Here is a 56,644-nt window from a genome sequence, read left to right as displayed (position 1 = left end):
GACCAAGCAACCACCGCAAGCACAAAGGAGATCATCGGCGCGAGGAAGAAGACAAATTTGTCGGCACCCGCTGGCACAACGATCTCTTTGACGATGTATTTCAAGAAATCCGCAAAGGATTGCAGCAACCCAAAGGCACCCACAATGTTCGGTCCCTTACGCATCTGCACAGCAGCCCAAATTTTGCGATCTGCGTACATAAGAAACGCAAGAGCGACCAACAATGGAATCAGAACCAGCAAACACTGGCCCAAAATAACAAGGACCATCCCAAGGTTGGTATTGGTAAAGAACTCGACCATCTTTATTCCCTCACACCGTTTTGGGCGGTGCCAATTTTGATGCAGCGCGTATCTATTTCACGCCGCAGGTGCCAGCCCAAAGGGCTGAAATTCATGGGGCAAGCCCCGTCTTACTCCGCCGCGATCGCAGGGTTAGCCCGCGCTTTGGCATTCGCACTCAGTTCAGCCATCAGTCCAGATGCGCGCGCGATTGGGTTTGTCAGGTAGAAATCCGTGATTGCGTACTTGAAATCTGCCTTACCCGGTTTTTTAACCGGGATCGGGTTCCATTCGTTTTCCGTGACTTCGTCAATCTGTCCTAGATGCGGATGCGCCGCGACGATCGCCTGACGCAATTGCGCCAAACTATCAAACGGCAGGGTCGCCCCTAATTCTGCGGACAGTGCCCGCAAGATTGCCCAGTTTTCTTTTGCCTCACCCGGAGGGAAGCTGGCGCGCATCGCAAGTTGCGGGCGACCTTCGGTATTTACAAACAATCCGTTTTCTTCGGTATAGGCAGCGCCCGGCAGGATGATGTCGGCACGGTGTGCGCCACGATCACCGTGTGATCCTTGATAGATCACAAATGCGCCAGAAGCGATTTCCACCTCATCAGCACCAAGGTTATAAACAACCTCGGCCTCTGAAACAGCATCCATACCGCCGTCAGCAACTGCGCCGACATCAAGCGCGCCAACCCGTGACGCAGCAGTGTGCAGCACCATAAATTTCGCGCCTGCTTTTCCAGCAGCCTTCATGGCTTGACCTAGAACAGCCTCACCATCAACTTCGCTCAGCGCACCTTGGCCGATGATCACAACACCACGGACGCCTTGCTTGTCGGAATAATCCATCGCAGCAAGCTTTTCCAAAGCGGCGCGATCAACGCCCAATTCTTGCACGTCATAAGTAAGGTCCGTGACTTCGCCGATCCGCGTGACTTTCGCACCCTTGGACCAAGCCTTACGGATGCGCGCATTCAATACAGGTGCCTCGACCCGAGGGTCCGTACCGATAAGCAATATCGTCTCTGCATCATCGATGTCTTCAATCGTAGCAGTACCAACGTAAGCAGAACGGTTATCAGCAGGCAGTTTGGCGCCGTTGATACGGCTTTCGACAACGCCGCCCAGCCCTTCGACCAATTGCTTTAGGGCATAGGTCGCTTCAACAGGCGCGAGGTCGCCAACGAGACCAGCAACCTTTTTATCCTTCATCGCAGCAGCAGCGGCCGTCAGAGCCTCGCCCCAACCTGCTTTGCGCAGCTTGCCGTTTTCACGAATATAAGGTGTATCCAAACGCTGGCGACGCAGACCGTCCCAAACGAAACGAGACTTATCAGAGATCCACTCTTCGTTCACACCGTCATGGTTGCGCGGCATGATACGCATCACTTCGCGGCCCTTCGTGTCAACGCGGATGTTAGAACCAAGCGCATCCATAACATCGATAGATTCGGTTTTTGTTAGTTCCCATGGACGCGCAGTAAATGCGTATGGCTTCGAAACCAGCGCACCAACGGGACAAAGGTCGATGATATTGCCCTGCAAATTCGAATCAAGCGTTTCGCCAAGGTAGCTCGTGATTTCAGCATCTTCGCCACGGCCAGTCTGACCCATCTGCGAAATGCCCGCTACTTCGGTCGTGAACCGTACGCAGCGCGTGCAAGAAATGCAGCGCGTCATGTGGGTCTCAACAAGCGGGCCAAGATCCAGATCGTCAGTCGCACGCTTTGGTTCACGGAAACGGCTAAAGTCTACGCCATAGGCCATTGCCTGATCTTGAAGGTCACATTCGCCACCTTGGTCGCAAATCGGACAATCAAGCGGATGGTTTATCAGCAAGAACTCCATCACGCCTTCGCGGGCCTTTTTGACCATGGGCGAATTGGTTTTCACAACCGGTGGCTGGCCTTCGGGTCCGGGGCGCAAATCGCGCACCTGCATCGCACAAGACGCAGCAGGCTTTGGTGGACCGCCGACGACCTCAACCAAGCACATGCGGCAGTTACCCGCAATCGACAAACGTTCGTGATAACAGAAACGCGGGATCTCGATCCCGGCCTCTTCACAGGCCTGAATCAGGGTCATCGCCCCATCAACTTCGACCTCAGTTCCATCAATGACGACTTTGCGTAGATCAGACATGGCGTGCCTTTATATTCCCGTTCGCGCCTTCCCCAACGATATGAGGTGGGACCGCGTTGGACGCGTTCTAGCGCGACCGGGAACATGATGCCAGTCAGTTTGGCAAAAAAGACGCCAAATTTCATGTCAAATTCGGCGTGTTAGCGCAACAACCAGCCTACGCGCGTATTTGCAGCGATTTGTGCATGTCCCACGGCGCAATATGTCGCGGGCTCTGCGGGAACGACTCCGAGCTGCGCAAGTTGCTGCCGCGCTATATTTTCAAGGCGATCTTTTTCGGCATCATCATGAACATAGGCATCTATCTGAGCATCCGAATACCCTAAATCGCTTGCAAGCCGCTTCAAAGACTGGAGATAATTCAACCCACGCCACGTGCGTGCGCCGATGTCATCACATTTGCGGGAAATCTCATATGCCATACCAACATAGATGATACCGTTGCGGACCTGCGCAACATCCTTCAGCGGGGTTTGCGCAGCTAAAGGGCTGACCATGCCTGTGGCGGCAATGGCAATTGCGGCGATAATCCCTGATGTTTTTGTCATGCGGTCTCTCCTTTGAGGCAAAGGCAATTCATGCGCTAAGCTGACCCTCAATGTGCGTTTGTCGCGACGTTATTCAATATCAACGGTGTATTTTAGGTGACAAAACGCCGAACGATCCCCGCTTACGCGAGGGCACTAACGCCTACGTTGGCGTGTTGGGGCAATTCCTGAAAAAGACTTACGCAAAAAGGCGACAGTCAAAATCCCCCCAATGATCGCAAGCCCAGCCGCCGCACCATACGCCCAAATTGGTGCGACATCGGACCGTACCGCGACAACGGTAAACCACGCAGGCAAGCCACAAACAGTAAGCGTGATAAGGGCCGCGCAGAAACTGGCGGCCCCATCAAGAATATTACGAAATGCCATCAGCGTTTAGACCGGGACCAAAAGCGCGCTTAAAGCAGTCCCTTCAAGCGTTTCGGCGTCAGCGGCGCCACAAAGATCAGCACCCGTTAGCTCAACGCCGTGTTTTGCAACAAAGCTACGCTCGCTCACACCTGTTTCTGTTTCGATGGCAACGCGCAACGGAATGGCGGACAGCGAACCCCGACCAATCTCATTACGTTTTTCGTTCAGCTCGGCATCCAAGATCGCATCATAGCGGTAACGAGGACAGCTGCGCGCGACATCATTCGCAAGCTTAAGTGTCGCATAATACATTGGTGTCGACATGTTATACAACTTTTGCACAGCCGGATCATCGAACGAACGCGCGGCGCCCGGTCCGGTTGCACATGCAGCAAGGCTTAAAGCTGCTCCTAACATTACTCCGCGTATGATCATTCTGCAGCAATCCCCGCAATACGTTTATGTTTAATCCGGTCTTCAATATCGTCCCGGAAATTCCGGATAAGAGCCTGAATTGGCCACGCGGCCGCATCACCAAGCGCACAAATTGTGTGGCCCTCAACCTGTTTGGTCACATCAAAAAGCATATCGATTTCTTCAACCGATGCATCACCTTTTACCAAACGCTCCATAACGCGCATCATCCAGCCGGTGCCTTCTCGACATGGGGTGCACTGACCACAGCTTTCGTGCTTATAAAACTTGGACAAACGCCAGATCGCTTTTATCATGTCAGTTGACTGATCCATCACGATCACGGCCGCAGTCCCCAACGATGACCCTTTTTCTTTCAGGCCGTCAAAGTCCATAATCGCATCGCGCATGTTTTCGCCACGCACGTTTGGCACAGACGAACCACCAGGGATCACAGCCTTCAGATTATCCCAACCACCTTTGATGCCACCACAGTGTTTTTCGATCAGCTCTTCGAACGAAATCCCCATTTCTTCTTCGACGACACACGGGTTGTTCACGTGACCTGAGATCGCGAAAAGCTTTGTTCCCGCGTTGTTTGCGCGGCCAATGCCAGAAAACCAACCACCACCGCGACGCAAAATCGTCGGCACCACAGCGATCGATTCGACGTTGTTCACTGTTGTCGGGCAGCCATAAAGACCGGCACCCGCAGGGAATGGCGGCTTCATCCGCGGCATACCCTTTTTGCCTTCAAGGCTTTCCAGAAGTGCGGTTTCTTCACCACAGATATAGGCCCCTGCCCCATGGGTCAGGTAAATGTCGAAATCCCAGCCGGATTTGGCAGCGTTCTTACCAACCAAACCAGCAGCATATGCTTCGTCAATGGCAGCTTGTAGCGCTTCACGTTCGCGAATGTATTCGCCACGGATATAGATATAGCAGGCATGTGCGTTCATCGCGAAAGACGCAATCAGGCACCCTTCGACCAGCGTATGCGGATCGTGGCGCATAATTTCGCGGTCTTTACATGTGCCTGGCTCAGATTCGTCAGCGTTGACCACAAGATAAGACGGGCGACCGTCGGTTTCTTTGGGCATGAACGACCATTTCAAACCAGTCGGGAAGCCCGCACCGCCACGACCACGCAGGCCCGAGGCTTTCATCTCGTCTACGATCCAGTCCCGCCCTTTTTTGATAATAGCGGCTGTACCATCCCAATGACCACGTGCTTGTGCGCCTGCCAAGGTACGCTCGTGCATACCATAAAGGTTGGTAAAAATACGGTCTTCGTCTTTGAGCATCAGCTTTCGCCCTTGTCGTTCTGGCGCGCGCGCCAGAGTTGAAATGTCTGCCACAGCGCAAAGCCAAAACCAGCGAGTGCTGCAAGGTCAAATAACGCGCGTGTCCGAATGGACCAACCGAAATGTGACCCCGCCCATGTAGCCAAAATCCATAAAGCACCAGTTCCAGCAAGAATCAACGCGGTGCGTTGTCCCGCCTTTGCCTGTTTTTCATCTGTTTTTTGGCTCATGTGTGGAACGGCGCCTTGCGACGCCGCCTTTCGTTTTCTTTACCTGATGGCTTAGCCAGCCGCCAGTGTCTTGGCTTGTTCTACCCATTTGTCACGGGTTGCACGACCCTTAAAGCCCTGCAAATTTTCATCGACCCACTTTTGTTCCGATGCGCCCCATGATGCAACCTGGTCAAAGTGGTAAATTCCCATCCCGTTGAGCATGGTTTCAAGCTTTGGACCAACGCCTTTGATCTTTTTAAGATCATCTGCCCCACCTTCACGTGCAGCCTTTAGCGCAACAGGTTTTCCGGCGTCTTCTGCCGCAAGGGCGACAGGCGCTTCTTCGACTGGCTCCGCTTGGGTTAGCTCTGGTTCTGCAACTGGCGCTGCTTCTATAACCGGTTCAGGCGCTTGCTCAACAACAGGCTCGGGCTCTGGTGCGACAATCGGCTCTGGTTCCTCCGCAACCTCTGGTTCGACCTCGGGCGTTGGTTCAATGATTGGTGATGCTGTAATCGGTGCAACAATAGGGGCGGGTGCCATCTCTGGCGCGGGCGTCGTATCCGGAGTCGCAGCAGCAGAGGCTGGTGGCTCAACGGGCTTTACGAATGCATCGGCCCAGCCGAACATCAGGACAACAAGAACAATCGCTGCAACAATCAAGCCAATCAAAAGTGCGCCCAAAAAGCCAAGCTTGCTAAAAATCAGCAAGAGCAGAGCCAGAACACCGCCAAAACAGGCCGCAATCGCAATCATACGCGTGGTAATAGGTTTTGCTTCGTTCATCTTTTCAGTCTCCCTCGGACGGCAGCACACCGACGCCGTCCTGTTTCGTCAAAGCACGGCCAATTTCGGCATTCCCGAACCGTGCTTCCCGAAACATTTACCCGCCAGGATGAAAAAACCTAAACATTTTATCGCAAAGGTCGAAAAATCAAGCGATTAGGCCAAATATGCGGCCCAATCGCCGCGTTCTTAGCCTTTCGTTGCAAACTCAGCAGCTTGTGCAATCCAGTTATCGCGTACAATACGGCCTTTAAACTTCAACCGGCTATCAACCCAAACGACCTCTGCGTCGGTCCATTTTGCGATCTGATCAAAGTGCCAAAAACCAAGTTCGTTCAAGACGCCCTCTAGCTTTGGGCCGACGCCGCTAATGCGTTTCAGATCATCAGCACCTGCTTTGCGTGGTGCCTTCATTGTCCGTGGTTTTTTCTCTGCGACATCGCCTGCCGGTGCGGGTTGCGCTTCCGGCTTGCCCTTCGATTGCGCGACGGCTTCTTGTTTCGTGATACCCGTCTTATCGACCGGCTTCTTGGCTGCAGGTTTCGGGGCTTTGGGTTTGTCCGCCGCTTTCGGCTTTTGAGGGGCTGCGCTGCCGTCATCAATCCATGGCGTCAAAAGCGGAACCTCGGTCCCATCGATACGCTTCACCGTGTCACCAATATCAACAGCAGCTTGCACGCTTGCGTTATACTTAGTCTTGCCGCTGTCATAGCCCCGCAAAGACGTCAGTCCCTTAAGCGGCTCCGCCGCGAAACGACCATTTTGTGGCCCCGGCACAGGAACCTGCCCTGCAGCTAATTCATCAATGATTTCGCTCAGACGTGCAGCGGTCAAATCTTCGTAATAGTCTTTGCCGATCTGGGCCATCGGTGCGTTCGCACATGAACCAAGGCATTCGACTTCTTCCCAAGAAAATTTACCATCAGCGGATAGCGCATGCGCCTTGTCAGCGATCTTGTCTTTACAGACACCGATCAGATCTTCTGCACCACAAATCATGCACGACAACGTGCCGCAAACCTGAATGTGTGCGATCGAACCCACGGGCTGTAATTGGAACATAAAGTAGAACGACGCGACCTCAAGTACCCGGATATAGGCCATGTCCAACATCTCTGCGATGTGTTCAATCGCAGGGCGGGTCAGCCATCCCTCTTGCTCTTGTGCGCGCCACAACAGCGGGATCACGGCAGAGGCCTGACGGCCTTCGGGGAATTTCTTTGTCTGCGCTTCGGCCCATTTTTGGTTATCAGGCGTAAATGCAAACGTGGCTGGTTGTTCGTGGTATAGGCGGCGTAGCATTAGTTTATCCCAGTCATTACGGCGGCTGATGTGGTCAGCGCAAACAAGGTGGTAGGAACAATCCCACCAGGATTAAGGCCACCCAACAAAAGCAGCAGGCCCGGCAAGCCAAGAGTACTCATCTAGCGACCTCCTTTTTGGTTAAGGGCAATTAGCAGAAATGATTTCAAACGACCGTTGATCGGCAGCAACCTGCCCTCGCCCTTCGGCTTTCAGTTCGTTCATGATGCGGCCCAGATCTTCGACAGATAGCGTCGCATCAGCAAGAACGATGGAAGAGTTGCTTTCGTTCACGACACAACCGTTTTGTTCAACTGTGGTGACAAACCGTTCTTTGGCGGACAGCGGATTAACCACAGGCGCAGGCGATGGCGTGGTATCGGGACGAAAATCAGGCACTTGAAACGTTCCGCCAGCACAGGCCGAAAGCACAACAAACGAAAGACCGATCAGTTTACGCTTCATGTCTTTTATTCCTTCCAATATCCGCTAAGCGGTTCAAAGTTGGCCACGCAGAAACGTCACCAAAAACACAGCGACTGCACCGGCAATCGCAGATTTCACAAACCGACCACGGCCACGCGCGACAAGCCCGCCAGCCATGCCAGAAACGGCACCAAGCACCAGCAGCCAAATATCAACCGTAATCGAACCCATTAGCGGTCGATCTCACCAAATACGACGTCCATCGTACCGATAATCGCAGCAACGTCGGCAAGCTGGTGACCACCGGCCACGTGATCCATCGCCTGCAAATGCAAGAAACCCGGCGCACGCAGTTTGGCGCGGTAAGGTTTGTTTGATCCATCAGCGACCAGATAGACGCCAAACTCACCTTTGGGTGCCTCGACGGCGGCGTAAACTTCGCCAGCAGGAACGTGGAAACCTTCGGTGTATAGTTTGAAGTGATGGATCAAAGATTCCATCGATGTTTTCATTTCACCGCGTGTTGGCGGGGTCATCTTACCGCGCGCCATCACATCACCTTTTTCATGGCGTAGCTTTTCGCAGGCCTGACGGATAATCGACGTAGATTGGCGCATTTCTTCCATACGACACAGATAACGGTCATAGCAGTCGCCGTTTTTGCCAACCGGAATTTGGAATTCAAATTCATCGTAGCACTCGTAGGGCTGTGCACGGCGCAAATCCCACGCAAGGCCAGAACCGCGCACCATGACACCAGAGAAGCCCCACTCTTGGATGTCTTCTTCGGTGACGATGCCGATGTCAGCGTTACGCTGTTTGAAAATCCGGTTTTCAGTCAGCAGGCCGTCAATGTCAGCAAGAACCTTTGGGAACTCAACAGCCCAAGTATCAATGTCCTCGATCAGTTGATCAGGCAGATCTTGGTGCACACCGCCCGGACGGAAGTATGCAGCGTGCAAACGGGCACCACAGGCGCGCTCGTAAAACACCATCAGCTTTTCACGCTCTTCAAAGCCCCAGAGAGGTGGGGTCAGCGCACCAACGTCCATCGCTTGGGTCGTAACGTTCAGAAGATGATTCAACACCCGGCCAATTTCAGAATAAAGCACGCGGATCAGCGACGCACGACGCGGCACTTCGGTGCCTGTCAGCTTTTCAATCGCAAGACACCAAGCATGTTCTTGGTTCATGGGCGCGACATAGTCCAACCGATCAAAATACGGCAGGTTCTGTAGGTAAGTGCGGCTTTCCATCAGCTTTTCGGTGCCACGGTGCAACAGGCCGATGTGCGGGTCACAACGTTCAACAATCTCGCCGTCGAGTTCAAGAACAAGACGCAAAACACCGTGGGCCGCGGGGTGTTGCGGACCAAAGTTTATATTGAAATTACGAATTTGCTGTTCGTCGGTGGCGGCGTCAGTAGAACCGTCATCATACGCATTCGTACGGATATTCCCGTCCATCATATTACTTCGCCTCCTCTTTTTTCTCGTCGCCGGGCAGGATGTATTGGGCCCCTTCCCATGGTGACATAAAGTCGAACTGGCGGTACTCTTGAACCAGCTTCACTGGTTCATAAACGACGCGCTTTTGCACTTCATCATAACGCACTTCGGTGTAACCCGTTGTCGGAAAATCTTTGCGCAGCGGATATCCGCGGAAACCATAATCTGTCAGTATCCGGCGCAAATCTGGATGCCCGGAAAACAGAATGCCAAACATGTCAAAAATTTCGCGTTCAAACCAATTCGCACTAGGGTGCACTGACAAGATCGATGGCATCATTTCGTCTTCGCGAATCTGAACGCGCAGTCGGATGCGATGGTTCTGATACATGCTAAGAAAATGGTAAACGACGTCAAACCGCTTTGCCCGACTTGGGTAATCAACAGCCGTGATATCGACAAGGCTGGAAAATTTGCAGGCCTGATCGGTTTTCAAAAACTCCACAAACGTAACAAGCGAGGACGGCGCGACAGTGACGGTCAGCTCATCATGGGTAACGTCCCACGACAGGACACAGTCGTTGCGCTTGGCTTCTAACAGAGCGCCGAGTTCATTGAGTGCTTCGGTCATTTTATTTCCTTTCAGCACGCGCCTTAGCGCACGATCGTCCCGGTCCGGCGAATTTTGCGTTGCAACTGCAAAATACCGTACAACAGTGCTTCGGCGGTTGGCGGGCAACCTGGCACATAGACATCAACAGGTACGATACGATCGCAACCGCGTACGACTGAATAGCTATAGTGGTAATAGCCGCCACCGTTCGCACATGACCCCATCGAAATCACGTAACGTGGTTCCGGCATCTGGTCATAAACCTTGCGCAGAGCAGGCGCCATTTTATTGGTCAGCGTACCAGCAACGATCATCAAGTCAGATTGACGTGGGGAAGCCCGCGGCGCAGTACCAAACCTTTCAAGGTCATAGCGCGGCATAGACGTATGCATCATTTCCACGGCGCAACATGCAAGACCAAAGGTCATCCAGTGCAGTGATCCGGTGCGCGCCCAATTAATCATATCTGCGGTGCTGGTCACAAGGAAACCCTTGTCCTGCAGTTCGCGATTAAGGGTCTGGGTGGCAGCTTCCTTGTCGGCGCCCGCATCGTTCGGGCCGGTGGCGATCCCCATAAGTGCGTCTTTCCTTATCAGTTACCATGCAGACCAAGGGCCTACCTTTTGCAAGTTAGGAACTACGCTTGGTCCCCCCCAAGGTCAAGACAGCACGGCCGCATACAGTCTATCAATAAAATCAGTTTTCAACGAATAGTGCTGAATTTAACCGATAATACGCGTCGCGGCAAAGAACGTTGCACATTATTACAAAAAATGCCGATCACAATTGCAACCGGCATTCAAAAAATCCAACGGAAAAGTTAGATCATTCCCACTCAAGCGCGCCTTTTTTCCACTCATAGGCAAAGCCTGCGGTCAAAACGCCTAAGAACACCATCATTGACCAAAAACCGACCATGCTGATGTCCTTGAATGCGACAGCCCACGGAAACAGGAACGCGACTTCGAGATCAAAGATAATGAACAAGATCGACACGAGGTAAAACCGAACATCGAATTTCATCCGCGCATCATCAAATGCGTTGAATCCACATTCATAAGCCGACACTTTTTCAGGGTCAGGGTTACGCACCGCAACGATCGCCGCCGCAAGAATCAGGATCAATCCCAACGCGACCGCCAGCCCAAGAAAAATCATGATCGGCAGATATTCAGAAAGCATTTCCTGCATAGCGGGTCCTTTTTGGCACGGCATGCGCATCTGCATACCTAAATATAGCTTCCTGCTGCATACCCCTGCCCCCAAGAAGGGTCAATAAGATCACGAGGCAAAGGCAGGCTTAATCCAATAAAGGCTGTCGTGGGGATAAAACCATGCTGGCAATCGAAAGGAGCGATACCGCATGCGACAGACCATTCGCGCAACTTGGACCGCCCTGCAACAGTTCGGCGACTTCAACCAAGTTATCTGTTTGCTGGTCCATCAGCCAAAAAACCGCGTGCATACCAAGCGTAAAATCACCGGGTATTTCGGTAATTTCGACCTGACATCCCCCTTCTTTGGCGACAAATTTATATGACGTCACGGTCACAGCGCCGTCAGCAAGCACCAGCATAACTTCGTGGTTTGCCGCGTCGGACCTTAGCACCTTTGCGTCAAGCTTCACGACCATTGGCTGCGTGGGGTCATCGGGATCTAAGTCATGCTGCGACACCACCGCCACATCAAAAAAACCCTTATCGTCCGCGCTACCCGTCATGACGCGGCCACGTCGCGTATCCGGGCGCAAACCAAATTGGCGGCTGGCGACAAACGTCGCAAAAGGAACGTCTAGATGTGTCTTTAGACGAAGGTGAACAGCCGGGCCAACGTAGACAATTGCTTCGATCAAGAATTGCGCAACAAGCATGACCACGATCACCAGAAGCATCCCCAAACAAATCAGCAACAGCAATGCCGCATCGCGATACGGCATCGGCGCAAAGCTCGCAAAAACACTCAGCAAAGGCACAACAGCCATGAAACCGCTGATCGAAACAGACAGGCTTAGGGCCTCAAGTGGAACGTTGGGAAACAAAACGACATGTGCGACAATTACTGCGCTCACGATCAAGAGTATGTTAACGGCCCGCTGCAACGGTAACGTCGTCGGATCCAAAACACCGACAAGCAAAAGAACCAAACCAGCCAAAATCACAGACGTAAAGATCACACGCCGTAGCCGCGCAATGCGATACAATGCTTGTTCAAATGTAGGCCAACTAAAAGGCATTCAGCTCCCCTTTTGGGTCCGATTAGTGCGCAATTCAGTCAGAAGTACGACAGAATTTCGACCTTATGTATCGGACGGCGGAACTGTGCCCCTAAACCTGAGCTTGAAACACCGCGCTCACCTCTGCGCGGATAATACGTGCGATCAGCGCGCAATCTTCGATGCTAAAAGTCAGTGGTAACCGCATATCAACGATACCTGCCAATACGCGATCTGTTTGCGGCATCGGCGTGCTTGGCGCGTATTGCCAACTGTCGTAGCGCGACGTGAACCCTTTGGGTTCTGCGCCGCCAAACCACTTTAATTCCACGCCGCGGCGCGCGCAGCGTAGGATGACATCGTTCACGGCATCGCTTGCCCAATCCAGCAAAAGAAACTGAAACGACGATGCAACAAAATTTTCCCCTTCGGGGCGATCAATCAGCCTTAACCCCGGCACAGCGCGCAGCCCGCTTTCGACCTCGCGGTAGCGCGCATTCCATTTGTCGGCTTGTTCAGTCAGACACCTGAGCTGAGGACGCAAAACAGCCGCGCGCAGGTTATCCATACGCCCCGATATATTCGGCGTTTCATATTTGATTTGGGCAAACACTTTGGGTTCGGGCGCGGCGCGGTGCCTGTCAAAAAGCATATAACTGCCCGACAACATGATTGCGCGCGCCATTCCTTCGGCATCGTTGGAAATCAGCAGCCCACCTTCACCGGAATTTATGTGCTTATAGGTTTGCGTCGAGTAGCACCCAAAACGCCCCCATCGACCGCTTGGCACACCATTCCACGAAGCACCCATCGTATGCGCGCAATCCTCGATCACAGTCACACCGGCCGCGTCACACAATGCCATCAGGCGTTCCATATCGCAGATGTGCCCCCGCATATGGCTTAGAAGCAGTACGTTGGCTTGGTCGAGCTTTGCAACCAAATCATCCAAGTCGATCACAAGCGCATCTGTTACACCAACGAATACGGGCACTCCGCCGACCGCAGCGATGGCACCGGGCACAGGGGCAAGAGTAAACGCATTGGTTAAAACCCGGTCGCCCTGCCCGACACCACATGCCCGCAAAGCAGTCGTCATTGCATAGCCACCCGACGCCACCGCAAGACAATATTTTGCGCCCACAGTGTCTGCGAATTCTTCCTCGAGCAAAGCAACTTCGGCCACTTCGCCGTCCACCGTGTTGTATCGATGCAACCGTCCGTGCTGCATAACTACGTTCGCTGCCGCAATCCCTTCGGCGGGGATTGGTTCTTGCTGGGTGAAGCTACCTGTAAAAATCTCATTCATTGCGGAACTTTGTGCACCAAATTTACCACCGTCAATAGTTACCCGATCAACTTTGCGACGACACCAACCAATTCATCAAAGTGATCAATCGTTGCTTCAGGTTCTAATGCACGTATATCATCCCGCCCCGGCCCAAACGTCACGAGCACAGACGGCACCCCAGCATTGCGGGATGTATCACGGTCAGTTGCAGTATCGCCAACCAACAACGACTGGAGCGGATCCCCACCCGCGCGACGCACCGCCTCAAAGTGATGCTCTGGGTCTGGCTTGCGAACGGGCAACGTGTCTGCCCCAACAAGCGATGCGAATGCATCACGCACGCCAAGACTTTGCATCAAGGTTTCAGCAATATCTTCGGGTTTATTCGTGGCAATGCCAACAGCATAGCCCAATGATTTAAGCTGTTCGACAGCTTCCATCGCGCCGGGATACAACACCGTATGGCTGTTGATGTCTTGCGCATAAGCATCCAACAAAATCGGGTATTGGCGATCGACCTCATCCTGATCAAAACCTTCAACCCGCGAAAAGCCCAGCGTCAACATCGCGCGCCCACCACGTAATGCGGTGCCAGCATCATGTTCGACATTCAACAGATCACCTAAACCCAGCCCACGAAAACAGCTATTCGCGGCTGCGATCAGGTCACCGCTCGTATCCGCAAGTGTTCCATCGAGGTCAAAGATAACGGTGCGCATATGATGGCCCTTTTTGAATTCAGTCGGCACCATCTGTAACGCCATGTAAACTGATGTGAAGCCCTTGCCCCTTGTGATAATGAAAAACCCAAGTAGAAGACGGACCAAATAGATAGGTTGAGGCAGTAATGACGACCGCATTAATTATTCTTGCCGCCGGTATGGGCACCCGCATGAACTCTGACATGCCAAAGGTGCTGCACCAGATCGCTGGCGCGCCCATGCTTGTGCACGCCATGAAGGCGGGTGCCGCACTCAATCCCGATCACACTGTTGTGGTCGCCGGGCATGGCGCAGCCGAGGTCGAAAAGGCTGCGAAAGCTTATGATCCAGAAGCGACAATCGCATTGCAATCTGAACAGCTTGGTACTGCGCATGCCGTCGCTCAAGCCCGCGAGGCTTTAGCTGGTTTCGACGGCGACGCGATTGTTCTTTACGGCGACACCCCATTTATCAGCCCTGAAACGCTTGCTGCAATGACAGCGGCGCGGCTAACCCATGATGTGGTTGTTTTAGGATTTGAGGCAGCCGTAACTGAACGTTATGGACGATTGATTACCAAAGACGATCAATTAGATCGGATCGTGGAATTCAAAGATGCAACAGACGAAGAACGATCCGTAACTCTCTGCAATAGCGGCGTTATTACGGCCAACTCAAAAACTCTTTTTGATCTAATCGACGCCGTCGAAAACGACAACGCCGCCGAAGAGTTCTATTTAACCGACATCGTTGGGATTGCACGTGCACGCGGCCTATCTGCGACCGTTGTGCGCTGCGACGAATCCGAAACACTTGGTATCAACTCTCGGGCAGAGTTGGCGCGGGCAGAAGCATTGTATCAGTCTCGTGCGCGTGCGAATGCACAAGATGACGGCGTCACGCTATCCGCGCCAGAGACCGTGTTCTTTGCCCATGATACCTATATTGGACGCGATACGGTCATCGAACCCAACGTCGTTTTCGGGCCGGGTGTGACCGTGGAAACGGGCGCAACGATCCGCGCGTTCTCACATTTAGAAGGCTGCCATGTTTCGCGCGGCGCGATCGTAGGACCCTATGCCCGCCTACGCCCCGGCGCGGAACTGGCCGAAGACGTAAAGGTCGGGAACTTCGTCGAAATCAAGAATGCGCAAGTTCACGAAGGGGCCAAAGTTAACCACTTGTCTTATATCGGTGACGCAACCATTGGCGCACGCGCGAATATCGGCGCGGGTACCATCACATGTAACTACGATGGTTTCTTTAAGCATAAGACAACCATCGGGCCTGATGCCTTTATAGGATCAAATACAATGCTGGTTGCCCCCGTCGAAGTCGGCGCAGAAGCAATGACAGGCTCTGGTTCGATCATCACGCGTGACGTGCCTGCTGGCGATTTGGCCCTCGCCCGTGCACGCCAAGAAAACAAAGCTGGCCTCGCTGTACGTCTGTTCGACAGATTGCGCGCGCTGAAAGCAAAAGGAAAATAATCATGTGTGGTATTGTAGGCGTACTGGGAAATCACGAGGCCGCGCCAATCTTAGTCGAGGCATTAAAGCGGCTCGAGTATCGCGGTTACGATAGCGCAGGCATCGCAACTGTGAATGACCTACGGCTGGACCGCCGTCGCGCAGTCGGAAAGCTGGTGAACCTCTCAGATTTGCTTGTTCATGAACCGCTCGCAGGCAAAGCCGGGATCGGGCATACACGTTGGGCAACACATGGCGTCCCGAATGTTGGTAACGCTCACCCCCACCGCGCTGGCGGCGTTGCGGTTGTGCACAACGGTATTGTCGAAAATTTCCGCGAACTCCGCGAGTTTCTTGCCACCGAAGGCATCGGCTTCGAAACCGACACCGATACTGAAACCGTCGCCCTTCTCGCCCAATACTACCGCGACCAAGGGTTATCGCCTGTGGATGCCGCGGCGCAAACGATTGCCCGGCTCGAAGGTGCATATGCGCTTTGTTTCTTATTTGATGGCGAAGATGATCTGCTCATAGCAGCGCGCAAAGGCTCCCCCCTCGCAATCGGTTACGGCGATGGAGAAATGTTCGTTGGGTCCGACGCCATTGCACTTGCCCCAATGACAGATCGGATCAGCTACCTAGAGGAAGGTGACTGGGCTGTCATCACCCGCACTTCAATCGAAATCCGCGACCGCGCAGGCAACATTGCAAATCGCGCGATTAAGACGATCCAAATCGACACCGCGCAGGTCGACAAAAGCGGTTACAAACACTTTATGGCCAAAGAAATCGCCGAGCAGCCAACAGTGCTGCAAGGCGCTCTCGCCCATTATATCAACGCTGACGCAACCGCAGTGACCCTGCCCGAACCGGGCTTGGATTTCACACAAGTCGAACGCATGACGATGGTTGCCTGCGGCACAGCATTCTACGCCTGTTTGGTTGCGAAATACTGGTTTGAACAAATCGCGGGCATTCCAGTAGAGGTCGATGTCGCGTCAGAATTCCGCTACCGTGAACCTCCCGTCACACCGGGTACCGTCGCGCTATTCGTCAGCCAATCAGGTGAAACCGCTGATACCTTGGCTGCCCTGCGCTATATGGAAGGCAAGGCCGCGAAAATCGTATCTGTCGTGAATGTCCCCGAAAGTTCAATCGCACGCGAAAGCAACCTTTCTTTGCCAATCTTAGCAGGTACTGAAATCGGCGTTGCATCGACTAAAGCATTCACATGCCAACTGACAACACTGGCAATCCTTGCCTTGAACGCCGCACATGCGCGTGGCCGAATGACTGATGCCGAACTCTCTGAAAAGCTGGGTAACCTGCGCAGTATGCCGGGTATTTTAAACCTTGCACTTGGTATCGAAGACCGAACAAAAATTGTAGCAGCCGAGCTGTCCGAAGCACGCGACATCCTCTTTCTGGGACGCGGCGCGATGTATCCCCTCGCCCACGAAGGCGCATTAAAACTAAAAGAAATCAGCTACATACATGCCGAAGCCTACGCATCTGGCGAATTAAAACATGGGCCAATCGCGCTAGTTGACCAGCATGTGCCCGTGATTGTCATGGCACCGCGCGACGCGCTGTTCGACAAGACAATCTCGAACATGCAAGAAGTCATGGCGCGCGGCGGCAAGGTTCTTTTAATCACCGATCAGAAAGGCGCATCAGAGGCTGGAGAAGGTGTTTGGGACACAATCATCATGCCCGAAATTGATCCATTCCTTGCGCCGATCCTTTATGCGGTTCCCGCGCAGTTATTGGCCTATCATACCGCCATCGCAAAGGGTACAGATGTGGATCAACCACGTAACCTAGCCAAATCGGTGACTGTAGAATGACCACAAAACGCGAAGCCTTGGACGCATTACGCGCAGCAGGCGATCCAGCCAAAGCCGCAGAAATGCACCGGTACCACAAGGTCGACCGCCCCTATCTTGGTCTGGCCAATCCGGTGATCGACGAAATGGTCAAAGAATGGCGCGCCGAAGACGACCTTGACGCGCGTCTTACGCTGGCCCGTGGCCTATGGAAAAGCAATGTCCACGAAGCACGCATCGCTGCCGCTAAGTTGCTTGTCCAGGCACGTATTCGCCCCGACGACAGCGAAGCATGGGCTTTGATCGCGTCGTGGGTTCCTGATCTCGACGATGAGGCCATCGCAGATCAAGTCAGCACCGCAGGACAAAAACGTCTTGTCGCTGACCCAACCCGTCTGGATCAGGTCGCAGAATGGGCTGTGTCCAATCACATGTGGACACGTCGCGCAGCACTCACCATGACGCTACCGTGGACAAAGAAAAACAACCCAAAGCCGACTGATCTTGCGGTACGTGATCGTGTCATGGGATGGGCGGCAGGCTATATCACCGACCAAGACCGTCAAATCCAAAAAGCGTTGGGTCTTTGGCTACGCGAGCTATCCAAACATGATGCTGATCGCGTTCAAATGTTCTTGACCCGCCACGGTGCTGACATGAAGCCATCTACAGTCAAAACCGCCCAGCGTAATTTGCCGGCGTAGGGTGGATTTTAATCCACCTATTGTTTGAACACTTCCAACTCTGGCAAGCTCGTCAGCGGCGCTTCGATTAATCGCATCGCGGCAAGGCTGATTTGGCTGCCAGAACCGGGCGCGCCCCCTGATGGTCGCAATTCAACGTTCACCGAAGTCCCGTTGTAAACGACCCGCCCTCTACTCAGTTCGTCAATCAGCGGTGTTTTCAACCAAATCCCAGGGTCTGTAGGCGACCCAAGCGATGCAATTGAAACACCTAACCTTGTCTCTGCAGTTGTGACCTGCGTCACCGCCGCAGCGCGATCATCTTCCGTTGTAGTATCAAATTGCGCAACCGTTGTGGCATTCGCTGGCGGCGGCGGCGCAGGTGTCTCGTCCAAAGTAGGTGTTGGCGCGGCCACGTCGGATGTATTCCCTGGGGCGAAAACACCCTGAAACGAAGGTGTCGTACAGCCAGTCAAGGCAACAAGCGGGAGGATCAGTTTTGCATTCATAGACCAAACCTAATCAGCACCTTGGCAGGTTACAACACCACTCAGCGCGCTTGCGCTCATCAACGCGCATCCCTACGTTACTTGCATGAGCCAGCCCTTGATCGACCCATTCGCCCGCGCCATCGAATACCTTCGCGTATCGGTAACCGATCGTTGCGATTTCCGCTGCGTCTATTGCATGTCAGAAAACATGACCTTTCTACCAAAGAAAGAACTGCTGACGCTCGAAGAGCTCGACCGAATGTGTTCCGCCTTTATTCGACTGGGCGTCAAAAAGCTGCGCATCACGGGTGGTGAACCCTTGGTCCGCCGCGACATCATGACGTTTTTCCGCAGCATGTCCCGGCATTTGGATAGCGGCGCGCTAAAGGAACTGACCGTCACCACAAACGGTAGCCAACTGGAACGCTTTGCAAACGACCTATACGCTGCAGGGGTTCGCCGGATTAACGTGTCTTTGGATACGCTGGATGAACAAAAATTCGCCGACATCACGCGCTGGGGCCGCCTGCCCCAAGTGATCCGCGGCATTGACGCCGCTCAGAAGGCTGGCCTGCGCGTCAAGATCAATACTGTCGCGCTGAAAGGGTTTAACGAAGATGAATTATTCACACTGACGGATTGGTGTGCGTCACGTGACATGGACTTGACCTTCATTGAGGTCATGCCAATGGGCGACATCGGCAACGAAGATCGCTTTGGCCAATACTGGTCACTCAAAGATCTGCGTACGCAGCTTGCGTCTCGGTCGGAGCTGACCGATTTGACTGAAAAAACCGGCGGGCCGGCACGTTATATTCGCATGGAAAACACAGGCCAAAAGATCGGCTTTATCACGCCCCTGTCGCATAACTTTTGCGAAAGCTGCAACCGCGTGCGGGTCACCTGCACAGGTGAGATTTATACCTGCCTAGGGCAAGAAGGGCATTCAGACCTTCGCGGCCCACTTCGTGCCTCAGAAGCAGATGCCGAACTTGATGACGCCATTCGCGCGGCAATCGCACTAAAGCCCAAAGGCCACGATTTCGACTATTCTCGGCAAAAGGTCGACGGGCAGGTTAGCCGCCATATGTCACACACAGGCGGCTAATCCGTAGGGTGGGTTTCAACCCACCGCTTTTCTTACGCAGCAGGCATCCGTTTTTCAACGATTTCAGCCCACCAGCTACAGCCGGCTGGAATCGCATCGTCGTTGAAATTGTAATGCGGGTTGTGCACGTCAGCAGAATCACCGTTCCCAACTAGAATATACGCGCCCGGACGTTCTTCGAGCATGAATGCGAAATCTTCGCCGCCCATGACAAGTGGCGCGTCATCGCAATCGCCTGACACGGATTTCGCCACATCTGCTGCAAATTCGGTCTGTTCTTCGTGGTTTACCATGCATGGGTAGCCGCGATAGTATGTGACTTCGGCAGTCGCGCCGAACGTCGCAGCGGTCCCTTCACAAATGGCTTTAAGACGGGTTTCAGCCTGATCGCGCATCCCTTTTGACATCGTACGCACCGTGCCCTTCAGCTGCACGCGCTGCGCGATGACGTTGAATGCTTTGGATGACGATTCGATTGACGTGACTGAGACAACAACCTGATCAACCGGGTCAGCGTTACGGCTGGCGATTGTTTGCAGTGCCGTCACAACATGTGCCGCTACGACAACAGAATCGACCGTCTGATGCGGCTTTGCTGCGTGTCCACCCAACCCTTCGATAGTGATGTCGAACTGGTCTGTCGCCGCGAAAAACGCGCCGGGACGAATGGCAAATGATCCGACTTCGTGGCCCGGCCAGTTGTGCATTCCATAGACCTCTTGGATATTCCAGCGGTCCATCATACCGTCTTCGCACATCTCGCGGCCGCCACCGCCACCTTCTTCGGCAGGTTGGAAAATCACGACAACGGTCCCGTCAAAGTTCCGCGTCTCTGCCAGATATTTAGCCGCCCCCAGCAACATCGCAGTATGGCCATCATGACCACAAGCGTGCATTGCGCCATCTGTCTTGGATTTGTACTCAAGCCCGGTTTGTTCGTGAATAGGCAGCGCATCCATATCGGCACGTAGACCAACGACTTTACCGGATTTATCAGACTTACCTTTGATGATTCCGACAACGCCCGTGCGCCCAATCCCGGTTACGATTTCATCGCAACCAAATTCCTTTAGCTTGTCTGCGACAATCGCTGATGTCCGGTGTGTCTCGAACAGAATTTCGGGGTTTTCGTGCAAGTCTCGTCGCCATGCGGTGATTTCTGGCAGCAGCTCTGCGAAACGGTTTTTGACGGGCATTTGGGTCTCTCCAGTAGGTAAGGCGTGATCGTGTCGTGTTTGTGCACAGGTCACAGGTGGGTCAAAGGTTAGGACCAAGCGTCAGCTTGGATCCATCGTGAAAACGAGACAGCCGGAAACGGCTGATATCATGGTTTAGAGTGTCACCAGTCACAAGCTGGGCAACCAAGCGACCAAAGCCGGGACCGATGCCAAATCCATGACCACACATCCCCGTCGCAATCGTTAGACCCGGCATATTGGCAACGGTGTCTACAACGGGAACAACGTCAGGCATCGTGTCGATCATCCCAGCCCAAGCTGTTGTAATTTCGACTTTACCTAGCTGAGGGTAGGTATCGGCGAACGACTGGGCCATGCTCGCGACTTTTTTCATGTTCGGCGCAGGGTCCAACACGCGCATTTTCTCAAACGGGCTAATGTCATCTGCGTCCCAGCGGCGTGACGTACCCCATGCATCTGGATAATCTCGGGGCGGCACTGGTTTTAGCCGCGTACCCAGCGGGTCTTGCATTAACTGCGCGGCAAAGCTGCCCACGGCCCGAAACGCGTCAGGTCCCACATAAAGTTCATGAAACCCCGACGCAGCCAAGGTGTATCCGCCGTCTTGTCGTCTGCGAAATGCAAGTCGGTCATCGACAGCGGCACCATCGTGGACGTTTTCAACAGGCGCGGTCGCTGCGACAGTCGCACGCACGGATAGCTGTGGGATTTTGACACCGTGACGACGCAAAAACAGTGACGACCAAGCCCCGCCAGCAACCACAACAGATGACGCATTAATCGTACCTGATTCTGTGATGACACCTGACACGCGTCCTGCTTTGGTTTCGATCATGCGCGCGGCGCAACTTTCCACAATTGTCACGCCATCGCGGGCAGCGGCGCGGGCCAACGCTGGCACAGCAACCCAAGGTTCCGCACGCATATCGCCCGGCGTCCACAATGCCCCGGCCCAAGTGGTGGCTGATCCTTTAAATTGTGCGGCCGTTTCTTTCGCGCTCATTAACACGGTATCGAGCCCGTGATTATGTGCGATTGGCAACCAATCCTCGTATCGGGCAAGACTTTTTTCGTTTGCCGCAAGATAGGTGACACCACTTTGGCGCAATCCAATGTCTTCACCGATTTCATCTGCCATCTGACGCCACATCGTGGCTGCTTCTTGCATGATTGGGACTTCTGCCGCGTCCCTGCCCTGCGCACGAATCCACCCCCAATTTCGCGAGGATTGCTCTGCGGCGATGCGGCCTTTTTCCAATAGCACGACATTCACACCGCGCTTAGCGAGTTCCCACGCAGACATAACGCCAATAATTCCGCCGCCGATAACGACGACATCTGTGTCTGAGGGGGGAGGTCCGGGGTACGAGATCGGGTCGTCAATAGAAATTGGAAACGGCTTCATTTAGCTAAGTCTTTCGATGAGCGCGGCCATGAACGCCTCGCCCTGCTGGAATTGTTCGATGCTGATGTATTCATTTGGCTGGTGGGCCTGTGCAATATTTCCCGGTCCACAAACCACAGCCGAATATCCACGTGCCTGAAAATGCCCAGCTTCTGTGCCATAACTGACGACATCGCTATCATTTGCACCCGTTAACTGACGCGCAACTGCTTCTGCACTGCCGTCCGCTTCGGGTGCTAAGCCCGGAAGAACAAAGAACTGTTCCGCAGTGATTCCCGCATCTGGATGGATCTTTTTCATTTCGGCTTGTAAATCAGCGACCTTTTGCAAGAACCGCGCGCGCCAAAGTGTAATACTTTCACCCGGCACAACGCGGAACGTCACATCAAAAGTGCAGTCCTTTGCGGTAATGTTGTGCGCTGTACCACCATTAATCATCCCGACATGTAGTGTCGTATAAGGTGGCACAAAATCAGCATTAATACTTATGACGGGCGTAGCAGCATTTTCTGCGTTTACCTGATTCGCCCAATCGATCAGTTTCGCGGCCATCATGATCGCACTGACACCCGTATGTAGCAGCGATGAATGCACTTCGAACCCATGGAAATGCATATGATATCCGATGCCGCCCTTATGGCCGGTAACGACCTTCATCATTGATGGTTCGCCAACGATAACGGTATCCGCGCGCGGCATTCCATTGCTGATCATATGCTCAATCATGGGGGGAGCGCCGGTGCAGCCAATTTCTTCGTCATAGCTAAGTGCGATTTGCAGTGGGCGTTTGAGTTCTTTCTGGCTGGCAAGGGTCACAGCCCATAGGGCCAATGCATCAAATCCTTTCATGTCGCATGTGCCACGACCGTAAAGGTTGCCGTGACGTTCCGTCACTGTGAATGGGTCACTGTCCCAATTCTGTCCTTCGACAGGGACCACATCGGTGTGTCCTGATAGGACGATTCCTCCATCGACCTGCGGTCCGACGTGGGCATAAATTGCCGCTTTGGTTCCATCAGCGTTTGGCACGCGATGCGAATCCACGCCGATGCTTGATAAATATCCTTCAACAAATTCAATAAGTTCTAGGTTACTGTCCGAGCTTACCGTCGGAAAAGAAACCAAACGTTCCATAAGGGCGCGCGCGCTGAGCGTCATACGTTTTCCTTCTTTTGCTACAATTGCCGCCACTTCGATGAGCATCTGTTTAAAGTGTCAGCAACTGCAGTCTTGCGTGGTTGTGCGGCAGGTGCAAACTTGAAACGTCTTGCGGCCCCTAAAATAAATGTTACCGTTTGGTAAAAATCCACAATGCCTAAAAAACAGTGGATGTGCTAATAATTAATCCGAACCACGTGGGAGGTTCTATATGCCCGATGGGGCTTTGCCAGTTCTGGATGTCCGGGACCTCAAAACTGTATTCAAAACTCGATCCGGCGAAGTACACGCCGTGAATGACGTAAGTTTCTCACTGCGTCCAGGCGAACTGCTGGGCGTTGTTGGCGAAAGTGGGTCGGGGAAATCTGTCACGATGATGTCGTTGCTGGGGCTCCTGCCCTCTCCGCCTGCGGATGTGCGCAACGGGTCCGTCATGTTTGACGACAAAGATCTGCTGAACGTCGATGCAGAAACACTGCGCAAGGTGCGTGGCGGCAAGATTGGATTTGTCTTTCAAGACCCGATGACCTCGCTTAACCCTGTGTTTACTGTTGGCGTCCAAATCATGGAACCGCTGCGCAAGCATATGGGCATGTCAAAGAAACAGGCCGCTGCGCGCTCGCAAGAACTGCTAGAGCTTGTTGGCATTCCAGACGCCAAGCGACGCTTGGGCGATTATCCGCACCAGTTTTCAGGCGGAATGCGTCAGCGCGTGATGATCGCGATTGCGCTCGCCTGTGATCCGCAAGTATTGATCGCTGACGAACCAACCACCGCGCTGGACGTGACCATTCAGGCCCAAATTCTTGAACTCATGAAAGAACTGCGGACCAAACTGGGCATGGCCGTTATCTGGATCACCCATGATCTAGGTGTAATTGCAGGGATCGCCGACCGCGTGATGGTCATGTACGGCGGTCAAGTGGTTGAACATGCCCCAGTGGCGAACCTGTTTAATGATCCTCAGCACCCCTACACACGTGCGTTGCTAAAAACGATCCCCACGATCCATGGCGAACGCGCGGCCCGGCTAACGGTCATCGAAGGTCAACCACCGATTATGACTGCGCCCCCCGCATCCTGCCCATTCCGTGATCGTTGCGATGTCGCATTTGATCGTTGCGAAAATGAAAACCCGCAACGCTATGATTTAGGTGCCGGTCACGACGCCGCTTGTTTCTATAACGCCCGTACCGGAGCACCCCGCGATGCTTGATTCCCCTCAAACGCCACTGGTCAGCGTGCGCGATCTAAAAATGCACTTTCCTATTCACGCCGGACTTTTGCGACGACGTGTCGGCGAAGTCAAAGCCGTCGATGGTGTCAGCTTTGACGTGATGGAGGGCGAGACGCTGGGTTTGGTTGGTGAATCTGGCTGCGGTAAATCCACATGTGGTCGTGCGGTGTTGCGCCTTTACGATATTACTTCGGGTGAAATCACGATTGACGGCGCAGAGATCGGCGATACCTCACAAAGCAAGCTGCGCAAGATGCGCCCAACCATGCAGATGGTATTCCAAGACCCGCAAGCATCTTTGAACCCACGCATGACCGTTGAGGCGATCATCAAAGAACCATTAGACGAGCACACCAAGCTTTCCGAATCTGAAAAGCGTGAAAAGGTAGGTGAACTGATGGATGCCGTTGGCCTGAACCGCCAGTTTGCCAAACGATATCCACAGGCGTTTTCAGGTGGCCAGCGTCAACGTATTGGGATTGCCCGTGCACTTGCACTGAACCCTAAATTTATCGTCTGTGATGAACCGATTGCCGCGCTGGACGTATCTATTCAGGCGCAGGTCGTGAACCTACTTGAGGACTTGCAAGAACAGCTTGGCTTGACCTACCTGTTCATCAGCCATGATCTATCAATGGTGCGCCATATCGCGACGCGCGTTGCGGTAATGTATCTTGGAAAAATCGTCGAACTTGCCCCCCGAGAAGAGCTATACGCAGAACCGCTGCATCCTTACACTAGGGCGCTGCTATCGGCTGTACCCGAACCGGACCCCAGCCTCGCGACGAGCAACGAACGTATCGTTTTGCAAGGCGATGTACCGTCGCCCGCGAATCCACCGGAGGGCTGTAATTTTTGTACCCGCTGCCCATCCGTGATGGACATTTGCAAAACAGTTGAACCCGAATACTTTGAGGTCGCGCCAGGCCGTTTCACGGCGTGCCACCTTTACCAAAATACAAACGACACTGCCGATTAAACGGCAGGTCCCGAGGTCAAACAAGAGCACCAACAAGGAGAAGATAAGATGAAACTCAAGACAGCTCTGCTGAGTGCTGTTGCGACAATCGCACTTGCGCCAATGGCATTTGCCGAAGCGCATGAAGGCGAACGCGGTCGTGACGGTCAGCTCAACATCATTTACTGGCAAGCGCCATCAATCCTGAACCCCTATCTTTCGGGCGGGACAAAGGACATCGAAGCATCTAGCCTGATCATCGAGCCCCTAGCGCGCTATGACCAAACTGGTGCGATGGTTCCGTATCTGGCAGAAGAGATCCCAACCGTAGGCAACGGCGGCGTCTCAGAAGACCTGACCACAATCACTTGGAAGCTCAAAGAAGGCTTGCTTTGGTCAGATGGTACACCCGTAACATCCGCAGATGTTGTTTTCACGGCACAATACTGCATGGATCCAGAAGGCGGTTGCGCCCAGTTGTCAAAATTTGATGGTGTGGAATCTGTTGAAGCGCTGGACGATCTGACTGTAAAAGTCACTTTTGGTGCAGCGCAGCCAAACCCATATCAGCCATTCATGGGCGGCCAATCCCCAATCATTCAAGCTGCACAATTCGCTGAATGCCTTGGCGCCAAGGCCCCGGAATGTACGGATGCGAACTTTGGCCCGATTGGTACTGGTCCATTCGTTGTGACTGATTTCCGTACAAATGACGTGATCGAACTTGTCGCAAACGACAACTACCGTGACCCTAGTAAACCCGCTTTTGCGACAGTGACCTTCAAGGGTGGTGGTGATGCGACTGCCGCTGGCCGTGCGGTTCTTGAAACCGGCGAATTTGACTATGCGTGGAACCTGCAACTGGCACCCGATGTCATCGCGTCCATGGCCGAAGCTGGCGTCGGTACACCTGTGTCAGCATTTGGTACATTGGTCGAACGTCTAGAAATGAACATGACTGACCCGTCTCCATCCTTGGAAGAAGGCGTTCGTGCAACAGCTGCAGCACCGCACCCATTCCTGAGCGACGAAGCAGTACGCCGCGCGCTATCCATGGCAATCGATCGCGACCTTCTGGTCGAAGTTGGCTATGGTCAGGCTGGTCGCCCGACATGTAACCTTGTTCCGGGCCCAGAAATCTATGCGTCGACTGAAAACACAGGTTGCTTGGTCCAAGACATCGAAGGTGCAAATGCGCTGCTTGACGACGCGGGTTGGGTCGACAGCAATGGCGACGGTATCCGTGACAAAGACGGCGTCGAACTGCGCATCCTTTACCAAACATCGACAAACGCCGTCCGTCAGGATTTCCAAGCGTTGATCAAAGAATGGTGGGGCGAAATCGGTGTTGAAACCGAACTGCGCAATATCGACTCCTCTGTCTTCTTTGGCGGTGACCCAGGTTCGCCTGATACATTCCAGCGGTTCTATGCAGACGTTGAAATGTACGCCAACAACTTTGATGGCACAGACCCGCAGGCCTACCTTGGCCAATACACTTGCGATAAGGCGCCAAAGCCGGAAAGCCAGTGGCAGGGTGAAAACATCAACCGCTTCTGCGATCCTGCCTATGACGCATTGGTCGCCGAACTGGGTGCGACAGCCGATCAGGCAGAACGTAGCCGTATCGCGATTGCGCTGAACGACATGTTGACCAAAGACACAATGACCATTGTGCCACTGGTTGATCGTGGTCGGGTATCGGCACACGCAAACAGCCTTGCAGGCGTTGTACTGAACACATGGGACAGTGAGCTGTGGAACGCAGCTGATTGGTACCGTGTCGGCGACAACCGTTAAGGCCACGTAGGGTGGGTTTTAACCCACCCCTGCTTCAAAACACTGCAGGGCGGACTTCTTTCGCCCTGCCTCTTCATCAAAGTTCTGACCAAAGGCGTTGCCAGTGCTGATCTATACTATTCGCAGGTTGCTCATCTCGATCCCGACGCTTTTGTTCATCGCTTTCGTGATCTTCATGTTACTTGAACTCGCTCCCGGCGATCCAATGGCGCAAATGCCTTTGACCATCCCGCCCGAAGTTAAAGAAAAGATGCGTCTCGCGCTTGGGCTTGGTGAACCGTGGTGGGTGCGCTTTCCACTTTGGCTAAAGCAATTCTTTGTCGTCGAACCACAGTACTGGATCGATAATGCCTTTGGGACCAACTTTGCCGATGGCGCGCAGCGGATCATTAGCTTTCAATCACGCAGTCCTGTATTCGAAATCATCGCAGAACGGATGCCGCAAACACTTTGGGTGGTTGGTATGTCCTATGTCGTCGGCGTGCTAATTGCGCTGCCGATTGGGATCATCAGTGCATATCGCCAGTATTCAGTCTTTGATCAGGCGGGTACGTTCGTGTCCATGATTGGCTTTTCTGTTCCGCCGTTCTTTTCAGGCGTATTGCTGATCGTTATTTTCTCGGTTCAACTCAAGTGGCTTCCGTCGATCTATGACACCACCCATGTGGTTAGCGACTGGGATAGCTTTGTGTTTCAACTGCGCCAGATGGTGATGCCCGTCATGGTTTTAGCCCTGCAAACAACGGCGCAAGTCAGCCGCTACATGCGTGCATCCATGCTTGATAACTTGACCCAAGACTACGTCCGTACGGCCCGTGCCAAAGGCATGACGGAAAGCGTTGTTGTTCTAAAACATGTGCTGCGTAACTCGATGATCCCCGTTGTTACTGTGATTGCGCTAGGTATCCCCGCGATCTTTGGCGGCGCCATTATTACCGAACAAATCTTTAAGGTGAACGGGCTTGGGCAGTTGTTGATTATCGCGCTGCAGGGCAACGACATCCCAATGGTGATGACCATTACATTCTTGCTGGCGGTGCTGATCGTCATGATGAACCTAATCGCCGATGTTCTATACGGCATTCTTGATCCGAGGATCCGCTATGACTGATGCACCCCTGAGCGCCGTCGAAAAGCCACGCAACCAATGGTGGGATGTCTGGGCCCAGTTTAGAACGCACAAAGGTGCTGTCGCCGGGTTATGCTTTCTGATTTTCATCACGTTGTTTGTCACGGTTGGTCCTATTCTATGGGATGTGGATCCTGGTAAGCTCAACATCCGCAATAAAAACGTGCGGCCGATCTACATGGGATTGTTTGGCAGCGATGTCAAAGTTGCGTGGGCGAACCCGATGGGCACCGATAATCTCGGCCGCGATATCATGGCAAACATCATGGCGGGTGGCCGCGTATCACTAGCCGTTGGTTGGACTGCTATGATATTAGCAGTGTTCCTTGGGACGTTGATCGGCGTTTTTGCCGGGTATTTCAAACGGCTCGATGGCCTGTTGATGCGCTTTACCGATCTTGTTCTTGCGCTGCCATTGCTACCGCTTTTACTGGTGATGATGCTTTTGTTCCGCGACCCGCTGCGCGCTACTTTTGGCCCCGAAAACGGGATCTTTATTTTGATCGTGACGGGCATTGGGATCACATCTTGGATGCAAACCGCGCGGATCGTCCGTGGTGATGTTATGGCTTTGAAAGAACGTGAATTTGTACTGGCAGCGCGATCTATCGGGACCCCTGCCCGCCGCATGATTACGCGCCACCTGCTGCCGAACGTGATGTCGCCTATCATGGTGTCGGCAACACTGGGTCTTGCCACCGCGATCATCACCGAAAGCGCACTGTCGTTCCTTGGGCTTGGGTTTCCGTCAGATTTCCCCACATGGGGGAAAATCCTGTTTGATAGCGTCGACCGGATGACAGCATTCCCTGAGCGCGTCATCTGGCCTGGCCTCGCGATTTCACTAACTGTGTTGGCCGTCAACTATATCGGCGACGGGCTGCGTGATGCTTTGGACCCACGTATTCGGGGTCAATAGAACTATTGCTCTGCTTGCACGTCAAGCAGAGCATTCAACCCGTTGATTGCCGCGGGCATGCCACCATAAACCGACATCTGCCAAATGACCTCGGCCAATTCTTTGTCGGTCACCCCGACTGCCAACGAATGCGCGATGTTAATCTTGAGCTGCGGACCAGTTTGACCACCCAACGCAGTTAACGCAGCCACGGTACAAAGTTGCCGGGTTTTCACATCCAAACCTTTGCGGACATAATGGCGTCCATATGCCCATTCAATCAGGCTTTCGGCCATATCAGGTACTAAGTGATCATAACGGTCTGAAAGCGTTTCTTCCAAACCCGGGTTCATCTTCGCGACATGCGCACGCCCTTTTTCTAATGCAGTTAACGTCATCTTAGTGTCCTTTCTATTTGGCTTCCATTTCGTGGTAGGCGGCGACTTTTCGATCCATGAGAGCCAAGGTATCCTGCATCAGCGCAAGCTTTTCCTTGATGGTTTCCCGATGTAATTCTAGCATTTCGCGCCGCTCGCTCAGGGTCGCATCCCCCTGCTGGCGCAAAGCGGCATAATGGATACGATCCGCCTGCTTCATTCCCGTGGCATTCAACTGTTCTAAGAACTTGATCCACCCAAGCACGTCTTCGCCATAGACACGCCGCCCACCATCATTGCGCATCGGCGGTGCGATCAACCCAATTTTCTCGTAAAATCGCAAGGTATCGACCGTCAGACCGCTTTGCTTCGCGACATCTCCAATCAGCATGATTTATCCACCTTTGTGTTTGATTCGTCTCAGCCTACAAGCTGGAGTACGCTCCAGCTCAAGCATAAAATCGTCAAACAGGGATCGGCTCTGACTGCTGCGTGATGATGCGCTCAATTTCGGTGCGTGCATATGCGCCAAGCTCTTGTTGTGCATCGCGGTCTGCGCCATCTGGTAAATCGAGATCCCCCAGCACAATAATATTTTCGTCATTCACTAAATTCGCAGGGCCTGTGTAGTTATAGCTACCGACAATCGTCAGCCCATCATCCATAACCATCAGCTTGTGGTGGATTTTGCGCACACCAGTCCCGGTTCGATTTTGATGCAAGGTCACACCTCCGTCGGTCAACGTCCGCTTCGAGGCCCATTTCTGATTAGCTTGACGTCGGTCCAACACGCCATTCACCGCCACCCCCTTCTGCCGCGCATTTACCAGTGCATCATCAATCCCAGAAGACTGCGCAAATGTGAAAACCGCAAAATCGATCCGCTCAGCCGCTTTAATCATCTGCTTAATGAACTCCATTTCTGGCATGTGATCCGGCGCAAAAAGAGGTTTTATGCGAATACCGCCCACGATATGCCCTTCAAGCGGTTTACGTGGCATCAATAGGCTACGCGCCCCGAATGTTCCCTGCCGAAGTTGCCGAAATTCGCGACCATATTCGCGCGCGACCTCGACGTCATGGATCACGCAAACATGGTTCAGGTTTTTAGTAACGCCCGTTGTTGTGAAATTGGTCGACCCCGTCAGCACCGAAGCCCGGTCTCGGATCATAAACTTTTGATGGAAAATAGCTGGGTTATAATCCGCTTTGGCGTCCACACCTGCGCGCAAAATACGCATAAGCAGTTCGCGGTTCACCTCTTGCGTACCAAGGCTGTCAGGATCGGGCGCGTTTTTCTCGCGTAGGTAGTCCTGCTCCATAATCGCACGCACGCGTACGCCACGTCGCGAGGCGGCAATCAAGGCGTTCGCGATTGGACGATGGTCAAGCTCTTGCACACAGACGAGTAGTTCATTCTGGGCGGCACCGATGAATTCAATAATCGGTGCCTCAAGGCTATCTGGCCCACCCACAGTATCGGGGCCCATATAAAGGGTGATCGGGCCAACTGTGATGGGCATTGGGTGCCTCCATATCCGCGGCTGAAATTATAGGGTGCCCCGCGAAATGGGTTAACGGCAAGTAGAATAATTACGGGGCATCGCCTCGGCACACGAATACCGAAAAATACGTTGGGAACCCAACAAGAGCACGTCGTTATTTGATTGCCTGATAATTGAGAGCTTCAGCCAGTCAAAGTCTGGACAGTCGATGCGCCAATTCTAAGCTTCGAAAGCCTGAGTAACATTCATATCCAAATCCAGTTGAGACCAGTCGCGCCCAAAAGAATCCAAAGGGCGCATGTCATTTGTTAAAATCTCAAAGCTTGGAGGTGCAGCTAGGCCATTGCGAAATGAACCAGTAATGACAACGGAGCTTCCCAGCAATGCTGAAACACGCTCCCAGCACCGGTCACAGTGGGATCGAACCAGTCATTCGCAAAAACGAAAAGGCCCCGCCAACTCAATGGCGAGGCCTGCGTAGGGTGGATTTTAATCCATCTCACTTAATCGATTTTTGGCAACAGCTCGTCCAAAGACTTCTTCGCATCGCCATAGAACATCCGCGTATTGTCTTTAAAGAACAGCGGGTTTTCGATACCGGAATAGCCGGTACCTTGACCACGTTTGGATACAAACACCTGTTTCGCTTTCCAGCATTCTAGAACAGGCATCCCAGCGATTGGGCTGTTTGGATCGTCCTGCGCCGCAGGGTTCACGATGTCATTGGACCCGATCACGATGGCGACGTCCGTATCAGGGAAGTCTTCGTTGATTTCGTCCATTTCCATCACGATGTCATACGGCACCTTAGCTTCGGCCAGCAGCACGTTCATATGGCCCGGCAGACGCCCCGCAACAGGGTGAATGGCGAAACGCACGTTCTTGCCCTTGGCACGTAGCTTGCGCACCAGTTCAGACACGCTTTGCTGCGCCTGCGCCACCGCCATACCGTAACCCGGAATGATGATGATGCTGTCAGCTTCGTTCAGCGCAGTTGCAACACCGTCTGCATCGATCGCAACCTGCTCGCCTTCGACTTCCATCTGCGGCCCAGCAGTACCGCCGAAGCCACCAAGGATCACGGAAACAAAGCTGCGGTTCATCGCCTTACACATAATGTACGACAGGATCGCACCAGACGAACCAACCAGCGCGCCCACCACGATCAACAGATCGTTGCCAAGGCTGAAACCAATCGCAGCAGCTGCCCAGCCAGAGTAGCTGTTCAACATGGAAACCACGACAGGCATATCTGCGCCACCAATGCCCATGATTAGATGATAACCGATGAACAGCGCCATCAGCGTCATCACGAACAGCGGCAGGAACCCACCAGTGTTGAAGTACCAGATCAGCGCGATCAAAGAGATCGCAGCCGCAGCCGCATTCAACAAGTGACCGCCCGGCAGTTTCGTCGCGGCAGAGTTCACTTTGCCAGCCAGCTTGCCATAAGCAATGACCGAACCTGTGAACGTGACCGCACCGATAAAGATGCCGAGGAACAGTTCAACGCGCAGGATATTGATCTCAACCGCTGATTTATGCGCGATCAGGTCAGCAAAGGTACCCAAATCATCACCGTAAATGCCGCTCAGAACATTTCCGATTTCAAAGTGGGCGATAAAGCCAACAAAGACCGCCGCCAGACCAACAAGGCTGTGCATCGCTGCGACCAGCTCTGGCATCTGGGTCATCTGAACTTTAGTCGCCAGCATGTAACCGATGGCACCACCGCCGGCGATAAGAACCAGCGACAAGAACCAAAGCCCAGAGCCTGGTCCAATGAGTGTTGCGACAACCGCAAGCGCCATGCCTGCAATGCCATACCATACAGCGCGTTTTGCGCTTTCTTGCCCCGAAAGCCCCCCAAGCGAGAGGATAAAGAGGACTGCTGCGACCACATAGGCCGCTGTTGTAAATCCGAAATCCATTTGTCCCTACTCCCTTAAGACTTTTGGAACATGGCAAGCATGCGCCGTGTCACGAGGAAACCACCAAAGATGTTGATGCCTGTCATAAAGACCGACAGTGCCGCCAGAACGATCACAAGGGCTGACCCTGATCCGATCTGCATAAGAGCACCAAGAATGATGATTGATGAAATCGCGTTCGTCACCGCCATCAGCGGTGTATGAAGCGAGTGCGAGACATTCCAAATCACTTGGAAGCCGACGAAGACCGACAATACAAACACGATAAAGTGCTGCATAAAGCTGGCCGGAGCAACAAGCCCAACGCCCAACAACAATGCTGCGCCAACGGCAAGCAGTGTCACTTGGTTCTTGGTTTGCGCCTTAAAGTCTGCGACTTCTTTGGCACGTTTTTCTTCGGCGGTCAGTTCCTTTGGCGCTTCCTTTTTAGGGGCTGCCGCAATCGCCGCGATCTTTGGTTTGGGTGGCGGGAACGTCACTTCACCTTTGTGGGTGACTGTTGCGCCGCGGATCACATCGTCTTCCATGTTGTGGTTTGGCACGCCGTCTTTTTCGGGTGTCAGATCCGTCATCATGTGGCGAATGTTCGTCGCATAAAGCGTCGAAGACTGCGCCGCCATCCGGCTAGGGAAATCAGTGTAACCGATGATGGTCACGCCGTTTTCTGTGACAATCTTTTCGTCTTTCACGGTCAGCTTACAGTTACCGCCACGTTCGGCCGCGAGGTCAATAATGACCGAACCCGGCTTCATGCTTTCGACCATGTCTTTGGTCCATAGCTCTGGCGCGTCGCGGCCCGGGATCAGGGCCGTTGTGATAACGATGTCCATTTCTGGCGCGATTTCGCGGAACTTGGCCAATTGGGCCGCCGCAAATTCAGGGCTGGAAACAGCGGCATAACCACCTGTCGCGGAACCGTCTTGCTGTTCTTCTTCAAAGTCGAGGAATACAAATTCAGCGCCCATCGATTCAACTTGTTCGGCCACTTCCGGGCGCACGTCAAAAGCGTAGGTGATCGCACCAAGACTAGTTGACGTACCAATCGCAGCCAGACCTGCAACGCCTGCCCCAACGACCAACACCTTTGCGGGCGGAACTTTACCTGCCGCGGTGATCTGCCCGGTAAAGAAACGTCCAAAGTTGTTACCAGCCTCGATCACGGCGCGGTAACCCGCGATATTTGCCATCGACGATAGCGCGTCCATCTTTTGGGCGCGACTAATGCGTGGCACCATGTCCATCGCGATAACGCTTGCACCTTTTTTATTGGCGGCGTCCATCAGCTCAGTGTTTTGCGCTGGATAGAAGAACGAAATCAGCGTCTGACCATCGCGCAAACGCTTTACTTCGGTGTCTGACGGCGGGCGAACTTTTGCTACGATATCAGCTGTCTTAAACAGCGCAGCACCCGTTTTTACGACCTCAACGCCAACATCAGCATAGGCTTGGTCCGAAAAACCAGCAGCCGTGCCAGCGCCGGTTTCGATCAAGCATTCATAGCCCAGCTTTTGTAAATCTTTCGCCGAGGCCGGGGTCATCGCGACCCTATTCTCGCCTTCAAACGTCTCTTTTGGTGTGCCGATTTTCACAGACAATCCCCCATTAATCAGTCAGCAATCCGCGATTTGTTATATGGCAGACTAGCATATTACAACTCCCAAACCCCTGTTTTCCTTATGTCATACGCTAACAGCCTTAATCGGCGGGCCCTACATCGACCAAACCGCGCCAGATCCATGCGAAATTTTCGGCATGGTTTCACCGTGACACGCACAATAAAACATCCCTCACACTGAACTACAATCAGTCTTCTACATAAACGTAGCGAAACGGTGACATCGGAATAAACGCGGCGTAGGCCCTGATGCGCTCGTTTTCGCTTGTCCATGGTTCGTCGAAAGATACCATAACGGCAATTGGAGGATGCACCGATGGAACATCAGGGAAAACACGCGCTTGTAACAGGCGGGGGGACTGGGATTGGGGCCGCAATCGCGATAGCCTTGGCAGGTGCTGGCGCAGAGGTCACAATTACAGGCCGCCGTTTGGAAACACTTGTGCAATTGGCTCAAAATCATCCGCGCCTCCATCCATTAAAAATGGATGTATCTCACGAAACCTCAGTCCGCGACGGTATCGCGCAGGCAGCCATAGCGCGCGGCCCAATTCAGATCTGCGTTGCAAATGCGGGTATTGCGACAGCCGGGTCATTTGCGAAAACCAGCTTGTCGGATTGGCGCACGATGATGGCCACAAATTTAGACGGTGTATTCTTAACGCTACAAGCTGCGTTAGCGACGCTGCCAGATACGATGTCAGGCCGCATGATTGGTGTCAGTTCAATCGCTGGCGTACGTGGATTGAAAAACGGGGTTCCTTACACGGCCAGCAAGCATGGGGTCATCGGCCTGATCCATGGACTTTCTGAGGAATACATGGGCCGCCCCATCACGTTCAACGCGCTTTGCCCCGGCTATGTGGAAACCGATATCGTGCGCAATCAGATCACCGGCATGCAAACCCGCTTTGGTATGACCGAAGATGATGCAACCGCGCGGATGGCCGCGGGCAACCGTCACAACAAACTGCTGGGTGTCGATGAAATTGCATCAGCCGCGCTGTGGCTTTGCAGCGATGGGGCGCGCAGCGTGAATGGTCAAACGATAGAAATCGCGGGCGGTCAAACCTGCCCTTAATAAGGAAAAGCAAATGCTTTCAACAATTCTCGCGCTGATCGTTGCTGCGATCCATGTTTACATCACTGTTCTAGAAATGCTGTTTTGGGACAAACCGCGTGGACGCCGCGTGTTTGGCACGACCGAAGATTTCGCCACGCAGACCAAATCGCTTGCGCTGAACCAAGGTTTGTACAACGGGTTTCTGGCAGCCGGGATTGTCGTTGGGCTGCTGTTAGGGAACGCCCAACTGGTCGCGTTCATCGTAATTTGTGTGCTTATTGCTGGGGGTGTTGGTTACCTTAGCGGCATCAAGTCTGCGCTATATGTCCAAACTATTCCGGCAGCCCTTACTCTAATCGCTATGTTGGTGGGCCTATGACCGATTTTAGCGCGACCAAAGCACAATTCGATCTGCCCGACGGTATGATCTATCTCGACGGTAACTCGCTGGGGCCATTACCGACTGCTGCTAAAACTAAGATCGCCCAGACTGTGAGCGACGAATGGGGGCAGATGCTGATCACTGGCTGGAACAAGGCCGGATGGATGGCGCAACCCACCAAGTTAGGTGATCGTATCGGTCGGCTGATTGGCGCAGCGACAGGACATGTGGTGCTCGGCGATACGTTGTCGATTAAGGTTTACCAAGCGCTTGCCGCAGCAATAGATTTAGTTCCAAACCGCAAAGTCATTCTGACTGACAGCGGTAACTTTCCGTCTGATATCTACATGGCTGAAGGGTTAATAAAGGCGCTTGGCCGTGGTCATGAGCTCAGGGTTGTGGCACCAGAAGAGGTTGAGCAAGCGATCACTGACGAAGTCGCAGTTTTAATGTTAACGCAGGTCGATTATCGCACCGGCCGTCTGCACGATATGCCCCAATTGACGGCTAAGGCGCATTCAGTCGGGGCTGTTGCAGTCTGGGATTTGGCGCATTCGGCAGGCGCACTACCCGTCGACGTAACCGGTGGCAATGCCGATTTTGCTGTTGGCTGTAGCTATAAATATCTCAACGGTGGCCCGGGGGCACCGGCGTTTATTTATGTCGCACCGCAACATGTTGAAAACTGTCAACCTGCTCTGTCGGGGTGGCTAGGGCACGAAGCCCCATTCGCCTTTGACCTCGATTATCGTCCCGGCACTGGGATCGAACGGATGCGTGTCGGCACGCCTCCGGTCATCCAAATGGCCGCACTTAGTGCAGCACTAGATATCTGGGACACAGTGGATATGGGTGACCTACGTGCCGCCTCGATCGAACTGAGCGAACGTTTCATCAAAGGGATTGAGGCCACCTGCCCCATGCTAACCCTTGCAAGCCCGCGCGACGCTGAACAGCGCGGCAGTCAGGTGTCGTTCGCGTTTGATCAAGGCTATGCTGCCATGCAGGCCTGTATTGCCCGTGGCGTTGTCGGTGACTTTCGTGCGCCAGACATCATGCGGTTCGGGTTTACACCACTGTTCATAGACATCGCTGACGTTGACAGGGCCATCAGTATTATAGCCGACGTCATGCAAAATAAACTGTGGAATAGCCCTGCATATCAGGCCCGTTCAGCGGTTACCTAGCTTTCGTCCAAAAATGACGTGTCGCCGCCGGATGGCGGCACATCATACCCATGAACTTCGACATTAAGAGCCGCGCCAAGTAGGATCAAATATGCTGTCACATACAGCCACAACAACAGACCGATCACAGCGCCAATAGACCCGTAGACTTCGTTATAGCTTGTGAAATTGGTCAGGTAGTACGACAGCGCAATTGATACGACGACCCAAAGAATGATCACCGTAAAAGCACCCACGGTCATCCAGCGCCCACGCGGACCAATACGCGCCGGGCCAAAGCGATACAGCAAGCTCAACCCCAGCATCAACACCCCAAGCGCAATCAACCAACGCGCCCCTTCCACGATCCAGACAGTTGACGCAGCAACAGGTACGAAGGCTAGAACGATCGGCAAAATGACAACAGCGGTCAACGCAACAATCGCAAGCGATACCAATGCGATTGTCAGCGCAAATGCGATTAACATCTGTAAAATACCATTACGCTGACGCTGCCCAGCAATCGCATTTAAGCCACCGATCAACCCCCCGACACCCGCTCGGCACGACCAAAGCGCAACGGAAATGGATACCACGGTCGCCCAACCAAGTTTTTCAGGTGGAGCAAGAACCAAACGGTTTATCTGTGACAACAAAAGCCGATAAGCATCAGGCGGGATGATTTCATCCATCAAAACCAGCTGCTCAGAAATCACGACGGGGTCCGCCAACAACCCAAAGATAGCGATTACCGCAGCTATGCCTGGAAATATCCCGAATATGCCAAAGAATGCCACACCAGCAGCAATCAGACCAAGATGCTTTTCTCCGGCAGTTTGCCAAACGGCATAAAGGATATGCCAGACGCGCTTTAACTTGGAAATCACTTTAGCACCTGTTGCTGCCATCACCCTTTGCGTCAACCTAGGGCAAGGTCCCATGGATTGCCACGTTTCCCGCTTAACAATCGGCAATCATCGGCACATAAATAAGAAACCTGTCGCCAGTGCTTGGAACTATCGATAGGCTCAACGTAAAACATGGGCAAAGCCCGAGCACAGGCCATAGATCATTGGATAACCTAACACTTCACATCAACACACTGGCTGAAAACCTTTTGCAAAAAGGTGATGCCAGACAGCTGGTCGCAATCACCGGCGCACCGGCTTGTGGCAAAACAACGCTCGCAGCCGAAGTCGCGCGCCGCCTGAATGCGCAGCGCCGCAAAGCGGTTGTCGTACCAATGGATGGTTTCCACCTTGATAACACCGTTCTAGAGGAAAAAGGGTTGGTTCAACGCAAAGGCGCGCCTGAAACCTTTGATGCTGATGGTTTTATTCGCCTTGTCCGCGCGCTTAAACTGGGCAACGACGTATATGCCCCCAAATTTGATCGCACCCGCGACATTTCGATTGCAGGCGCGGTCACAGTTCCTGCAGATGCGCAGTTTATCATCGTCGAAGGCAATTACCTTATGTTCGATGAGGCACCTTGGCGCGATCTTGCACCGCTTTGGGACGTGACTGTCCGGCTCGAGGTTCCGATGCCTGAATTGCGGGCGCGGCTTATCCACCGCTGGTTAAGCCTCAGTTATTCGAGCGCTGTCGCAACCCGACGCGCCGAAGGTAACGACATTCCGAATGCGCAACGCGTGATCGACCATGCATTACCGTGCGCTTTTACATTTGATGGGCAACCACAGCCCGACCCAACAACATAGGCTTGATTATGACAGCACAGATTATTGCAACCCAGCCAATTGAAGGACAAAAAGCAGGAACATCCGGGTTGCGCAAGCAGACCCGTGCCTTCATGGCCCCCCATTTTCTTGAAAACTACGTTCAATCAATCTTAAACGGCATTGATGGTGCGTCTGGCAAAACCTTTGTTGTTGGTGGCGACGGCCGGTATTTCAATGACCGCGCTATTCAAGTCATCTTGCGAATGGCTGCAGCAAACGGCGCGACACATGTCATCGTGGGCCAAAACGGCATCCTTTCCACTCCGGCCGCGTCGCATCTGATCCGCAAACTGAAAACTGATGGTGGGTTTATCCTATCGGCAAGCCACAACCCCGGCGGCATCGACGCGGATTTTGGGCTTAAGTTCAACATGGCCAACGGCGGCCCTGCCACCGAGGCCGTGACCCAAGCAATTTTTGAACAGACAACGACGCTTACAGAGTACAGCATCCTTGACGCCCACGACATCGACCTTGCAAAAATTGGCGAGACCACACTTGGCGAAATGAAAGTGTCGGTGATCGACTCCGTAGCCGACTACGCCGCCATGATGAGCGAGCTATTCGATTTTGACGCAATTCGTGCGCTGTTTGCAGGTGAATTTCGCATGGCCTTTGACGCGATGCATGCCGTGACAGGACCCTACGCGACCGCGATCCTTGAAGGGACGCTTGGTGCGCCTAAGGGAACCGTGCTGAATGGTGTTCCCTCGCCCGACTTTGGTGGTGGCCACCCCGACCCAAACCCAATTTGGGCCCATCAATTGATGGACTTTATGACTGGGCACGACGCACCCGACTTTGGTGCGGCCAGCGATGGCGATGGCGACCGCAATATGATTGTGGGTCGCGGAGCCTATGTCACCCCTTCCGACAGCCTTGCGCTGATTGCGGCGCATGCGCATCTTGCGCCCGGATACAAATCGGGGCTTTCCGGCGTCGCGCGGTCCATGCCGACCTCTGGTGCCGTTGACCGGGTTGCCAAGGCAAAGGGCATCCCGTGTTTTGAAACCCCGACCGGATGGAAATTCTTTGGCACGTTGCTCGACGCAGGCAAAGCAAACCTATGCGGCGAAGAAAGCGCTGGTACCGGCTCTGACCATATTCGTGAAAAAGACGGGCTTTGGGCTGTTTTAATGTGGCTGAACATTATTGCGGCCAGCGGGCATTCTGTCGCTGTTCTGATGGACAATCACTGGACGACCTACGGGCGCAACTATTATTCCCGCCACGATTACGAGGCTGTCGATAGCGACGCAGCCAACGGTCTGATGGATCACTTGCGCAGCCAACTTGGTAGCCTGCCCGGCCATCACGTTGCGGGGCTTACGGTGACCGAGGCCGACGAATTCGTATATCGTGATCCGGTTGATGATAGCTACACCAGCGGTCAGGGCATTCGCGTAATGTTTTCGGGTGGTTCGCGCGTTGTGTTTCGCCTGTCTGGCACAGGTACCCAAGGTGCAACAATCCGTGTCTATCTTGAACGGGTCGAGACATCGCCAAACCAGCTGCACCTGACGCCGGAAGAAGCGCTTGCCGATGTCATCGCCGCTGCCGAGGAACTGGCTCAGATCAAGACACGCACCGGACGCGACGCGCCCGACGTGATCACCTGATCCAGACCAGCGTAATCGCGGGGAAAAGCAACAGTATTGCGACCCGCGCGATGTCAGACGCGACAAAGAACATCACGGCGCGATAGGTCGCCGTGATGGGCGTTTCTTTATCCATGCTATTAATAATAAACAGGTTCATGCCCACAGGCGGCGTGATCAACCCAACCTCGACCACGATCAAAACGATGATGCCGAACCAGATTGCGAGTTCCTCGGTTGTCATGCCGAAATCAAGTGAACTGATAACTGGCCATAGGATCGGCACCGTCAACAGGATCATTGAAAGGCTGTCCATCAAGCAACCCAAGATCAGATAAAACACCAAGATCAGGATCATTACGGCCCATGGGCTAAAGCCTTGGCTTGTCACCCAGCCAGACAATTCTTGTGGCACATGGGACAACGCAAGAAACCCGTTATAAAACGCAGCACCTAAGACAATGAAAAAGATCATCCCAGTGCCTGTCGCCGTCTCAAGAATACTACCGCGCAGAACCTTCCAGTTCAGGCTACCCGAAAGTAAGGCGATCAGCCCTGTGCCTGCGGCGCCAACAGCGGCCCCTTCTGTTGGAGTGAACCAACCTTGATAGATGCCCCCTACAACTAGACCGAAAACCAGCAGCACAGGCCAAACCGCGATCAATGCCTTGAACCGTTCGCCAAATGGCATACTTGGGTGTGTTCCGGCCTCATCCGCGTGAAAGCGAACATAAATCGCAATGGTCAGCATGTAGCCAAGCGCGGCTAAGATACCGGGGATTATCGCGGCGGCAAAAAGCTTTGCGATGTTTTGATCCGTCAGCATCGCATAGATCACAAGGATCACGGACGGTGGGATCAAGATACCTAATGTTCCGCCCGCTGCAAGTGTCGCCGTCGAAAACCCACCGGAATAACCGTATTTGCGCAGCTCTGGCAGGGCGACCTTGCTCATGGTGGCGGCAGTGGCCAACGACGACCCGCAAATCGCGCCAAAGCCAGCACAGGCTCCAACAGCGGCCATTGCCATGCCACCCTTGCGGTGGCCCAGCCAGCTTTGCGCCGCACGGAACAATGCTTGCGACATGCCAGAGAGCGTGGCGAACTGACCCATCAATAGAAACATCGGGATGATCGACAGGTTATAGTTTGAAAACGTCGAATAGACCTCTGACTTGAGGCGCGCCATGAACACCGTCGTGCCGTCTGTCGCAAAATATAACCCACCGATCCCGCAGATCAGCATCGCCAAACCAATCGGCGCACGCGCAAAGATAAGTAAAAGCAAAACCGGGAACGACAAATACCCAAGGGCAAGATCACTGAGCATCCTATTCTTTCCCCATGCTCTGCATTGCCGCACAATACAGGCTGATCGCGCAGGCAACCAATGCTGCCCCAAAGCAGGCCGCATAGGCCCACCACACGGGAAATTGGATCAGATAAGTCGTATCACCATATCTGTGTTTATCTTGAAGCGCCTCAAACAACCGCCATGTGATCAGCAAGACGATCACTGCCATCACGATGCTCCAGAATGTATCAATCCGATGCCGGGTCTTCGCGCTAAGGCCGCCGGTAAAGATATCAACACGCGCATGGGCGCCAGATAGTTGTGTGATCGGCAAAAATGCAAAGATCGCAAAGGCAGTGCCTGCCTCAACCAGTTCAAAATCACCCAAGATTGGGCCAAGCCCGATGCCAAGTAGCCAAGCGCCCAAAACACCCAGATATCCGGTGTTGGCGAGGTCAGCAGCCTCGCGCCCAGCGACACTGATACAGACGGCCAAGATGACTAGACATAGAACAAGTCCACCAAGAAGCGCCATTAAGCGCGCAATTGTTTGAATAATAAAGTGTAGCAATATCTGATCCCTAGCAACCTAGGTTATTGTGGTTTCGACCGGTGCAAGATCGCCAATAGTGCCGCGCAGAACATCGCCTGGGGTCACGACGCCAACACCTGCCGGCGTGCCAGTCATGATCAAATCACCAGGCTGCAAGTTATAAAGGGTTGATAGATCTGCGATAATTTCGGGAACAGACCACACCATGTCGGCCAGCGTTGCCTCTTGGCGCGTGTCGCCGTTGACCGTTAACTGAATGACTTGGTCTTTGAGTGACCCAAATTCGGCCGCAACTGTGATCGGCGCAATAATCGCGGCATTCTCAAAATCCTTACCGGTGTCCCACGGGCGACGTTTGTCTTTGGCAGCGGCTTGCAAGTCACGGCGCGTCATATCCAGCCCGCAGGCATAGCCAAACACCACATCCATCGCGTCATCGACCGAGATATTCTGGGCAGAAGAACCAATCGCGATCACCAGCTCCATTTCATGATGCAAATCATTCGTGCGCGGCGGGTACGGCATGTCGTTGCCAGACAACAGCAAAGCATGCGCGGATTTATTGAAGTAGAACGGTGCCTCACGATCAACAGCATGGCCCATCTCTGCGGCATGGGCTGCATAATTGCGCCCGACACAGAAAATACGATGCACCGGAAAACCGCTATGATCCGTGATTGGAATGATAGGCGTTGCGGCGGGGGCAAAAACAGTCTGAGCCATCTTGAGATTTCTCGCTTTGTTGTGTTGTCCGGACAGGGGACCTACCCTATCTATTAACAACGCGATAACTTCGCGGTCACCGGGGGGCAAGTCCCCATTGTAGATCAGGACATCGCTTACTTTGCCGCAGACATTGCCACCTTTGGACGATCTGGTCGCATGCCATCAGTGTGACACGCTGCATGTCGCGCAGGATTTGCCTGAAAATGCGCGCGCTTATTGTCAGCGTTGCGGCACGATCCTGATGACATCACAACCGGCGGCAATGGCGCGTATTCTTAGCCTCGCTTTGACGGCTTTCATCATGATGATCGCCGCCGTTAGTTTTCCCTTTTTAACACTTGACGCCCAAGGGTTACACAACGCGACCTCGGTATTAGATGCGGTGCTTGCCTTTAATAAAGGCTTTGCCATTCCGCTGGCTGTGGCTGTCGCGTTCTTTATCGTGGTCATTCCGCTGATCCGGCTTGGCGCACTGATTTACGCACTGGGGCCATTGGTACGCGAACAACGCCCCCGCGCTGGGGCCAAACGCGCGTTTGGCCTTGCGGAACGTTTGCGCCCATGGAGCATGGCAGAAATTTTCATTGTTGGCGTGACAGTTGCGCTTGTGAAAGTTGCGGGTTTAGCCGCCGTCACTGTGGGCCCCGCATTTTGGGCGTTTGCTGGGGTTGTGATTATCACCGTCCTAAAAGATCAAATGATTTGTAGGTATTCGATTTGGGAAGCTCTGGAACAGTAACCGGACTAATGTCAGCCCGTGAGGCTGGATTGGTCGCTTGTCAGCGGTGCGGTCAAGTGCATGCACAGGGTGTGCGCTATTGTAAACGGTGCGATGGCTCACTGCAAAGCCGTGATACGGAAAGCCTCCAAAAAGTATGGGCGTGGCTGATCGCCGGCATGATCGCATATATCCCGGCAAATCTTTATCCCATGCTTTTAACAAACACTTTGGTGGAACATACAGAAAGCACGATCGTCGGCGGTGTTGTGGACCTGATGCACCATGGGTCATGGGGAATTGCGATCATCGTTTTTGTGGCATCCGTGATGATCCCAATCGGAAAGTTCATCGCGGTGATTTATCTCGCGCTCAGTGTTCAGCGCAGATCAAACAGTCAACAACACGAACGCCACAAAGCATATGAGCTGGTCGAATTTATTGGGCGCTGGTCAATGATTGATGTGTTTGTCGTTGCAATCCTTTCTGCCCTCGTGCAACTCGATACAATCGCAACGATAAACCCTGGTATCGCGGCCGTTAGCTTTGCTTTATCAGTGATTTTTACGATGATATCAGCACAGAGCTTTGACTCTCGGCTGATATGGGACGCCGATAGGACGCAGGATGAGTGAAACGAATTCGACAGGACCCGCACCAATGGATGTGCGCCCGGTAAAGCAACGCATATGGCGTCGGCTGTCTTTGGTCTGGATTGTTCCGATCTTTGCGCTGGCGGTATCGCTTTTTGCGGCATGGCAAAACTATGCAGATCGCGGCACGCTGATTACGATCAGCTTTGAAAATGCCGCAGGGATCGCCGCCGGTGAAACCCTGATTAAATACCGCGATGTCACCGTCGGTGAAGTGGAAAAAGTAGAATTTGCCCCCGGTCTTGGCGATGTGTTGGTGCATGCGCGTGTGGACAAAACAGTCGCCCCTTACCTTGATGACGATGCCCAGTTTTGGGTCGTCCGACCTGACGTATCAGTACGCGGCATTACTGGTCTCGATACCGTGTTGTCTGGCGTCTACATTCAAGGCAACTGGGACACAGAGGCAGACGTCGCCCAAGAGGAATTCTTTGGCCTTGAGGCGCCAGTTCTGACTTTGGCGGGGCAACGCGGCACACGCGTTGTGCTACGCACGACTGAAGGAAGCACCGTATCGGCCGGCTCTCCTGTTTTGCACAAAGGGATTGAAGTCGGGTACCTGGAAAAACCAGAACTGAATTACGACGGGACCGAAGTTGTGGTTTCAGCCTTCATCGAAAGCCCCTATGATCGTCGGATCACCACAAGCACCCGGTTTTGGGACACATCTGGTTTTTCGGTCTCATTCGGCACGGGCGGTGTATCACTTGATGTGAATTCGCTCGCGTCATTGATTGAAGGTGGCGTTGCCTTTGACACAGTGGTGTCTGGCGGCGACCCGGTGGACGACGGCCATACGTTTTCAATTTTCTATGACGAACAAACCGCCCGTGACAGCCTGTTCACGGACCCGGACGCCGAAGTATTAAACGTTGCGGTGCTGTTTGAACAATCGGTAAGCGGCCTGACAACAGGGTCAGAGGTGCGTTTCCAAGGTATCCGCGTTGGTGAAGTCACCGAAATTAGCGCGATCGTTGTTGGTGAAGGCGACACAGCACAAGTCCGCCTACAGACGGTGTTGGCGATTGAACCCGCAAGGCTTGGGCTTCCCGAAGGCTCTACCACCGATGACGCAATTGCCTTGTTGTCAGATTTCGTCGCACGCGGCCTGCGGGCACGCATGGTAACAGGCAATATTTTATCCGGAACGTTGATGATCCAGCTTGTTGAAGTCGAAGACGCGCTGCCTGCGATCATGACTATTACCGAAGGCCCCTACCCAGTCATTCCAAGCACTGAATCACAAATTTCCGATGTCGCAGCCACTGCCGAAGGCGTCCTTGCGCGGATCAATGCGCTACCGGTCGAAGAACTGATGGACGGCGCAATTGATCTGATGGATAGCATCGAACGGCTAGCCAACGATGAAAACACGCGCATGGCACCTGAATCATTGGTCGCCTTACTGGACGAAGGCCGGGCGCTCATCGCAAACGACGACCTACAAAGCGTCCCCAAAGACCTGCGGGATGTCATTGCAGAGCTTGACGCGATTGTTAGCCGTGCGACCGATCTTGATCTTGTTGGCGACCTTGACGGCGCGATCACCAGCGCAAGTCAGGCGGCTGCCAACATCGAAGAAGCGACCCGCAACCTTCCCGAAATCACCGCCCAAATCGAAGCGCTGACAGCAAAAGCCAACGCGCTTGAGCTTAACGCATTGGTTGCCTCTGCCAATAGCACGCTTGATTCAATCGACGCGTTGATCGCGAGCGACGACACGATGGACCTACCCGGCGCTCTCAATGGGTCTTTGGAAGAAATGCGCCTGTTCCTTGCCGAAGTCCGCGAAGGTGGGGCGATCGAAAACGTCAACGCCGCACTGGCCTCTGCGAACGAAGCCGCCCAAGCAATCGAAGATGCGGTCGCAGGCCTGCCGGATCTATCCGCTCGCGCAAACAGCCTTGTGTCACAAACCGAAGCCGTCATTGCCAGCTATGGTGAGAGGTCCCGGTTTAGCGCGGAAACGCTGGCTACTATGCGCGATATTCAATCTGCTGCCGACGCGCTTACTTCGCTTGCACGGACAATCCAACGTAACCCTAGTTCACTGCTCACAGGACGTTAATGATGTTAAAAAAGATTGCCTTTTTGGCCCTCACAGTCATGGCTGCATGTTCATCTCCTGCTGATCGTCTTGCGCTGACAGCTGCGCCATCATCGCTGGAATTACGTCCCCTTGTGCGGAGTGCGATGGTCCGGACGGTATCCTTGCCAACCTATGCCGCAGCCGAAGAAATCGCGGTTGAATCGCCCAGCGGATTAATCAGCGCGAATGCCAACATCTTATGGGCCGATGATCCGCAGCGCGCAGTGACGCTGGCCTTGTCAGATACATTAGGTGATATACTGAACACAGATGTCGGCCCTGATCCTTGGCCGTTTGTTGGCCTGCCAGATGTGGCGATTGACATTCGTGTGACGCAGATGCTGGCGGGTGCCGACGGTATGTTCCGCCTATCCGGCCAATTCTTCGTGGGCGGTGACGGGATCAACTTTCCAAACAGCGCGCATCGTTTTGCGATCACCCAGCCGATGGCTGATCTAGGCCTGTCGAGCATCGCCAACGCACAAGCGGCGGCACTGCTCGTTCTTTCCGAAGACATCGCGCGAACGCTAGCCCGCTAGTTTCACCCAAGCCGCATCGCGTTTAGACGACCGGACGCAAGCATCAACGAACTGCATACCAAGCAGACCATCTTCGATGGTCGGATAATGCACGTCTACGCTGACCTGCTTGCCATCACGGTGGGCCTCTATCGCCTCGGCAGCTTCGTTATAGATCGTCGCGAACCCTTCTAGATATCCTTCGGGGTGTCCGGCAGGAATACGGGTCACACGGGCAGCTGCATCGCCAGTTCCGGCGCCACCACGGGTTAGCAGGCGCTTTGGCTCGCCTAACGGCGTGAACCATAGCTGCGTTGGATTTTCCTGATGCCAGTCAATCCCGCCCTTATCGCCATAGATGCGCAAACGCAGTCCATTTGCGTTACCGGGGGCAACTTGCGAACACCACAGCGTACCTCGCGCACCGCCTTTATAGCGCATCATCACATGGGCATTGTCATCCAGTGCACGCCCCGGAACAAAGGACTGTAAATCCGCACTCAGACTTTCAAGCGTCAGCCCACTGACAAAGCTTGCGAGATTGAACGCATGGGTTCCAATGTCGCCCGTCGATCCACCAAGGCCCGACCGTTCTGGGTCCGTGCGCCACGCAGCTTGTTTGCTGTCATCTTGTTGGGTCAACCAGTCTTGGACATATTCGACCTGCACAAGACGGATGTTGCCAAGTTCGCCATTCGCGATCATCTCGCGCGCTTGGCGCATCATTGGATAGCCGGTGTAGTTGTGGGTTAGAACAAACAGCGCTTCGCTGTCCTTCGCCGCCTTCACCAGCTTTTTGGCATCCGCCATCGTCGCAGTGAGCGGCTTATCACAAATCACGTGAATTCCGCGCTTTAGGAATTCGCGGGCAGCGGCATAGTGCACGTGATTGGGCGTCACAATCGCCACCGCCTCGATCCCGTCCTTCAGGCGTGCCTCGCGGATCGCCATAGCTTTGAAATCGTCATAGGTGCGATCTGGCGCAAGCCCGAGTGCTTCGCCAGAGGCTTGCGCTTTTTCGGGCGTAGATGACAATGCACCCGCCACCAAATCAAAGCGGCCATCAATGCGCGCCGCAATCCGGTGTACGCCACCAATAAAGGCGTCATTCCCGCCCCCAACCATTCCAAGTCTTATCGGTCGCATATTCGACCCTCCCTCGCTTTGTTCAAAATACTCCCCCCGGAGGGGCCGTCAGAGGCCAAGCATCTTACGGTTAGCGGCTTCATCGACTTCGCCACCGGCAAAATCATCGAACGCACGTTCTGTCACACGGATAATGTGATCCTTGACGAATTGCGCACCTTCTCGGGCACCATCCTCTGGGTGTTTCAGACAGCATTCCCACTCAACCACGGCCCAGCCGCTGAAATCATTGGCGGCCATCTTGGAAAAGATCGCTGCGAAATCAACCTGACCATCGCCAAGGCTCCGGAAACGGCCAGCCCGATCAACCCAAGACTGATAGCCGCCGTAAACGCCCTGACGGCCCGTTGGGTTAAACTCTGCATCTTTGACGTGGAACATTTTGATCCGGTCTTTGTAGATGTCGATGTTGTCCAGATAGTCCAAACACTGCAGCACATAGTGCGACGGATCATACAGCATGTTGCAGCGCGCGTGACCATCTAGGCGTTCTAGGAACATCTCAAAGGTCACACCGTCATGCAGGTCTTCGCCCGGATGGATTTCATAGCAGACATCAACGCCGCAATCCTCAGCGTGATCCAGAATTGGACGCCAGCGCGCAGCCAGCTCATCAAACGCAGCCTCGACCAGTCCCGCCGGACGTTGCGGCCATGGGTAGATATAGGGCCAGGCCAGCGCGCCGGAAAACGTTGCCATTTCCGAAATACCCATATGCTTTGATGCGGACAGCGCCATCTTGACCTGATCAACAGCCCAAGCTTGACGCGCCTTTGGGTCGCCTTGGACCTCGGGGGCTGCAAAACCGTCAAACGCTGTGTCATAAGCCGGGTTCACTGCGACCAACTGCCCTTGCAGGTGCGTCGACAGCTCTGTCACTTCGACACCGTTTGCAGCTGCATGACCTTTGAATTCATCGCAATAATCTTTGGATGATGCCGCTTTTGCTAAATCAATAAAACGTCCGTCCCAGCTGGGGACCTGCACGCCCTTATAGCCGCAGTCGGCAGCCCATTTCGTAATCCCATCCCACGTATTGAACGGCGCTTCATCACCTGCGAACTGCGCTAAAAACAGCCCTGGTCCCTTAATCGTTTTCATCGAAATCCTCCCTTGTTTCGGGAAAACTATAACGATTTAGAAATCAGGTACTAGCCCCCAATTTACGCGACATCTGTTAGCAGATCATCTGGATTAATCGGAAAGGCGTACAGCTGTGCTCGCGGTTGTTTCAGCCGCACCAAAGCCCACCGCGTGCAAGCCAAAATAGGCAATTACCGCAATCCCAATCACGGCACAAAAAGCCAAGAGCATCGTTTTCATGGTATCACCCTCGTCCTACTCTACTGCTTTGGTTTGAGCTTTAGCCCGCTTGGCCTCCACCTCATCCACCCACAGACTGTGATGCTCGCGCGCCCATTGCTCTTCGACTTCGCCATTGCCCATTGCATCGAACGCACCCTCCATGCCGACAGATCCGATGTAGATATGTGCAATGATAATCGCCATAAGAATAAAGCCGACGATTGCATGCCACAGCTGCGCATATTGCATTTCTTCTTGGGGTGTTAACACCGCAGGTAAATCCCCCAAGCCGAAAAATTGCGGCAGTCCAAAATCGTTTAAATGCGCGAATGTTTTAGCAAACATCGGTAGTTCAAATGGAAACAGCAGTGACAGTCCCGAAACAGAGATCGAACTACCCAGCAAAATAACCGACCAAAAAATCACCTTTTGACCGGCGTTGAATTTCTTTGCTGGCGGGTGCACGCCCTTTTTCAACAGACCACCACCGACAGCGACCCATTTCAGATCATGGCGATTGGGAATATTTTCGAACACCCACATAAAAAACACCATCGTTAGGCCAATCATAAAGGCCCAAGATACGTTGTTGTGAACCCATTTCGATGCGACCGCGAGTAGCGCAAAACTATCATGACCAAACACGGGAATGAGAAACTTACGACCAAATAGCGACAAAAGCCCGGTCAGCGCCAACAAGATAAAAGAGCCGCCCATCAGCCAATGCGCGAAACGCTCTATCGCTTTGAACCGCGTAATCGTGCGCCCTGTTTTTTCACCATCAATGCGAATCCGCCCACGAATAAGATAGAACAGCCCAAGCAACCCAATTGTCCCAAGCAACAAATAACCGCCATATATGAGGAGAGGGCCTTGGCGGAACGTGAGCCAGCGCATCCCGCCATCTTGGATCAGCACATCACCGGCTGGCCCGCGCGATTGCGTCGTCACATCCGCCTCGTCATAACGAAGCGCGCGCCATAAATCCGGGTCCGATTGCCCACCACGCGTGCCCAACACCTGTGTCGTATCGCCAGCTGCAGGATCGCCGATATTGTCACGACGAAAACGGTCATCGATCTTTTGTGCATCTTGGCGCGCAAGGATATCGGCAAGTGTCTGCGCCCCGCCAGTCGCGCTTCGGTCAGGCACAGGATCGTCTTGCGCCCGCGCGCCCAGCGCCAACAAACAAATCACAAGACCTACGATAAATGCCCGGATCATAGATGAGCCCCCTCGCCCAATGTGAACGGCTTAGCCGCCCTTTTGATCATAGGCTGTGCCCCAGCCCCATGCACCAGATCCAAACCCGCGTGCCACAACGCGTTCACGGTAGATGCTGGAAACCGTGTCACCATCACCCGCCAGCAGCGCCTTTGTTGAACACATCTCGGCGCAGATCGGCAGTTTGCCTTCGGCGATCCGGTTGCGTCCGTATTTGGCGAATTCTGCAGCGCTGTGGTTTTCTTCGGGGCCGCCAGAACAGAAGGTACATTTGTCCATCTTGCCCCGTGATCCAAAGTTACCGGCTTGCGGATACTGCGGCGCACCGAAGGGGCATGCATAAAAGCAGTAGCCACAACCGATGCATAGGTCTTTGGAGTGCAGCACGATCCCCTCTTCGCTTTGGTAAAAGCAATCGACTGGGCAAACGGCCATGCAGGGCGCGTCCGAACAATGCATACAAGCAACCGAGATTGATCTTTCCCCCGGTTTCCCGTCATTGATCGTAACCACCTTGCGGCGATTGATGCCCCAAGGGACTTCGTGTTCGTTTTTACACGCGGTGACGCAGGCGTTGCATTCAATGCAGCGTTCGGCGTCGCAGAGGAACTTTGCTCTTGCCATCTTACTTCTCCTTACGCTGTCCAGATTTTGCAGAGGGTCGCTTTGGTCTCTTGCATCTGGGTCACTGAATCATAGCCATAGGTCTGCGCGGTGTTTGTGCTTTCGCCCAAAACATACGGGTCCGCACCGTCTGGGTATTTGCCCCGCAGGTCTTCGCCCTCAAAATGGCCACCAAAGTGGAACGGCATAAAGGCAACGCCAGAACCGACCCTTTCAGTCACCATGGCCATTACTTTGACCTTGCCACCTTCTGGGCCTTCGACCCAGACTTGGGTGCCATCGCGAACCCCAAGGTTGTTGGCATCGCGCGGATTAATCTCGACGAACATGTCTTGCTGAAGCTCGGCCAGCCATGGGTTTGACCGGGTTTCATCCCCGCCACCTTCATATTCAACCAATCGGCCCGATGTCAGAATGATCGGATACTCTTCTGAGAAATCATTCTTTTGGATCGACGCGTAAAGCGTTGGAAGACGGTAGAATTTCCGGTCCTCATAGGTCGGATAATCTGCAACCAAATCCCGGCGGTTCGAATAAAGCGGTTCGCGGTGGATGGGTACGGGATCTGGAAATGTCCAGACGACTGCACGCGCCTTGGCGTTCCCAAAGGGCGCGCATTCGTGTTTGATTGCAACGCGCTGGATACCGCCAGAAAGGTCAGTCTTCCAGTTAATCCCAGAAACACGCCCATCATAGTCAGATGGGAACGGCGACATGCCTGCCTCGCCGACCTCTTCATCGGCGCCGTCATCAGACTGCCCCACGTCAGAAGTCATCCCTTCAACGCCAGCAATATAGCCGATGACACGCTTTTCGGCATCCGTCAGATCGCTATCCCAACCCAGATCAATCAGCATCTGATAGGTGAATTCAGGATAACCATCGGTGATTTCAGAGCCTGCCGAATAGACGCCTTCAGCCAAGAGGTTGTCGCCATCACGTTCCACACCGAAACGGGCACGGAAAGTCAGACCACCTTTGGAGACGGGCTTGCTCATGTCATACAGATTTGGCGTGCCTGGGTGTTTCATTTCGGGCGTGCCCCAGCAGGGCCACGGCATACCGTAATAGTCACCATCAGCGGGACCACCAATCGCCTGCAACGTCGTTTTGTCGAACGTGTGCTGGTTCGCCATGTGCAGTTTTATGCGTTCCGGGCTTTGCCCAGTGTAGCCAACCGTCCACATGCCCTTATTGAATTCGCGCGTGAGGCTTTCGATGTTGGGCGTTTCGTTGTCTTCCATTTCGATATTGCGGAATAACCTATCGGACCAACCGAATTTATTCGCAAACTTCGCCATGATCACGTGATCTGGCAGGCTTTCGAACAGCGGTTCAACGACCTTGTCACGCCACTGCAATGACCGGTTTGATGCGGTGACTGATCCGCGTGTTTCAAACTGTGTACATGCCGGAAGCAGGTAAACGCCGTCTTGCCGATCATGAAGAACCGCTGATACGGTCGGATAAGGGTCCACGACGACAAGCATATCAAGCTCTTCCATCGCGGTTTTCATTTCCTTCATCCGGGTCTGTGAATTTGGCGCATGCCCCCAAAGAACCATGGCCCGTACTTTGTTCGGTTGGTCCATGTTTTCAGGGTCTTCCAGAACGCCATCAATCCAGCGCGAAACAGGAATACCCGTAGCTTCCATCATGTCCTTGGATTCGAACTGCCCTTGCAGCCAATCATAGTCTTCGTTCCAGACGCGCGCCCAATGTTTCCAAGATCCTTCGGCAAGGCCGTAGTAGCCGGGCAACGTGTGCGACAGCACCCCAAGGTCGGTCGCGCCCTGCACGTTGTCATGGCCACGGAAGATGTTCGTGCCGCCGCCGGACGTACCCATGTTACCAAGCGCAAGCTGTAATACACAGTACGCACGGGTATTGTTGTTGCCTGTGGTGTGCTGTGTGCCACCCATGCACCAAACGACGGTGCCGGGGCGGTTGTTCGCAAGCGTAAATGCCACGCGGCGCAGCTGTTCACCCGGAACGCCAGTGACGCGTTCCACCTCGTCTGGTGTCCAACGCGCGACTTCTTCGCGGATCTGATCCATCCCCCAAACGCGGGTGCGGATAAATTCGGTATCTTCCCAGCTATTTTCAAAGATGTGCCACAGGATACCCCAAACAAGCGGAACATCCGAACCTGGACGGAAGCGCACAAATTCGTCGGCATGTGCCGCTGTCCGGGTAAAGCGTGGATCACACACGATCAAAGGCGCATTGTTTTGCTCTTTGGCTTTCAAAATATGCTGCAACGAAACAGGGTGCGCCTCGGCTGGATTACCACCGATGATAAAGATCGCCTTTGACAGATGCATATCGTTGTAGCTGTTGGTCATGGCGCCATAGCCCCATGTGTTCGCCACACCAGCAACCGTGGTCGAGTGACAAATACGCGCCTGATGGTCCACGTTATTCGTGCCCCAATAGGCCGCAAATTTACGGAATAGATAGGCTTGTTCGTTATTATGCTTAGCCGATCCCAGCCAATAAACGCTGTCCGGGCCGCTTTCTTCGCGGATGTTCATCATACCATCGCCGATTTCATCGATGGCCTGTTCCCAGCTAATGCGAACCCACTCGCCGTTTTCACGTTTCATCGGATAGCGCAGGCGACGTTCACCATGGGCGTGTTCCCGAACGGCCGCCCCTTTGGCGCAATGCGCACCAAGGTTGAACGGGCTGTCCCAAGCGGGTTCTTGTCCGACCCAGACCCCATTATCGACTTCGGCTAGAACGGTGCAGCCGACGGAACAATGGGTACAAACTGATTTAATGGTTTCAACCGCACCGGCCATCGTCTCTTGGGCATTTGCCGCGGTGACTGTGCCGCCAGTTGCGGCGATGGCCGTTAGACCACCGATGGTCAGGCCAGATCCGCGCAAAAATGTGCGGCGATCAATGGCCCCTTTGGTGCTGGTCGATTGAATTCCAGCGCGGCGCGCAGCGCCTGTCGTCTTCTTTCTTAACATGTCTTGTCTCCCTTGCTGGCGCCGTCAATGCGGGCTTGCTCGGTTATTAAATTAGACACCCATTAAAAACGGGCGCTCTCGAAATATGCGCGGGTATGGGCGGTGTCCTGCATCTTGTCCGAGGTCGGATCAACCGGCTGTGCCGCAGCTTCGGTTCCCGAAACCGCCACTGCTGCCGCCGCCGGTGCGGCCACCCCAAGTTTGAGAAAATCGCGGCGGCTGCTGCCGTCCTTTTTGCTCTTTGCCATCAGATACACTCCCCTTACTTATTGCGGCTAAGCCGCCGATAATACGCGGACTACTCCGCAATCATTCGAAACGCTTCGCGTTCGATCCCCATAAATTCTCGTCCAACTGCGCCCACTGATGCGTAAAGAACAGAGTTCTTTGCCGCCTCCAGATCGCTATAAAAATGCCCAGCCCAAGGACCGACATGTTTGTTAAAAAATGTCTTTTGCGCGTTTAGGTCAGCGGCGCCCCCAGCAAAGCGGCCAACGATCAGACCGCCCATCATTTCCATTAAGGATGCGATGTTATCCTCTGGTTCATATACATTTTCTGCCCGGGCTATTCCACGTGCAGACATATCGGCGCGTAGCACCGCGAGTGGTTTTTCGTTCAAGAAACCCGTCAAATAGTAGCTGGCAAATGGTAATAACTCACCGCGCCCAAGGCCGATGAATAATGCGTTGAATTCACGTGTAACCGCTTTGGGTTTTGAAACGCGTGCAACCTGCGCCAATTGCGCTATCGCTTGGCCAAGCGCCGTGTCGTCACCCGAAAGCGACGCGCATTGCGCAAGCAACATTTCATCCGGCGGCCCCGCCAAAAGCACCCCAAGGAAATTGTACAGGTCCGCACGCATGCGGTCTTCTGGATGTACTAGGGCGATGTCAGGCATTGCTGTCACGATGCCACCTCCTGCTGATATTCAAAGCGCATGCGACGGCGCGGTGCGGGGGCTTCGTCTAATTCGGTTTCAATTTCAGCGTAGGCTGTAACCGTGGCGTCAATCTGAATTGGCGCTTCTTCTGGTTCTTCATCTTCGTCTTCGGCCATGACCTCTGGCGGTGCGGCCAATTTTTCAAGATGCGTCAGCATGCCCTTGCCCACCTGATAGGCTGTTTGCATGTGGTCCACGACCTTAGCGCTATCGGTAAAGTCTTCGCCGTAATCGACAAGGCCATCAACATTCGCCAAGACCGGGTTCAGCCGCCACAAACGACGTAGCGCCCGGCGGCGCAGGTGATCCGGCACAGCTTTCGCCATGAACCCTTTGATATCATCACCCGCAATCAGCGTATCAGGATCCGGCAGATCAAACGCAGCGAGGACCTCTGCATCGGTCATTTCTGGCTCTGCGACTGTAACCTCCGTCTCCGCCTCTGTTTCGGCAGCGACCTTTGCTTTGCGACGTGACCAGAAATCTTGTGTCATGCGACCGCCCCCTTGCGGACCGGGGCACGGTAAACGTCGGTAAGCTGCGCAATCCTTGCATCGCCCACACCATCTTCGGCGCCATCAACGCGCTTGCGATCACGGCGACGCTTAACGAATACTTCTTCTTCAAAATAAGCCTGCGCAAAATCACGAACCCAAGCAACTAAGCCAGCAGGCATCGGAACTTTCTCGACAATGTCATCACCATTGTCAGCGTAATCCTGTGCCTCGTAGGGTGATGCAGTCACTAATGTCACATGGAATGGGCGCGCTGCGTCATCAGTGCCACGCATGACCACATAAATCGCGGGTTCTTTATCTGAGATACCAGTTAGATAAGCTTCGCTTTCGGCGCCATGTAATTCCAGTTGCACCGTCTGTGCATGAAATTCAGCAACGTCACCTTTTTCGCGTAAAATTACCCAGTCAGCAGGCCCTGCACCGGGCAGAACCGCAACTGCGCGCCACGCCCATTTCGCCCAGCGCGTTGCCCCCGGGGTGCGACGCACGACAATGCCCATTGGCATGGACTGATACTGATGTGGGTTGCGTATCAAAGCTGCCTCTTCCAGAATCTAACAACATGCTGCACCAAAACCGT

At 53.7% G+C, this 56,644-nt stretch carries 60 protein-coding genes (1 of these 60 only partly in view); 18 read left to right on the top strand and 42 right to left on the bottom strand.

Going from position 1 to position 56,644, the window contains the following annotated elements; all coding sequences use genetic code 11:
• The 19 genes from nuoH to CYQ09_RS02995 form a co-directional block, all read right to left on the bottom strand.
• A protein-coding gene (nuoH, locus tag CYQ09_RS03075; RefSeq protein ID WP_106743971.1) for an NADH-quinone oxidoreductase subunit NuoH crosses the window boundary here: on the bottom strand, positions 1-302 show its 5' portion. It extends 739 nt beyond the left edge of the window; the window shows 302 of its 1,041 coding nt (coding positions 1-302); its start codon is at positions 300-302; its stop codon lies beyond the left edge, outside the window.
• Between the two features lie 110 nt (positions 303-412).
• Complete coding sequence (nuoG, locus tag CYQ09_RS03070) at positions 413-2,428, bottom strand: NADH-quinone oxidoreductase subunit NuoG (RefSeq protein ID WP_106743970.1); 2,016 nt, start codon at positions 2,426-2,428, stop codon at positions 413-415.
• Positions 2,429-2,568: 140 nt separating this feature from the next.
• Positions 2,569-2,976: a DUF5333 domain-containing protein gene (locus CYQ09_RS03065; protein ID WP_162617553.1), complete on the bottom strand. Its 408-nt coding sequence runs from the start codon at positions 2,974-2,976 to the stop codon at positions 2,569-2,571.
• 135 nt (positions 2,977-3,111) lie between these two features.
• On the bottom strand, positions 3,112-3,345 hold the full coding sequence (locus tag CYQ09_RS03060) for a hypothetical protein (protein ID WP_106743969.1): 234 nt from the start codon (positions 3,343-3,345) through the stop codon (positions 3,112-3,114).
• 6 nt (positions 3,346-3,351) lie between these two features.
• Positions 3,352-3,762 (bottom strand): hypothetical protein, encoded by a 411-nt coding sequence (locus CYQ09_RS03055; protein WP_106743968.1) that lies wholly within the window; start codon positions 3,760-3,762, stop codon positions 3,352-3,354.
• Positions 3,759-5,045, bottom strand: coding sequence for an NADH-quinone oxidoreductase subunit NuoF (gene nuoF / locus CYQ09_RS03050; RefSeq protein WP_106743967.1), 1,287 nt, complete (start codon positions 5,043-5,045; stop codon positions 3,759-3,761). Before nuoF ends, CYQ09_RS03055 begins: the two co-directional genes overlap by 4 nt.
• Positions 5,045-5,275 (bottom strand): DUF5337 domain-containing protein, encoded by a 231-nt coding sequence (locus CYQ09_RS03045; RefSeq protein WP_106353640.1) that lies wholly within the window; start codon positions 5,273-5,275, stop codon positions 5,045-5,047. The genes nuoF and CYQ09_RS03045 overlap by 1 nt, the downstream gene beginning before the upstream one ends.
• A gap of 51 nt (positions 5,276-5,326) precedes the next feature.
• Complete coding sequence (locus tag CYQ09_RS03040) at positions 5,327-6,043, bottom strand: NADH:ubiquinone oxidoreductase (RefSeq protein WP_106743966.1); 717 nt, start codon at positions 6,041-6,043, stop codon at positions 5,327-5,329.
• Between the two features lie 189 nt (positions 6,044-6,232).
• Complete coding sequence (locus CYQ09_RS03035; protein ID WP_106743965.1) at positions 6,233-7,345, bottom strand: NADH-quinone oxidoreductase subunit E; 1,113 nt, start codon at positions 7,343-7,345, stop codon at positions 6,233-6,235.
• Positions 7,345-7,467, bottom strand: coding sequence for a hypothetical protein (locus CYQ09_RS18535; RefSeq protein ID WP_275425354.1), 123 nt, complete (start codon positions 7,465-7,467; stop codon positions 7,345-7,347). Before CYQ09_RS18535 ends, CYQ09_RS03035 begins: the two co-directional genes overlap by 1 nt.
• 19 nt (positions 7,468-7,486) lie before the next feature.
• Positions 7,487-7,810 (bottom strand): hypothetical protein, encoded by a 324-nt coding sequence (locus tag CYQ09_RS03030; protein WP_106743964.1) that lies wholly within the window; start codon positions 7,808-7,810, stop codon positions 7,487-7,489.
• 33 nt (positions 7,811-7,843) lie between these two features.
• Positions 7,844-8,002 carry a hypothetical protein gene (locus CYQ09_RS18235; protein ID WP_162617552.1) on the bottom strand — a complete coding sequence of 53 codons (159 nt, stop codon included), beginning with the start codon at positions 8,000-8,002 and terminating at the stop codon, positions 7,844-7,846.
• Complete coding sequence (locus tag CYQ09_RS03025; protein ID WP_106743963.1) at positions 8,002-9,240, bottom strand: NADH-quinone oxidoreductase subunit D; 1,239 nt, start codon at positions 9,238-9,240, stop codon at positions 8,002-8,004. The genes CYQ09_RS18235 and CYQ09_RS03025 overlap by 1 nt, the downstream gene beginning before the upstream one ends.
• Position 9,241: 1 nt before the next feature.
• The gene (locus CYQ09_RS03020; protein WP_106744557.1) at positions 9,242-9,850 is read right to left on the bottom strand and encodes an NADH-quinone oxidoreductase subunit C; all 609 of its coding nucleotides are present in this window, start codon (positions 9,848-9,850) and stop codon (positions 9,242-9,244) included.
• 23 nt (positions 9,851-9,873) lie between these two features.
• A complete protein-coding gene (locus tag CYQ09_RS03015; protein WP_106353629.1) occupies positions 9,874-10,407 on the bottom strand; it encodes a NuoB/complex I 20 kDa subunit family protein in 534 nt (177 codons plus the stop codon).
• A 250-nt stretch (positions 10,408-10,657) separates the two neighbouring features.
• Positions 10,658-11,023 carry an NADH-quinone oxidoreductase subunit A gene (locus CYQ09_RS03010; protein WP_106744556.1) on the bottom strand — a complete coding sequence of 122 codons (366 nt, stop codon included), beginning with the start codon at positions 11,021-11,023 and terminating at the stop codon, positions 10,658-10,660.
• 109 nt (positions 11,024-11,132) lie between these two features.
• Positions 11,133-12,065, bottom strand: coding sequence for a hypothetical protein (locus tag CYQ09_RS03005; protein WP_106743962.1), 933 nt, complete (start codon positions 12,063-12,065; stop codon positions 11,133-11,135).
• Positions 12,066-12,156: 91 nt separating this feature from the next.
• Positions 12,157-13,353, bottom strand: coding sequence for a DegT/DnrJ/EryC1/StrS family aminotransferase (locus CYQ09_RS03000; protein WP_106743961.1), 1,197 nt, complete (start codon positions 13,351-13,353; stop codon positions 12,157-12,159).
• Positions 13,354-13,391: 38 nt separating this feature from the next.
• On the bottom strand, positions 13,392-14,054 hold the full coding sequence (locus tag CYQ09_RS02995; protein ID WP_106744555.1) for an HAD-IA family hydrolase: 663 nt from the start codon (positions 14,052-14,054) through the stop codon (positions 13,392-13,394).
• Between the two features lie 128 nt (positions 14,055-14,182).
• Here CYQ09_RS02995 and glmU point away from each other — a divergent pair, with 128 nt between their 5' ends.
• The 3 genes from glmU to CYQ09_RS02980 are packed head-to-tail and all read left to right on the top strand — an operon-like array spanning position 14,183 to position 18,035.
• On the top strand, positions 14,183-15,526 hold the full coding sequence (gene glmU, locus CYQ09_RS02990) for a bifunctional UDP-N-acetylglucosamine diphosphorylase/glucosamine-1-phosphate N-acetyltransferase GlmU (protein ID WP_106743960.1): 1,344 nt from the start codon (positions 14,183-14,185) through the stop codon (positions 15,524-15,526).
• 2 nt (positions 15,527-15,528) lie between these two features.
• Positions 15,529-17,352 carry a glutamine--fructose-6-phosphate transaminase (isomerizing) gene (gene glmS / locus CYQ09_RS02985; protein WP_106743959.1) on the top strand — a complete coding sequence of 608 codons (1,824 nt, stop codon included), beginning with the start codon at positions 15,529-15,531 and terminating at the stop codon, positions 17,350-17,352.
• The gene (locus tag CYQ09_RS02980; RefSeq protein ID WP_106743958.1) at positions 17,349-18,035 is read left to right on the top strand and encodes a DNA alkylation repair protein; all 687 of its coding nucleotides are present in this window, start codon (positions 17,349-17,351) and stop codon (positions 18,033-18,035) included. The genes glmS and CYQ09_RS02980 overlap by 4 nt, the downstream gene beginning before the upstream one ends.
• Positions 18,036-18,052: 17 nt before the next feature.
• On the opposite strand, the gene CYQ09_RS02975 is transcribed toward CYQ09_RS02980, so the two are convergent.
• Positions 18,053-18,523 (bottom strand): hypothetical protein, encoded by a 471-nt coding sequence (locus CYQ09_RS02975; protein ID WP_239495839.1) that lies wholly within the window; start codon positions 18,521-18,523, stop codon positions 18,053-18,055.
• Positions 18,524-18,608: 85 nt separating this feature from the next.
• Between CYQ09_RS02975 and moaA the strand changes: the two genes are divergently transcribed.
• On the top strand, positions 18,609-19,613 hold the full coding sequence (moaA, locus tag CYQ09_RS02970; RefSeq protein WP_106743957.1) for a GTP 3',8-cyclase MoaA: 1,005 nt from the start codon (positions 18,609-18,611) through the stop codon (positions 19,611-19,613).
• A gap of 32 nt (positions 19,614-19,645) precedes the next feature.
• On the opposite strand, the gene CYQ09_RS02965 is transcribed toward moaA, so the two are convergent.
• The 3 genes from CYQ09_RS02965 to argE form a co-directional block, all read right to left on the bottom strand.
• A complete protein-coding gene (locus CYQ09_RS02965; RefSeq protein WP_106743956.1) occupies positions 19,646-20,809 on the bottom strand; it encodes a M20 aminoacylase family protein in 1,164 nt (387 codons plus the stop codon).
• 61 nt (positions 20,810-20,870) lie between these two features.
• Entirely contained in the window at positions 20,871-22,217 is a 1,347-nt protein-coding gene (locus tag CYQ09_RS02960; protein ID WP_106743955.1) for an NAD(P)/FAD-dependent oxidoreductase, read from the bottom strand.
• A complete protein-coding gene (argE, locus tag CYQ09_RS02955; protein ID WP_106744553.1) occupies positions 22,218-23,375 on the bottom strand; it encodes an acetylornithine deacetylase in 1,158 nt (385 codons plus the stop codon).
• 211 nt (positions 23,376-23,586) lie between these two features.
• On the opposite strand from argE, the gene CYQ09_RS02950 reads away from it, so the two are divergent.
• The 5 genes from CYQ09_RS02950 (at position 23,587) to CYQ09_RS02930 (ending at position 29,418) form a co-directional block, all read left to right on the top strand.
• Positions 23,587-24,591 carry an ABC transporter ATP-binding protein gene (locus CYQ09_RS02950; RefSeq protein WP_106743954.1) on the top strand — a complete coding sequence of 335 codons (1,005 nt, stop codon included), beginning with the start codon at positions 23,587-23,589 and terminating at the stop codon, positions 24,589-24,591.
• Positions 24,584-25,591: an ABC transporter ATP-binding protein gene (locus tag CYQ09_RS02945; protein ID WP_106743953.1), complete on the top strand. Its 1,008-nt coding sequence runs from the start codon at positions 24,584-24,586 to the stop codon at positions 25,589-25,591. The genes CYQ09_RS02950 and CYQ09_RS02945 overlap by 8 nt, the downstream gene beginning before the upstream one ends.
• A gap of 48 nt (positions 25,592-25,639) precedes the next feature.
• Positions 25,640-27,370, top strand: coding sequence for a peptide ABC transporter substrate-binding protein (locus CYQ09_RS02940; protein WP_106743952.1), 1,731 nt, complete (start codon positions 25,640-25,642; stop codon positions 27,368-27,370).
• 103 nt (positions 27,371-27,473) lie between these two features.
• The gene (locus CYQ09_RS02935) at positions 27,474-28,481 is read left to right on the top strand and encodes an ABC transporter permease (RefSeq protein WP_106744552.1); all 1,008 of its coding nucleotides are present in this window, start codon (positions 27,474-27,476) and stop codon (positions 28,479-28,481) included.
• Entirely contained in the window at positions 28,474-29,418 is a 945-nt protein-coding gene (locus CYQ09_RS02930; RefSeq protein ID WP_204353893.1) for an ABC transporter permease, read from the top strand. Before CYQ09_RS02935 ends, CYQ09_RS02930 begins: the two co-directional genes overlap by 8 nt.
• A 2-nt stretch (positions 29,419-29,420) precedes the next feature.
• On the opposite strand, the gene CYQ09_RS02925 is transcribed toward CYQ09_RS02930, so the two are convergent.
• From CYQ09_RS02925 to CYQ09_RS02905, 5 genes are all read right to left on the bottom strand, one after another.
• Positions 29,421-29,795 (bottom strand): carboxymuconolactone decarboxylase family protein, encoded by a 375-nt coding sequence (locus CYQ09_RS02925; protein ID WP_106743950.1) that lies wholly within the window; start codon positions 29,793-29,795, stop codon positions 29,421-29,423.
• Positions 29,796-29,808: 13 nt separating this feature from the next.
• Positions 29,809-30,165: a MerR family transcriptional regulator gene (locus CYQ09_RS02920; protein WP_106743949.1), complete on the bottom strand. Its 357-nt coding sequence runs from the start codon at positions 30,163-30,165 to the stop codon at positions 29,809-29,811.
• Between the two features lie 73 nt (positions 30,166-30,238).
• On the bottom strand, positions 30,239-31,297 hold the full coding sequence (locus CYQ09_RS02915; protein WP_106743948.1) for a phospholipase D-like domain-containing protein: 1,059 nt from the start codon (positions 31,295-31,297) through the stop codon (positions 30,239-30,241).
• A gap of 485 nt (positions 31,298-31,782) precedes the next feature.
• Positions 31,783-33,210, bottom strand: a complete 1,428-nt coding sequence (locus CYQ09_RS02910; RefSeq protein WP_106743947.1) for an NAD(P)(+) transhydrogenase (Re/Si-specific) subunit beta — start codon at positions 33,208-33,210, stop codon at positions 31,783-31,785.
• Positions 33,211-33,224: 14 nt separating this feature from the next.
• Positions 33,225-34,799 carry a Re/Si-specific NAD(P)(+) transhydrogenase subunit alpha gene (locus CYQ09_RS02905; RefSeq protein ID WP_106744551.1) on the bottom strand — a complete coding sequence of 525 codons (1,575 nt, stop codon included), beginning with the start codon at positions 34,797-34,799 and terminating at the stop codon, positions 33,225-33,227.
• Between the two features lie 342 nt (positions 34,800-35,141).
• Between CYQ09_RS02905 and CYQ09_RS02900 the strand changes: the two genes are divergently transcribed.
• Genes CYQ09_RS02900 through kynU form a run of 3 tightly spaced genes read left to right on the top strand, consistent with a single transcriptional unit; the run spans position 35,142 to position 37,457 of the window.
• The gene (locus tag CYQ09_RS02900) at positions 35,142-35,906 is read left to right on the top strand and encodes an SDR family NAD(P)-dependent oxidoreductase (RefSeq protein WP_106743946.1); all 765 of its coding nucleotides are present in this window, start codon (positions 35,142-35,144) and stop codon (positions 35,904-35,906) included.
• Positions 35,907-35,919: 13 nt separating this feature from the next.
• Positions 35,920-36,267 carry a DUF1304 domain-containing protein gene (locus tag CYQ09_RS02895; RefSeq protein ID WP_106743945.1) on the top strand — a complete coding sequence of 116 codons (348 nt, stop codon included), beginning with the start codon at positions 35,920-35,922 and terminating at the stop codon, positions 36,265-36,267.
• Positions 36,264-37,457: a kynureninase gene (gene kynU / locus CYQ09_RS02890; RefSeq protein WP_106743944.1), complete on the top strand. Its 1,194-nt coding sequence runs from the start codon at positions 36,264-36,266 to the stop codon at positions 37,455-37,457. Before CYQ09_RS02895 ends, kynU begins: the two co-directional genes overlap by 4 nt.
• On the opposite strand, the gene CYQ09_RS02885 is transcribed toward kynU, so the two are convergent.
• Positions 37,454-38,344 carry a YihY/virulence factor BrkB family protein gene (locus CYQ09_RS02885; protein WP_106743943.1) on the bottom strand — a complete coding sequence of 297 codons (891 nt, stop codon included), beginning with the start codon at positions 38,342-38,344 and terminating at the stop codon, positions 37,454-37,456. The genes kynU and CYQ09_RS02885 overlap by 4 nt on opposite strands.
• 164 nt (positions 38,345-38,508) lie before the next feature.
• Here CYQ09_RS02885 and CYQ09_RS02880 point away from each other — a divergent pair, with 164 nt between their 5' ends.
• Together CYQ09_RS02880 and CYQ09_RS02875 are read left to right on the top strand one after the other, a co-directional pair.
• Positions 38,509-39,156 (top strand): sugar transporter, encoded by a 648-nt coding sequence (locus CYQ09_RS02880; RefSeq protein WP_106743942.1) that lies wholly within the window; start codon positions 38,509-38,511, stop codon positions 39,154-39,156.
• 8 nt (positions 39,157-39,164) lie between these two features.
• A complete protein-coding gene (locus CYQ09_RS02875; RefSeq protein WP_106744550.1) occupies positions 39,165-40,796 on the top strand; it encodes an alpha-D-glucose phosphate-specific phosphoglucomutase in 1,632 nt (543 codons plus the stop codon).
• Here CYQ09_RS02875 and CYQ09_RS02870 read toward each other — a convergent pair.
• Genes CYQ09_RS02870 through CYQ09_RS02860 form a run of 3 tightly spaced genes read right to left on the bottom strand, consistent with a single transcriptional unit; the run spans position 40,789 to position 43,345 of the window.
• Positions 40,789-42,105, bottom strand: coding sequence for a TRAP transporter large permease (locus CYQ09_RS02870; protein ID WP_106743941.1), 1,317 nt, complete (start codon positions 42,103-42,105; stop codon positions 40,789-40,791). The two genes, CYQ09_RS02875 and CYQ09_RS02870, sit on opposite strands and share 8 nt — an antisense overlap.
• Position 42,106: 1 nt before the next feature.
• Positions 42,107-42,640, bottom strand: coding sequence for a TRAP transporter small permease (locus CYQ09_RS02865; RefSeq protein ID WP_106743940.1), 534 nt, complete (start codon positions 42,638-42,640; stop codon positions 42,107-42,109).
• 18 nt (positions 42,641-42,658) lie between these two features.
• Complete coding sequence (locus CYQ09_RS02860; RefSeq protein ID WP_106743939.1) at positions 42,659-43,345, bottom strand: fumarylacetoacetate hydrolase family protein; 687 nt, start codon at positions 43,343-43,345, stop codon at positions 42,659-42,661.
• A 121-nt stretch (positions 43,346-43,466) separates the two neighbouring features.
• Between CYQ09_RS02860 and CYQ09_RS02855 the strand changes: the two genes are divergently transcribed.
• From CYQ09_RS02855 to CYQ09_RS02840, 4 genes are read left to right on the top strand one after another with little or no spacing between them, the layout of a single operon-like run.
• Positions 43,467-44,087, top strand: coding sequence for a paraquat-inducible protein A (locus CYQ09_RS02855; protein ID WP_239495838.1), 621 nt, complete (start codon positions 43,467-43,469; stop codon positions 44,085-44,087).
• Between the two features lie 8 nt (positions 44,088-44,095).
• Entirely contained in the window at positions 44,096-44,701 is a 606-nt protein-coding gene (locus tag CYQ09_RS02850; RefSeq protein WP_106743937.1) for a paraquat-inducible protein A, read from the top strand.
• Complete coding sequence (locus CYQ09_RS02845; protein WP_106743936.1) at positions 44,694-46,787, top strand: intermembrane transport protein PqiB; 2,094 nt, start codon at positions 44,694-44,696, stop codon at positions 46,785-46,787. Before CYQ09_RS02850 ends, CYQ09_RS02845 begins: the two co-directional genes overlap by 8 nt.
• A gap of 2 nt (positions 46,788-46,789) precedes the next feature.
• A complete protein-coding gene (locus CYQ09_RS02840; RefSeq protein ID WP_106744549.1) occupies positions 46,790-47,347 on the top strand; it encodes a PqiC family protein in 558 nt (185 codons plus the stop codon).
• Here the strand turns inward: CYQ09_RS02840 and CYQ09_RS02835 are convergent.
• The 10 genes from CYQ09_RS02835 to CYQ09_RS02795 all read right to left on the bottom strand — a co-directional run bounded on the left by CYQ09_RS02835 (position 47,336) and on the right by CYQ09_RS02795 (position 56,570).
• A complete protein-coding gene (locus CYQ09_RS02835; RefSeq protein ID WP_106743935.1) occupies positions 47,336-48,472 on the bottom strand; it encodes a Gfo/Idh/MocA family protein in 1,137 nt (378 codons plus the stop codon). The genes CYQ09_RS02840 and CYQ09_RS02835 overlap by 12 nt on opposite strands.
• Before the next feature lie 48 nt (positions 48,473-48,520).
• A complete protein-coding gene (locus CYQ09_RS02830) occupies positions 48,521-49,573 on the bottom strand; it encodes a sugar phosphate isomerase/epimerase family protein (protein ID WP_106743934.1) in 1,053 nt (350 codons plus the stop codon).
• Between the two features lie 93 nt (positions 49,574-49,666).
• Positions 49,667-49,795: a hypothetical protein gene (locus CYQ09_RS18530; RefSeq protein WP_275425353.1), complete on the bottom strand. Its 129-nt coding sequence runs from the start codon at positions 49,793-49,795 to the stop codon at positions 49,667-49,669.
• A gap of 15 nt (positions 49,796-49,810) precedes the next feature.
• A complete protein-coding gene (locus CYQ09_RS02825) occupies positions 49,811-51,001 on the bottom strand; it encodes a formate dehydrogenase subunit gamma (protein ID WP_106743933.1) in 1,191 nt (396 codons plus the stop codon).
• Positions 51,002-51,031: 30 nt separating this feature from the next.
• A complete protein-coding gene (fdh3B, locus tag CYQ09_RS02820; RefSeq protein ID WP_106743932.1) occupies positions 51,032-51,625 on the bottom strand; it encodes a formate dehydrogenase FDH3 subunit beta in 594 nt (197 codons plus the stop codon).
• 11 nt (positions 51,626-51,636) lie between these two features.
• Positions 51,637-54,603: a formate dehydrogenase subunit alpha gene (locus CYQ09_RS02815; RefSeq protein ID WP_106743931.1), complete on the bottom strand. Its 2,967-nt coding sequence runs from the start codon at positions 54,601-54,603 to the stop codon at positions 51,637-51,639.
• 62 nt (positions 54,604-54,665) lie between these two features.
• Entirely contained in the window at positions 54,666-54,851 is a 186-nt protein-coding gene (locus CYQ09_RS02810; protein ID WP_106744548.1) for a twin-arginine translocation signal domain-containing protein, read from the bottom strand.
• 50 nt (positions 54,852-54,901) lie between these two features.
• The gene (locus CYQ09_RS02805) at positions 54,902-55,504 is read right to left on the bottom strand and encodes a TorD/DmsD family molecular chaperone (RefSeq protein ID WP_106743930.1); all 603 of its coding nucleotides are present in this window, start codon (positions 55,502-55,504) and stop codon (positions 54,902-54,904) included.
• A 5-nt stretch (positions 55,505-55,509) separates the two neighbouring features.
• Positions 55,510-56,040: a DUF3306 domain-containing protein gene (locus CYQ09_RS02800; protein ID WP_106743929.1), complete on the bottom strand. Its 531-nt coding sequence runs from the start codon at positions 56,038-56,040 to the stop codon at positions 55,510-55,512.
• Positions 56,037-56,570 (bottom strand): DUF3305 domain-containing protein, encoded by a 534-nt coding sequence (locus CYQ09_RS02795; RefSeq protein ID WP_106743928.1) that lies wholly within the window; start codon positions 56,568-56,570, stop codon positions 56,037-56,039. The genes CYQ09_RS02800 and CYQ09_RS02795 overlap by 4 nt, the downstream gene beginning before the upstream one ends.
• Positions 56,571-56,644 lie beyond the last annotated feature (74 nt).

The sequence above is a fragment of the Yoonia maritima genome, from assembly GCF_002933395.1.
GTDB lineage: Bacteria > Pseudomonadota > Alphaproteobacteria > Rhodobacterales > Rhodobacteraceae > Yoonia > Yoonia maritima_A.
This window is presented reverse-complemented; position numbering and strand designations above follow the sequence as displayed.

Bases quoted from the DNA above. Each gene is read 5' to 3' on its own strand.
- CYQ09_RS02915 (WP_106743948.1), bottom strand. From the start codon at position 31,297: ATGCCCATCACAGTTGGCCCGATCACCCTTTATATGGGCCCCGATACT.
- glmU (WP_106743960.1), top strand. From the start codon at position 14,183: ATGACGACCGCATTAATTATTCTTGCCGCCGGTATGGGCACCCGCATG.
- CYQ09_RS02800 (WP_106743929.1), bottom strand. From the start codon at position 56,040: ATGACACAAGATTTCTGGTCACGTCGCAAAGCAAAGGTCGCTGCCGAA.
- nuoF (WP_106743967.1), bottom strand. From the start codon at position 5,045: ATGCTCAAAGACGAAGACCGTATTTTTACCAACCTTTATGGTATGCAC.
- CYQ09_RS03005 (WP_106743962.1), bottom strand. From the start codon at position 12,065: ATGCCTTTTAGTTGGCCTACATTTGAACAAGCATTGTATCGCATTGCG.
- CYQ09_RS02895 (WP_106743945.1), top strand. From the start codon at position 35,920: ATGCTTTCAACAATTCTCGCGCTGATCGTTGCTGCGATCCATGTTTAC.
- CYQ09_RS02920 (WP_106743949.1), bottom strand. From the start codon at position 30,165: ATGCTGATTGGAGATGTCGCGAAGCAAAGCGGTCTGACGGTCGATACC.
- CYQ09_RS03055 (WP_106743968.1), bottom strand. From the start codon at position 3,762: ATGATCATACGCGGAGTAATGTTAGGAGCAGCTTTAAGCCTTGCTGCA.
- moaA (WP_106743957.1), top strand. From the start codon at position 18,609: ATGAGCCAGCCCTTGATCGACCCATTCGCCCGCGCCATCGAATACCTT.
- CYQ09_RS02810 (WP_106744548.1), bottom strand. From the start codon at position 54,851: ATGGCAAAGAGCAAAAAGGACGGCAGCAGCCGCCGCGATTTTCTCAAA.
- CYQ09_RS18235 (WP_162617552.1), bottom strand. From the start codon at position 8,002: ATGGGTTCGATTACGGTTGATATTTGGCTGCTGGTGCTTGGTGCCGTT.
- CYQ09_RS02885 (WP_106743943.1), bottom strand. From the start codon at position 38,344: ATGGCAGCAACAGGTGCTAAAGTGATTTCCAAGTTAAAGCGCGTCTGG.
- CYQ09_RS03015 (WP_106353629.1), bottom strand. From the start codon at position 10,407: ATGGGGATCGCCACCGGCCCGAACGATGCGGGCGCCGACAAGGAAGCT.
- CYQ09_RS02870 (WP_106743941.1), bottom strand. From the start codon at position 42,105: ATGCTCAGTGATCTTGCCCTTGGGTATTTGTCGTTCCCGGTTTTGCTT.
- CYQ09_RS02900 (WP_106743946.1), top strand. From the start codon at position 35,142: ATGGAACATCAGGGAAAACACGCGCTTGTAACAGGCGGGGGGACTGGG.
- CYQ09_RS03025 (WP_106743963.1), bottom strand. From the start codon at position 9,240: ATGATGGACGGGAATATCCGTACGAATGCGTATGATGACGGTTCTACT.
- CYQ09_RS02845 (WP_106743936.1), top strand. From the start codon at position 44,694: ATGAGTGAAACGAATTCGACAGGACCCGCACCAATGGATGTGCGCCCG.
- glmS (WP_106743959.1), top strand. From the start codon at position 15,529: ATGTGTGGTATTGTAGGCGTACTGGGAAATCACGAGGCCGCGCCAATC.
- CYQ09_RS02860 (WP_106743939.1), bottom strand. From the start codon at position 43,345: ATGGCTCAGACTGTTTTTGCCCCCGCCGCAACGCCTATCATTCCAATC.
- CYQ09_RS03035 (WP_106743965.1), bottom strand. From the start codon at position 7,345: ATGCTACGCCGCCTATACCACGAACAACCAGCCACGTTTGCATTTACG.
- CYQ09_RS02850 (WP_106743937.1), top strand. From the start codon at position 44,096: ATGTCAGCCCGTGAGGCTGGATTGGTCGCTTGTCAGCGGTGCGGTCAA.
- CYQ09_RS02830 (WP_106743934.1), bottom strand. From the start codon at position 49,573: ATGAAAACGATTAAGGGACCAGGGCTGTTTTTAGCGCAGTTCGCAGGT.
- CYQ09_RS02875 (WP_106744550.1), top strand. From the start codon at position 39,165: ATGACAGCACAGATTATTGCAACCCAGCCAATTGAAGGACAAAAAGCA.
- CYQ09_RS02945 (WP_106743953.1), top strand. From the start codon at position 24,584: ATGCTTGATTCCCCTCAAACGCCACTGGTCAGCGTGCGCGATCTAAAA.
- CYQ09_RS03000 (WP_106743961.1), bottom strand. From the start codon at position 13,353: ATGAATGAGATTTTTACAGGTAGCTTCACCCAGCAAGAACCAATCCCC.
- kynU (WP_106743944.1), top strand. From the start codon at position 36,264: ATGACCGATTTTAGCGCGACCAAAGCACAATTCGATCTGCCCGACGGT.
- CYQ09_RS02995 (WP_106744555.1), bottom strand. From the start codon at position 14,054: ATGCGCACCGTTATCTTTGACCTCGATGGAACACTTGCGGATACGAGC.
- CYQ09_RS18535 (WP_275425354.1), bottom strand. From the start codon at position 7,467: ATGAGTACTCTTGGCTTGCCGGGCCTGCTGCTTTTGTTGGGTGGCCTT.
- CYQ09_RS02795 (WP_106743928.1), bottom strand. From the start codon at position 56,570: ATGCCAATGGGCATTGTCGTGCGTCGCACCCCGGGGGCAACGCGCTGG.
- CYQ09_RS02925 (WP_106743950.1), bottom strand. From the start codon at position 29,795: ATGACGTTAACTGCATTAGAAAAAGGGCGTGCGCATGTCGCGAAGATG.
- CYQ09_RS02965 (WP_106743956.1), bottom strand. From the start codon at position 20,809: ATGCCCGTCAAAAACCGTTTCGCAGAGCTGCTGCCAGAAATCACCGCA.
- CYQ09_RS02960 (WP_106743955.1), bottom strand. From the start codon at position 22,217: ATGAAGCCGTTTCCAATTTCTATTGACGACCCGATCTCGTACCCCGGA.
- CYQ09_RS03065 (WP_162617553.1), bottom strand. From the start codon at position 2,976: ATGACAAAAACATCAGGGATTATCGCCGCAATTGCCATTGCCGCCACA.
- CYQ09_RS03060 (WP_106743969.1), bottom strand. From the start codon at position 3,345: ATGGCATTTCGTAATATTCTTGATGGGGCCGCCAGTTTCTGCGCGGCC.
- CYQ09_RS02840 (WP_106744549.1), top strand. From the start codon at position 46,790: ATGTTAAAAAAGATTGCCTTTTTGGCCCTCACAGTCATGGCTGCATGT.
- CYQ09_RS02910 (WP_106743947.1), bottom strand. From the start codon at position 33,210: ATGGATTTCGGATTTACAACAGCGGCCTATGTGGTCGCAGCAGTCCTC.
- fdh3B (WP_106743932.1), bottom strand. From the start codon at position 51,625: ATGGCAAGAGCAAAGTTCCTCTGCGACGCCGAACGCTGCATTGAATGC.
- argE (WP_106744553.1), bottom strand. From the start codon at position 23,375: ATGACGCTCAGCGCGCGCGCCCTTATGGAACGTTTGGTTTCTTTTCCG.
- CYQ09_RS03030 (WP_106743964.1), bottom strand. From the start codon at position 7,810: ATGAAGCGTAAACTGATCGGTCTTTCGTTTGTTGTGCTTTCGGCCTGT.
- CYQ09_RS02980 (WP_106743958.1), top strand. From the start codon at position 17,349: ATGACCACAAAACGCGAAGCCTTGGACGCATTACGCGCAGCAGGCGAT.
- CYQ09_RS03010 (WP_106744556.1), bottom strand. From the start codon at position 11,023: ATGCAGGAAATGCTTTCTGAATATCTGCCGATCATGATTTTTCTTGGG.
- CYQ09_RS18530 (WP_275425353.1), bottom strand. From the start codon at position 49,795: ATGAAAACGATGCTCTTGGCTTTTTGTGCCGTGATTGGGATTGCGGTA.
- CYQ09_RS02815 (WP_106743931.1), bottom strand. From the start codon at position 54,603: ATGTTAAGAAAGAAGACGACAGGCGCTGCGCGCCGCGCTGGAATTCAA.
- CYQ09_RS02940 (WP_106743952.1), top strand. From the start codon at position 25,640: ATGAAACTCAAGACAGCTCTGCTGAGTGCTGTTGCGACAATCGCACTT.
- CYQ09_RS02835 (WP_106743935.1), bottom strand. From the start codon at position 48,472: ATGCGACCGATAAGACTTGGAATGGTTGGGGGCGGGAATGACGCCTTT.
- CYQ09_RS03020 (WP_106744557.1), bottom strand. From the start codon at position 9,850: ATGACCGAAGCACTCAATGAACTCGGCGCTCTGTTAGAAGCCAAGCGC.
- CYQ09_RS02930 (WP_204353893.1), top strand. From the start codon at position 28,474: ATGACTGATGCACCCCTGAGCGCCGTCGAAAAGCCACGCAACCAATGG.
- CYQ09_RS02975 (WP_239495839.1), bottom strand. From the start codon at position 18,523: ATGAATGCAAAACTGATCCTCCCGCTTGTTGCCTTGACTGGCTGTACG.
- CYQ09_RS03045 (WP_106353640.1), bottom strand. From the start codon at position 5,275: ATGAGCCAAAAAACAGATGAAAAACAGGCAAAGGCGGGACAACGCACC.
- CYQ09_RS02805 (WP_106743930.1), bottom strand. From the start codon at position 55,504: ATGCCTGACATCGCCCTAGTACATCCAGAAGACCGCATGCGTGCGGAC.
- CYQ09_RS03040 (WP_106743966.1), bottom strand. From the start codon at position 6,043: ATGAACGAAGCAAAACCTATTACCACGCGTATGATTGCGATTGCGGCC.
- CYQ09_RS02825 (WP_106743933.1), bottom strand. From the start codon at position 51,001: ATGATCCGGGCATTTATCGTAGGTCTTGTGATTTGTTTGTTGGCGCTG.
- CYQ09_RS02950 (WP_106743954.1), top strand. From the start codon at position 23,587: ATGCCCGATGGGGCTTTGCCAGTTCTGGATGTCCGGGACCTCAAAACT.
- nuoG (WP_106743970.1), bottom strand. From the start codon at position 2,428: ATGTCTGATCTACGCAAAGTCGTCATTGATGGAACTGAGGTCGAAGTT.